At 63.2% G+C, this 56,219-nt stretch carries 55 protein-coding genes (2 of these 55 only partly in view); 14 read left to right on the top strand and 41 right to left on the bottom strand.

The genetic code is table 11. From position 1 onward, the window contains the following. Window positions 1–729, top strand: partial view of a bifunctional aconitate hydratase 2/2-methylisocitrate dehydratase gene (acnB, locus tag HNE05_RS08140; RefSeq protein ID WP_173205399.1) — the final stretch only. The gene continues 1,881 nt to the left of window position 1, outside the view; only the last 729 of its 2,610 coding nucleotides appear in the window; the start codon falls outside the window, past its left edge; the stop codon is at window positions 727–729. A gap of 132 nt (window positions 730–861) precedes the next feature. Here the strand turns inward: acnB and murB are convergent, their stop codons facing one another. The 8 genes from murB to HNE05_RS08100 form a co-directional block, all read right to left on the bottom strand. Then, window positions 862–1,881, bottom strand: coding sequence for a UDP-N-acetylmuramate dehydrogenase (gene murB / locus HNE05_RS08135; protein WP_173205394.1), 1,020 nt, complete (start codon window positions 1,879–1,881; stop codon window positions 862–864). Beyond that, window positions 1,878–2,342 (bottom strand): low molecular weight protein-tyrosine-phosphatase, encoded by a 465-nt coding sequence (locus tag HNE05_RS08130; RefSeq protein WP_173205391.1) that lies wholly within the window; start codon window positions 2,340–2,342, stop codon window positions 1,878–1,880. Before HNE05_RS08130 ends, murB begins: the two co-directional genes overlap by 4 nt. Further along, a complete protein-coding gene (kdsB, locus tag HNE05_RS08125) occupies window positions 2,342–3,106 on the bottom strand; it encodes a 3-deoxy-manno-octulosonate cytidylyltransferase (protein ID WP_173205388.1) in 765 nt (254 codons plus the stop codon). Before kdsB ends, HNE05_RS08130 begins: the two co-directional genes overlap by 1 nt. Then, on the bottom strand, window positions 3,107–3,292 hold the full coding sequence (locus HNE05_RS08120; RefSeq protein WP_160079593.1) for a Trm112 family protein: 186 nt from the start codon (window positions 3,290–3,292) through the stop codon (window positions 3,107–3,109). A gap of 38 nt (window positions 3,293–3,330) precedes the next feature. Next, on the bottom strand, window positions 3,331–4,335 hold the full coding sequence (lpxK, locus tag HNE05_RS08115; RefSeq protein WP_173205385.1) for a tetraacyldisaccharide 4'-kinase: 1,005 nt from the start codon (window positions 4,333–4,335) through the stop codon (window positions 3,331–3,333). Further along, window positions 4,335–4,766, bottom strand: a complete 432-nt coding sequence (locus HNE05_RS08110; protein WP_160495072.1) for an ExbD/TolR family protein — start codon at window positions 4,764–4,766, stop codon at window positions 4,335–4,337. The genes lpxK and HNE05_RS08110 overlap by 1 nt, the downstream gene beginning before the upstream one ends. Continuing rightward, window positions 4,763–5,437 carry a MotA/TolQ/ExbB proton channel family protein gene (locus HNE05_RS08105; protein WP_173205380.1) on the bottom strand — a complete coding sequence of 225 codons (675 nt, stop codon included), beginning with the start codon at window positions 5,435–5,437 and terminating at the stop codon, window positions 4,763–4,765. The genes HNE05_RS08110 and HNE05_RS08105 overlap by 4 nt, the downstream gene beginning before the upstream one ends. Before the next feature lie 72 nt (window positions 5,438–5,509). Next, window positions 5,510–7,735: a DNA internalization-related competence protein ComEC/Rec2 gene (locus HNE05_RS08100; protein ID WP_173205377.1), complete on the bottom strand. Its 2,226-nt coding sequence runs from the start codon at window positions 7,733–7,735 to the stop codon at window positions 5,510–5,512. Window positions 7,736–7,857: 122 nt separating this feature from the next. Here HNE05_RS08100 and HNE05_RS08095 point away from each other — a divergent pair, with 122 nt between their 5' ends. Next, window positions 7,858–8,391 carry a DUF2062 domain-containing protein gene (locus HNE05_RS08095; RefSeq protein ID WP_173205373.1) on the top strand — a complete coding sequence of 178 codons (534 nt, stop codon included), beginning with the start codon at window positions 7,858–7,860 and terminating at the stop codon, window positions 8,389–8,391. A gap of 46 nt (window positions 8,392–8,437) precedes the next feature. Here HNE05_RS08095 and HNE05_RS08090 read toward each other — a convergent pair whose 3' ends face one another. Genes HNE05_RS08090 through HNE05_RS08080 form a run of 3 tightly spaced genes read right to left on the bottom strand, consistent with a single transcriptional unit; the run spans window position 8,438 to window position 11,616 of the window. After that, entirely contained in the window at window positions 8,438–9,682 is a 1,245-nt protein-coding gene (locus tag HNE05_RS08090) for a lipoprotein-releasing ABC transporter permease subunit (RefSeq protein ID WP_173205370.1), read from the bottom strand. 1 nt (window position 9,683) lies between these two features. Then, window positions 9,684–10,367: a lipoprotein-releasing ABC transporter ATP-binding protein LolD gene (gene lolD, locus HNE05_RS08085; RefSeq protein ID WP_173205367.1), complete on the bottom strand. Its 684-nt coding sequence runs from the start codon at window positions 10,365–10,367 to the stop codon at window positions 9,684–9,686. Beyond that, window positions 10,360–11,616, bottom strand: a complete 1,257-nt coding sequence (locus tag HNE05_RS08080; RefSeq protein WP_173205364.1) for a lipoprotein-releasing ABC transporter permease subunit — start codon at window positions 11,614–11,616, stop codon at window positions 10,360–10,362. The genes lolD and HNE05_RS08080 overlap by 8 nt, the downstream gene beginning before the upstream one ends. Window positions 11,617–11,709: 93 nt before the next feature. Between HNE05_RS08080 and HNE05_RS08075 the strand changes: the two genes are divergently transcribed. The 3 genes from HNE05_RS08075 to HNE05_RS08065 are packed head-to-tail and all read left to right on the top strand — an operon-like array spanning window position 11,710 to window position 13,309. Then, window positions 11,710–12,285, top strand: coding sequence for a PilZ domain-containing protein (locus HNE05_RS08075; RefSeq protein WP_173205361.1), 576 nt, complete (start codon window positions 11,710–11,712; stop codon window positions 12,283–12,285). Beyond that, window positions 12,282–12,587 carry a phosphodiesterase gene (locus HNE05_RS08070; RefSeq protein WP_173205357.1) on the top strand — a complete coding sequence of 102 codons (306 nt, stop codon included), beginning with the start codon at window positions 12,282–12,284 and terminating at the stop codon, window positions 12,585–12,587. The genes HNE05_RS08075 and HNE05_RS08070 overlap by 4 nt, the downstream gene beginning before the upstream one ends. A 2-nt stretch (window positions 12,588–12,589) precedes the next feature. After that, entirely contained in the window at window positions 12,590–13,309 is a 720-nt protein-coding gene (locus tag HNE05_RS08065) for a glycerophosphodiester phosphodiesterase (RefSeq protein WP_173205354.1), read from the top strand. 312 nt (window positions 13,310–13,621) lie between these two features. On the opposite strand, the gene sthA is transcribed toward HNE05_RS08065, so the two are convergent. From sthA to HNE05_RS08020, 9 genes are all read right to left on the bottom strand, one after another. After that, entirely contained in the window at window positions 13,622–15,016 is a 1,395-nt protein-coding gene (gene sthA, locus HNE05_RS08060; protein ID WP_173205351.1) for a Si-specific NAD(P)(+) transhydrogenase, read from the bottom strand. Window positions 15,017–15,135: 119 nt separating this feature from the next. Then, the gene (nqrM, locus tag HNE05_RS08055) at window positions 15,136–15,369 is read right to left on the bottom strand and encodes a (Na+)-NQR maturation NqrM (RefSeq protein ID WP_173205348.1); all 234 of its coding nucleotides are present in this window, start codon (window positions 15,367–15,369) and stop codon (window positions 15,136–15,138) included. Then, complete coding sequence (locus HNE05_RS08050) at window positions 15,366–16,376, bottom strand: FAD:protein FMN transferase (RefSeq protein WP_240008833.1); 1,011 nt, start codon at window positions 16,374–16,376, stop codon at window positions 15,366–15,368. Before HNE05_RS08050 ends, nqrM begins: the two co-directional genes overlap by 4 nt. Continuing rightward, window positions 16,369–17,592 carry an NADH:ubiquinone reductase (Na(+)-transporting) subunit F gene (gene nqrF, locus HNE05_RS08045; RefSeq protein ID WP_173205346.1) on the bottom strand — a complete coding sequence of 408 codons (1,224 nt, stop codon included), beginning with the start codon at window positions 17,590–17,592 and terminating at the stop codon, window positions 16,369–16,371. The genes HNE05_RS08050 and nqrF overlap by 8 nt, the downstream gene beginning before the upstream one ends. 10 nt (window positions 17,593–17,602) lie before the next feature. Beyond that, entirely contained in the window at window positions 17,603–18,211 is a 609-nt protein-coding gene (gene nqrE, locus HNE05_RS08040; RefSeq protein WP_173205344.1) for an NADH:ubiquinone reductase (Na(+)-transporting) subunit E, read from the bottom strand. Beyond that, on the bottom strand, window positions 18,211–18,885 hold the full coding sequence (locus tag HNE05_RS08035) for an NADH:ubiquinone reductase (Na(+)-transporting) subunit D (protein WP_173211632.1): 675 nt from the start codon (window positions 18,883–18,885) through the stop codon (window positions 18,211–18,213). Before HNE05_RS08035 ends, nqrE begins: the two co-directional genes overlap by 1 nt. Next, window positions 18,882–19,667 carry a Na(+)-translocating NADH-quinone reductase subunit C gene (locus HNE05_RS08030; RefSeq protein ID WP_173205342.1) on the bottom strand — a complete coding sequence of 262 codons (786 nt, stop codon included), beginning with the start codon at window positions 19,665–19,667 and terminating at the stop codon, window positions 18,882–18,884. Before HNE05_RS08030 ends, HNE05_RS08035 begins: the two co-directional genes overlap by 4 nt. Beyond that, window positions 19,660–20,871: an NADH:ubiquinone reductase (Na(+)-transporting) subunit B gene (locus tag HNE05_RS08025; RefSeq protein WP_173205340.1), complete on the bottom strand. Its 1,212-nt coding sequence runs from the start codon at window positions 20,869–20,871 to the stop codon at window positions 19,660–19,662. Before HNE05_RS08025 ends, HNE05_RS08030 begins: the two co-directional genes overlap by 8 nt. A gap of 3 nt (window positions 20,872–20,874) precedes the next feature. After that, entirely contained in the window at window positions 20,875–22,212 is a 1,338-nt protein-coding gene (locus HNE05_RS08020; protein WP_173205338.1) for a Na(+)-translocating NADH-quinone reductase subunit A, read from the bottom strand. 266 nt (window positions 22,213–22,478) lie between these two features. On the opposite strand from HNE05_RS08020, the gene HNE05_RS08015 reads away from it, so the two are divergent. The 3 genes from HNE05_RS08015 to HNE05_RS08005 all read left to right on the top strand — a co-directional run bounded on the left by HNE05_RS08015 (window position 22,479) and on the right by HNE05_RS08005 (window position 24,186). Continuing rightward, window positions 22,479–23,045, top strand: coding sequence for a chalcone isomerase family protein (locus tag HNE05_RS08015; protein ID WP_173205336.1), 567 nt, complete (start codon window positions 22,479–22,481; stop codon window positions 23,043–23,045). Between the two features lie 83 nt (window positions 23,046–23,128). Continuing rightward, window positions 23,129–23,431: a DUF962 domain-containing protein gene (locus HNE05_RS20665; protein WP_173205334.1), complete on the top strand. Its 303-nt coding sequence runs from the start codon at window positions 23,129–23,131 to the stop codon at window positions 23,429–23,431. Between the two features lie 14 nt (window positions 23,432–23,445). Beyond that, window positions 23,446–24,186, top strand: a complete 741-nt coding sequence (locus HNE05_RS08005; protein WP_173205332.1) for a sterol desaturase family protein — start codon at window positions 23,446–23,448, stop codon at window positions 24,184–24,186. Between the two features lie 71 nt (window positions 24,187–24,257). Here the strand turns inward: HNE05_RS08005 and HNE05_RS08000 are convergent, their stop codons facing one another. Further along, window positions 24,258–25,724 carry a glyceraldehyde-3-phosphate dehydrogenase gene (locus tag HNE05_RS08000; protein ID WP_173205330.1) on the bottom strand — a complete coding sequence of 489 codons (1,467 nt, stop codon included), beginning with the start codon at window positions 25,722–25,724 and terminating at the stop codon, window positions 24,258–24,260. A gap of 188 nt (window positions 25,725–25,912) precedes the next feature. After that, window positions 25,913–27,262 carry an amino acid permease gene (locus HNE05_RS07995; protein WP_173205328.1) on the bottom strand — a complete coding sequence of 450 codons (1,350 nt, stop codon included), beginning with the start codon at window positions 27,260–27,262 and terminating at the stop codon, window positions 25,913–25,915. A 149-nt stretch (window positions 27,263–27,411) separates the two neighbouring features. Here HNE05_RS07995 and mfd point away from each other — a divergent pair, with 149 nt between their 5' ends. Next, entirely contained in the window at window positions 27,412–30,846 is a 3,435-nt protein-coding gene (mfd, locus tag HNE05_RS07990) for a transcription-repair coupling factor (protein WP_173205326.1), read from the top strand. A gap of 161 nt (window positions 30,847–31,007) precedes the next feature. Beyond that, window positions 31,008–31,532: a CsiV family protein gene (locus HNE05_RS07985; RefSeq protein ID WP_173205324.1), complete on the top strand. Its 525-nt coding sequence runs from the start codon at window positions 31,008–31,010 to the stop codon at window positions 31,530–31,532. Window positions 31,533–31,590: 58 nt separating this feature from the next. Here HNE05_RS07985 and HNE05_RS07980 read toward each other — a convergent pair whose 3' ends face one another. From HNE05_RS07980 to HNE05_RS07965, 4 genes are read right to left on the bottom strand one after another with little or no spacing between them, the layout of a single operon-like run. Continuing rightward, window positions 31,591–32,328 carry an S-methyl-5'-thioinosine phosphorylase gene (locus HNE05_RS07980; RefSeq protein ID WP_173205322.1) on the bottom strand — a complete coding sequence of 246 codons (738 nt, stop codon included), beginning with the start codon at window positions 32,326–32,328 and terminating at the stop codon, window positions 31,591–31,593. Window positions 32,329–32,339: 11 nt separating this feature from the next. Further along, window positions 32,340–33,323, bottom strand: coding sequence for a beta-N-acetylhexosaminidase (gene nagZ / locus HNE05_RS07975; RefSeq protein ID WP_420827003.1), 984 nt, complete (start codon window positions 33,321–33,323; stop codon window positions 32,340–32,342). Between the two features lie 36 nt (window positions 33,324–33,359). Beyond that, window positions 33,360–33,884 (bottom strand): L,D-transpeptidase, encoded by a 525-nt coding sequence (locus HNE05_RS07970; RefSeq protein WP_173205320.1) that lies wholly within the window; start codon window positions 33,882–33,884, stop codon window positions 33,360–33,362. Between the two features lie 44 nt (window positions 33,885–33,928). Then, window positions 33,929–34,633 carry a TetR/AcrR family transcriptional regulator gene (locus tag HNE05_RS07965; protein WP_173205318.1) on the bottom strand — a complete coding sequence of 235 codons (705 nt, stop codon included), beginning with the start codon at window positions 34,631–34,633 and terminating at the stop codon, window positions 33,929–33,931. 242 nt (window positions 34,634–34,875) lie between these two features. Between HNE05_RS07965 and lexA the strand changes: the two genes are divergently transcribed. Both lexA and sulA read left to right on the top strand, forming a co-directional pair. Then, window positions 34,876–35,487, top strand: a complete 612-nt coding sequence (lexA, locus tag HNE05_RS07960; RefSeq protein WP_160493274.1) for a transcriptional repressor LexA — start codon at window positions 34,876–34,878, stop codon at window positions 35,485–35,487. Between the two features lie 33 nt (window positions 35,488–35,520). Next, the gene (gene sulA, locus HNE05_RS07955) at window positions 35,521–35,994 is read left to right on the top strand and encodes an SOS-induced cell division inhibitor SulA (RefSeq protein ID WP_173205317.1); all 474 of its coding nucleotides are present in this window, start codon (window positions 35,521–35,523) and stop codon (window positions 35,992–35,994) included. 114 nt (window positions 35,995–36,108) lie between these two features. On the opposite strand, the gene HNE05_RS07950 is transcribed toward sulA, so the two are convergent. From HNE05_RS07950 to HNE05_RS07920, 7 genes are all read right to left on the bottom strand, one after another. Next, entirely contained in the window at window positions 36,109–36,342 is a 234-nt protein-coding gene (locus tag HNE05_RS07950) for a hypothetical protein (RefSeq protein WP_173205314.1), read from the bottom strand. 273 nt (window positions 36,343–36,615) lie between these two features. Further along, entirely contained in the window at window positions 36,616–37,134 is a 519-nt protein-coding gene (locus HNE05_RS07945; RefSeq protein ID WP_173205312.1) for a DUF6586 family protein, read from the bottom strand. Window positions 37,135–37,204: 70 nt separating this feature from the next. Further along, the gene (topA, locus tag HNE05_RS07940; RefSeq protein ID WP_173205309.1) at window positions 37,205–39,814 is read right to left on the bottom strand and encodes a type I DNA topoisomerase; all 2,610 of its coding nucleotides are present in this window, start codon (window positions 39,812–39,814) and stop codon (window positions 37,205–37,207) included. Between the two features lie 102 nt (window positions 39,815–39,916). Beyond that, window positions 39,917–40,153: a DUF1653 domain-containing protein gene (locus HNE05_RS07935; protein WP_173205307.1), complete on the bottom strand. Its 237-nt coding sequence runs from the start codon at window positions 40,151–40,153 to the stop codon at window positions 39,917–39,919. Window positions 40,154–40,228: 75 nt separating this feature from the next. Continuing rightward, on the bottom strand, window positions 40,229–41,404 hold the full coding sequence (gene fadA, locus HNE05_RS07930; RefSeq protein WP_173205304.1) for an acetyl-CoA C-acyltransferase FadA: 1,176 nt from the start codon (window positions 41,402–41,404) through the stop codon (window positions 40,229–40,231). Between the two features lie 30 nt (window positions 41,405–41,434). Beyond that, window positions 41,435–43,582 carry a fatty acid oxidation complex subunit alpha FadB gene (gene fadB, locus HNE05_RS07925; RefSeq protein ID WP_173205302.1) on the bottom strand — a complete coding sequence of 716 codons (2,148 nt, stop codon included), beginning with the start codon at window positions 43,580–43,582 and terminating at the stop codon, window positions 41,435–41,437. Window positions 43,583–43,964: 382 nt separating this feature from the next. Further along, window positions 43,965–44,402: a hypothetical protein gene (locus HNE05_RS07920; protein ID WP_173205299.1), complete on the bottom strand. Its 438-nt coding sequence runs from the start codon at window positions 44,400–44,402 to the stop codon at window positions 43,965–43,967. Window positions 44,403–44,491: 89 nt separating this feature from the next. On the opposite strand from HNE05_RS07920, the gene HNE05_RS07915 reads away from it, so the two are divergent. Next, complete coding sequence (locus HNE05_RS07915) at window positions 44,492–44,932, top strand: universal stress protein (protein ID WP_173205294.1); 441 nt, start codon at window positions 44,492–44,494, stop codon at window positions 44,930–44,932. Window positions 44,933–44,952: 20 nt separating this feature from the next. On the opposite strand, the gene HNE05_RS07910 is transcribed toward HNE05_RS07915, so the two are convergent. Both HNE05_RS07910 and HNE05_RS07905 read right to left on the bottom strand, forming a co-directional pair. Beyond that, on the bottom strand, window positions 44,953–45,639 hold the full coding sequence (locus HNE05_RS07910) for a DUF6901 family protein (protein ID WP_173205291.1): 687 nt from the start codon (window positions 45,637–45,639) through the stop codon (window positions 44,953–44,955). A gap of 20 nt (window positions 45,640–45,659) precedes the next feature. Continuing rightward, entirely contained in the window at window positions 45,660–47,576 is a 1,917-nt protein-coding gene (locus HNE05_RS07905) for an ATP-binding cassette domain-containing protein (RefSeq protein ID WP_173205288.1), read from the bottom strand. A gap of 185 nt (window positions 47,577–47,761) precedes the next feature. Between HNE05_RS07905 and HNE05_RS07900 the strand changes: the two genes are divergently transcribed. Then, window positions 47,762–49,690: a transglycosylase SLT domain-containing protein gene (locus HNE05_RS07900; RefSeq protein ID WP_173205284.1), complete on the top strand. Its 1,929-nt coding sequence runs from the start codon at window positions 47,762–47,764 to the stop codon at window positions 49,688–49,690. 171 nt (window positions 49,691–49,861) lie between these two features. Here HNE05_RS07900 and HNE05_RS07895 read toward each other — a convergent pair whose 3' ends face one another. The 6 genes from HNE05_RS07895 to HNE05_RS07870 all read right to left on the bottom strand — a co-directional run. After that, window positions 49,862–50,674: an MOSC domain-containing protein gene (locus tag HNE05_RS07895; RefSeq protein WP_173205281.1), complete on the bottom strand. Its 813-nt coding sequence runs from the start codon at window positions 50,672–50,674 to the stop codon at window positions 49,862–49,864. A 75-nt stretch (window positions 50,675–50,749) separates the two neighbouring features. Next, window positions 50,750–51,676, bottom strand: a complete 927-nt coding sequence (locus tag HNE05_RS07890) for a chemotaxis protein CheV (RefSeq protein WP_173205278.1) — start codon at window positions 51,674–51,676, stop codon at window positions 50,750–50,752. A 232-nt stretch (window positions 51,677–51,908) separates the two neighbouring features. Continuing rightward, window positions 51,909–52,805: a lipid kinase YegS gene (gene yegS, locus HNE05_RS07885; protein ID WP_173205275.1), complete on the bottom strand. Its 897-nt coding sequence runs from the start codon at window positions 52,803–52,805 to the stop codon at window positions 51,909–51,911. A 77-nt stretch (window positions 52,806–52,882) separates the two neighbouring features. Further along, the gene (locus tag HNE05_RS07880; protein ID WP_173205272.1) at window positions 52,883–54,442 is read right to left on the bottom strand and encodes an FGGY-family carbohydrate kinase; all 1,560 of its coding nucleotides are present in this window, start codon (window positions 54,440–54,442) and stop codon (window positions 52,883–52,885) included. 18 nt (window positions 54,443–54,460) lie between these two features. Further along, window positions 54,461–56,035 carry a glycerol-3-phosphate dehydrogenase/oxidase gene (locus HNE05_RS07875; protein ID WP_173205269.1) on the bottom strand — a complete coding sequence of 525 codons (1,575 nt, stop codon included), beginning with the start codon at window positions 56,033–56,035 and terminating at the stop codon, window positions 54,461–54,463. Window positions 56,036–56,037: 2 nt separating this feature from the next. After that, window positions 56,038–56,219: the 3' portion of an FAD-binding oxidoreductase gene (locus HNE05_RS07870; protein WP_173205266.1), read on the bottom strand. It continues 1,417 nt past the right edge of the window; only the last 182 of its 1,599 coding nucleotides appear in the window; its start codon lies beyond the right edge, outside the window; its stop codon occupies window positions 56,038–56,040.

Raw genomic sequence — 56,219 nt, 5'->3', positions numbered from 1 at the left:
ACCATGCTGCGCTGGATGATCGGCGAAGGTTACGGCGATGCCCGTACCCTGGAACGTCGTGCCAAAGCCATGGAAGCCTGGCTGGCCAACCCGCAACTGCTGGAAGCCGACAAGGACGCCGAATACGCCGAGATCATCGAGATCGACCTGGCCGACGTCAAAGAGCCTGTGCTCTGCGCGCCGAACGACCCGGACGACGCCCGTCTGCTGTCCACCGTCGCCGGTGAGAAGATCGACGAAGTGTTCATCGGTTCGTGCATGACCAACATCGGTCACTTCCGCGCCGCCGGCAAACTGCTGGACAAGGTCAAAGGTGGCCTGCCAACCCGTCTGTGGCTGGCACCGCCAACCAAGATGGACGCCCACCAGCTGACCGAAGAAGGCTACTACGGCATCTACGGCAAGGCTGGCGCACGCATGGAAATGCCGGGCTGCTCGCTGTGCATGGGTAACCAGGCACGCGTACAGACCGGTTCGACCGTGGTTTCCACTTCGACCCGTAACTTCCCGAACCGCCTGGGTGACGCGACCAACGTGTACCTGGCCTCTGCCGAACTGGCAGCGGTGGCCTCGATCACCGGCAAACTGCCGACCGTCGAGGAGTACATGGCGTACGCGGCTGACATCGACAGCATGGCTGCCGACGTTTACCGCTACCTGAGCTTCGATCAGATCGCCGAGTTCCGCGAAGCCGCTGCCAACGCCAAGATCCCTGCTATTCAGGTCTAAGCGTTAGCTGCAATAAAAAGCCCCGCCTGGTGCGGGGCTTTTTTATGTCCGGAATAAAGTGAGTGATGTTGTCGGAGCGAACTAATTCGCGAAACTCGTGACTGAAGCGACTCCGACAGACGCAGGCTTAATTCAAAGGATGTTCGGCTCGATTTCCAGCTCTACGCCAAAACGCGCCAGGATATCCGCCTGGATACGCCGCGCCAGGGCCAGCAACTGCGCGCCGCTGGCTGCGCCATAGTTGACCAGCACCAGCGCCTGCAGGCGATGCACGCCGGCATCACCCTCACGAAAGCCCTTCCAGCCTGCCCGCTCGATCAGCCAGCCGGCCGCCAGTTTGACCTGACCATCAGCCGCCGGGTAGCTGACCAGATCGGCCTGCTCGGTGCGGATCCGCTCGGCCAGCTCAGTAGGTACCAGCGGGTTCTTGAAGAAGCTGCCGGCATTGCCCAGCAGCGCCGGGTCCGGCAGTTTCTCGCTGCGGATGGCGCAGATGGCGCGACTGACATCGCTGGCCGTCGGCTGCTCGATGCCTTCGGCCTGCAGGCGCTGGCGCACCGGGCCGTAATCCAGGTGCAGCGTGGTCTGGCGACTGAGCGCAAAACGCACCCGCAGGATCAGCCAGCGCCCCGGCTGCTGCTTGAACAGGCTGTCACGGTAGGCGAAGGCGCACTCCTCCAGAGCGAACTCGCGCAGCTCGCCAGTCTGGCGATCCAGGGCGGTGAGGCCGGCGAACACATCCTTGATCTCCACGCCGTAGGCACCGATGTTCTGCATCGGCGCCGCACCGACCGTGCCGGGGATCAGGCTGAGGTTTTCCAGGCCGGCCAGGCCCTGCGCCAGGCTCCACTGCACGAAGGGATGCCAGGGCTCACCGGCCTCGGCCTCGACCAGCACACGCTCGCCGTCATCGCTGAGGATGCGCAGGCCGCGACTGGCCATGCGCAGCACCAGGGCCTCGACAGCGCCGGTCAGCAACAGGTTGCTACCGCCGCCGATCACCAGCAGCGGCAGCTCGCGTTGCGCGGCCAGGGTCAGCGCCTCGCGCACCTGCCGGTCATTGCTGGCTTCGGCGAACAGGCGTGCCGGTACATCGACGCCGAAGGTGTTGAAAGGCTTGAGCGAGAGATTTTCATGCAACGACAGGCTCACAGGCGCCCCCTGATTTCATTGAGCAGGGCATCGCTGGCCTGCTCGATCAGGTCGAGCACCTGTTCGAAGCCGTCGTCACCGCCGTAATAAGGGTCCGGCACTTCATCCAGGGCCAGCTGGTAGCGGCGCAGGAACAAGTCCAGCTCGGCCGCCGCAACGCCTGGGCGCAGTGCCTGCAGATGCTTGAGATTGCTGTGGTCCATCGCCAGGATCAGGTCGAAGCGCTGGAAGTCCTCGACCGCCACCTGGCGTGCGCGCAGCGGCGCCAGGTCATAGCCACGGCGCTGCGCCGCCAGCCGAGTGCGCTGGTCCGGCGCCTTGCCGACATGCCAGTCACCGGTGCCGGCGGAGTCCACCTGCACCCGCTCGCCCAGACCGGCCGCCTGCAGGCGCTGACGCAGCACGCCCTCGGCAGTCGGTGAGCGGCAGATGTTGCCCAGGCAGACGAACAGAACCTTCATCAGGCCCCCAGCAAACGGCGTACCCGCTCCAGGTCTTCCGGGGTATCGACCCCGGCCGGCGGTGCTTCCAAGGCATCGGCAACATGGATACGCACGCCGTGCCACAGGGCGCGCAGCTGTTCCAGGCACTCGGTGTCTTCCAGCCAGCACGGGCCCCAGGCCACGAAGTCATGCAGGAAGCCGGCGCGGTAGGCGTAGATGCCGATATGGCGACGATAGGGCACCCCAGCCGGCAGCTCGTCGCGGCTCTTGGCGAAGGCATCGCGGGCCCAGGCCAGCGGCGCACGGCTAAAGGTCAGGGCCAGGCCGCTCTTGTCGCTGACCACCTTGACCACGTTGGGATTGAACAGCGCCTGCACATCCTCGATCGGCTCGGCCAGGGTGGCGATGCCAGCCTGCGGATTGGCGGCCAGGTTGGCAGCCACCTGATCGATGATGCTCGGCGGAATCAGCGGCTCGTCGCCCTGCACGTTGACCACGATGGCATCAGAAGCCAGACCCAGCTGGGTCGCCACTTCGGCCAGACGGTCGGTGCCAGAATTGTGCGCGGCATCAGTCATCAGCACCTCGGCACCAAAGCCCTGGCACACCTCGAAGATGCGTGCATCGTCGGTGGCCACGACCACCCGCGCCGCGCTGCTTTTCTTGGCCTGTTCCCAGACATGCTGGACCATCGGTTTGCCGGCAATGTCCTGCAGCGGCTTGCCCGGCAGGCGGCTGGAGGAGAAACGCGCGGGGATGACAACGATAAAGGCGGCAGTCATTTACTTGTCCAGGCGTTCGTCGACGTTGAGGGTGCGTGCCTCGCTTTCCAGCATCACCGGGATGCCGTCGCGAATCGGGTAGGCCAGACCGGCGCCCTTGCTGATCAGCTCGGTCTTGTCTTCGCTCAGTTGCAGCGGGCCCTTGCAGACCGGGCAGGCCAGGATATCGAGCAGTTTGGGATCCATGGGGATGTCCTTGGAAAGAGTGAAAACAGCAGAAAGAGTCAGCGCTTGAGCGGCACCAGGCGGCTCAGCTCGCCATCCAGCCAGGCGACGAACGCCTCCGACGGCACGGCATCCACCGCCAGGTACCACCAGTCATCGGCGGCAAAGGCCCGGCATTTCACCGCGTCCTTCTCGGTCATCAGCAGCGGCAGTGGCGGGCTGAAGCTCAGCAGCTGCGGGCTGTAACTGGCGTGGTCGGCGAAAGCATGCGCGATTGGCCGCCAGTTTAACGCCTCGAGGGTGTTGAAGAAACGCTGCGGATTGCCGATGCCGGCCACCGCATGCACGGCCTGGCCAGGCGGGAAGTGATCGAGCGCGGCGCGCGCGCCACTGCGCAGGTTGACCAGGGCCGTCGGCTGCAGACGGAAGGCATAACCCTGCGCGCTGTCGGCGCTGGCGCCATTGAACAGCACGGCATCCACCTCAGTCAGGCGTTCGACCGGCTCGCGCAGCGGCCCGGCAGGCAGGCAGCGGCGATTGCCCAGGCCACGGGCGGCGTCGATCAGCACCAGCTCCAGGTCGCGGGCCAGACGGTAGTGCTGCAGACCGTCGTCGCACAGGATCAGGTCCAGCGCTTCCTGCTCCAGCAGCGCCTGCACGGCGCGCGAGCGCTGCGGATCGATCACCAGCGGCACACCGCTGCGCTGCACCAGCAGCAGCGGTTCGTCACCTGCCTCGGCCGCCGAATGCTCGGCGCGTACCCGCCAGGGCAGCTGCGGCGGCTGGGCGCCGTAGCCACGACTGACCACGCCGACGCGCAGGTCACGACGGCGGCAGTGCTCGATCAACCAGAGAATCAGGGGGGTCTTGCCGGTACCGCCGACGGTGATATTGCCGACGACTATGACCGGCACCGGTGCGCGATAGATCTCGCCACGCCCGGCAACGAACGCCTGGCGCTTGCCCTGCACCACCCGCCGGTACAACCACTCCAGCGGGCGCAGCAGGGTCAGCAGCGGATGGCCGCGGTACCAGGCATCGAGCAGGCGGTCGGAGAGCGCCATCAGGGCTTGGCCGCTTCGGCCTCGACCGTGGTGATGCGCAGGTGGGCAAAGCCCAGCTTGCCGGCGGCATCCATGGCAGTGATCACCGCCTGGTGCGGTGTCTGCGCATCGGCGCTGATCACCAGCGGCAGGCTGTTGTCACCCGCGGATTCCTTGCCCAGGGCCGCCATCAGGCTTTCCAGGTCGCTTTTCAGCAGGGCCTGGCCATTCAGCGAGTAGCTGCCTTCGGCACTGATCAAGACTTCCATCTGCTTCAGTGCGGTTTCTTCCGGCGGCGTGCCGCTGGCCGCTTCCGGCAGATCGACCTTGAGCTGGGTCTCGCGGGTGAAGGTGGTGGTGACCACGAAGAACAGCAGCAGGATGAACACCACGTCGATCAACGAAGCCAGGTTGATCTCGACGTTTTCCCGCGGTTTGCGCCGGAACTTCACGCCTTCTTGCCCTCTTTGCGGGTTTCCGCCTTGGTCGCCACAGCAGGCGCCTCGGTCAGGTCGACCTCACGATCGCCCTGCACCACTTCCACCAGCTTGATCGCTTCCTGTTCCATGCCCACCACCAGCTCGTCGACCCGACGCTGCAGGAAACGGTGGAAGAACAGTGCCGGGATCGCCACCATCAGACCCGCTGCGGTGGTGATCAACGCCTTGGAAATACCGCCGGCCAGCACAGCGGCATTGGCCATATTGGCGCCGATGAAGGCGCTGAAGATATCGATCATGCCCAGTACGGTACCCAGCAGGCCCAGCAACGGCGCGATGCCGGCAATGGTGCCGAGGGCATTGAGGTAGCGCTCCAGCTCATGAATGACCCGGGCCGCAGCTTCCTGAATGCACTCCTTCATGATCTCGCGACCATGCTTGGAGTTGGCCAGGCCGGCGGCGAGGATCTGCCCCAGCGGCGAGTCGGCGCGCAGCTCCTTGAGTTTGTCGTTGTTGAGCTTCTTGTCCTTGATCCAGCGCCACACCTGACCCAGCAGATGGGGTGGGGTGATGCGGCTGGGCCGCAGGGTCCACAGGCGTTCGGCAATGATGCCGGCGGCTGCGATGGAACACAGAATGATCGGCAGCATCATCCAGCCGCCTGCTTTGACCAGTTCCCACACGGTAGTGCATCCCCCTCGGAAAAGTGGCGCCACTCTAGCATAGGGATGTCGCCGAACAGACCTCCCCGGTTCTCATTTTTCCCGCCAGAAGACCCGGCGTTCGCGCCAGCCATAGGGTGCCTCGCGCGCGCCCAGGCGAATACGCAGGGCACCTGTGGCCACGTTGTCGTAGAGCGTGATCCCGCGCGCTCGGTAGCTCGCCACGACCAGCGGATGGGGGTGGCCGAAAGGATTGTTGTTGCCCCGCGACAGCAGCGCCGCAGAGGGTGCTACCGCCTCGATAAACGCCGCCGAGGACGAAGTGCGACTGCCGTGATGGGGAATCTGCAGCCAGTCCGCGCGCAACTCGCGCCCCTCGGCCAACAGCGCACGCTCGGCCGCCATATCGATATCGCCAGTGAGCAGCAGGTTCTCCCCCGCCGCTTCGACCTTGAGTACGCAGGACGCCTGATTACCCTCCGCCGCCTGCGCCCAGCGCCAGGTGGTGAAGCGCACGCCATCCCACAGCCAACTGGCGCCATCCACGCAGGACTCAGCCGCCAGTTGCTGCGGCAACACAGTCGCCTCGCCGCTCAGCACCCGCGCCACCGGCAAGCGTTGCTGCACGGCCAGCGCACCCCCGGCGTGGTCGCTGTCGGCGTGACTGAGCAGCATGACATCCAGCCTGCTAACCCCCAGGGCACGCAGGGATGGCACGACCACCCGCTCGCCCAGGTCAAAATCGCCGTAGCGCGGCCCGGCGTCATACAACAAGGCATGCTCGCGGGTACGCACCAGCACTGCCAGGCCCTGCCCCACATCCAGCTGCCAGACTTGCGCCTGCCCCTGTGCCGGCAGCTGCTGCGGTGGAAACAGCAGCGGCAAGAGCAACGGCAGCCCCAGGATCCGTAACGGCACACCCGCCGGTAACAGAAGCAGGCAGACGCCGAGGCTGACCAGCACCCAGGCCCAGACGGGCAACTGCATGGGCAGCCAGGCCGGCAGCGCCGCGGCCAACAGTCCCAGCAGCTGGAACAACAGTTCGAGCAGGCCACCGGCCAGCCACAACAGCCCCTCGCCCACCCCAGGCACTGGCAACAACAGGGTGCCCAGCAAAGCCAGCGGCACCACCAGAAAGCTCACCCAGGGCACCGCGAACAGGTTGGCCAATGGCCCGCTGGCACTGATCGGCAGGCTCAGAGCAAGAAACAGCGGCAACAGGCCGAGGGCTAGCGTCCACTGCGCGCGCCACCACACCAGCCACCAGGGCCAGGCGCCGAGGCGCCCGCTGAAGACCAGGGCCAACAGTGCCACCGCGCCGAACGACAACCAGAAACCCGCCTGCAGCACCGCCAACGGCTCGATCAGCAGCACGGCGATCCAGGCCAGCAGCAATGGCGTCCACACGCCCAGATGACGAAAGCGCAAGCGCCAGAGCAGCACCACTGCGATCATCACGCAGGCCCGCCGCACCGGCACCTCGAAGCCCGCCAGCAGGCCATAAGCCAGGGCGCCGACAAAGGCCAAGGTGCAAGCCGCCGGCAACCAGGGCAGGCAGCGCGGCCAAAAGCCAAGGCGTGCCAAACCGGCGACCAGGCCATAGAGCAAGGCCGCCAGCAACGCCACATGCTGGCCGGAGATCACCAACAGGTGCACGGTGCCGGTGTCCTGCAGCAGACGCCAGTCCGCCAGCGTCAGACCCGAGTCATCGCCCAGCACCAGGGCAGCCAGCGCCCCGGCCCGCCCCTGGGCATCGACATGCAGCAGACGCTGACGCAGCCTATCGCGCCAGGCAGTCATGCCGCTCGCCGGAGCCAGCAACTCACCCTGTTTGACCGTGCCCGTCGCACCGATCCGCTGCGCCAGCAGCCAGGCTTCGTAGTCGAAGCCCTGTGGATTGACCAGCCCCTGCGGGCGTTTGAGACGCACCGCCAGACGCCAGCGCTCGCCGGCCTGCAGTGTGGGGCCGTCATACCAGGCCAGGCGCAGCTTGTCCGGCAAGGCATGGCGCCGCGCCACCGCATCAACGAGATGGAAGCGCACCACACCCGCGCGCTGCTCCGGCAGGCCGACCACCTGCCCTTCCAGCCACAGGGTTTGCCCATCCAGTTCGGCAGGCAGACGCTCGCCCAGCGCCCACTGTGCAGAAACGCAGGCCCAGCCCAAACCGAAGAGGAACAAAGCCAGCGGATAGCTGCGATAGGGCAACAGCATCAGCCCGACCGGCAGCACCAGCCATAGCAGCCAGGTCGGCGGCAACGCCGGCAATACGGTCAGGCTGGCCAATCCGGCGGCCAGCGCCAACATCCCTGTGCGCATTCCGTTCTCCCAGTGGGCGCCACCATCCTGGGGCACCGCTTATCTCGCGTTACCGGCCTGTCACAAGCCAGTCACCGACAATCGGTGCATAATAGCCGCGCTTCAGCCACCCGAGAGTTTTCATGCCGCGTCGTTTATTCAAGCGCTACATGCCCGATCCGGAGAGCATCCGGACCAACAAATCACTGCGCTTCCTCGGCGCCCTGCTGCACGACCCCAACCTCTGGCACCTCAACCGTCATTCGGTGGCGCGGGCCATGGCCGTTGGTTTGTTCTGTGCTTTTGTGCCACTGCCCATGCAGATGCTGATTGCTGCCAGCTTTGCCGTACCGCTGCGGGCCAACCTGCCAATCTCCGTGGGTCTGGTCTGGCTGACCAACCCGATCACCATGCCGCCGGTGTTCTACTGCACCTACAAGCTGGGGGCCTGGATCATGGGTATTCCGCCGATGCTGCTGCCCGACGAACTGACCTGGGCGTGGATCACCGGGGAACTGGCCCTACTCTGGCAGCCATTCCTGCTTGGCTCGCTGATTGCCGGGCTGACCTTTGCCGTACTGGCCTACAACCTGACCATGCTCTACTGGCGCTGGTGGGTACGGCACAACTGGCGCAAGCGCCAGGAACGGCGCCTGCAACAGGCCACGCCAGAATAAAAAAACGCCGCTGATAGCGGCGTTTTCTATGGCTCACATCTGCACTTCAATCGTAACGCAGCGCTTCCGCCGGTTGGGTGCGGGAAGCGCGCCAGGCCGGGTACAGGGTGGCCAGGAAGCTCATCAGCAACGCCGCACCACAGATCAGCAGGACATCACCGGCCTGCAGATCGGAGGGCAGATTGTTGATGTAGTAAACATCCGAACTGAGGATATGGGTGCCACTGACCCGCTCCAGCCAAGCCACCCAGCCACTCACGTTGAGGGCGACAACCACCCCCAGCACACCGCCAATCAGCGTGCCGATGCTGCCAATCACCGTGCCCTGAACCATGAAGGTGCTCATGATCTGCCACGGCGTGGCGCCGAGGGTGCGCAGGATGGCGATATCGGATCGCTTGTCGGCCACCACCATGACCAGGGTGGCGATGATATTGAACGCGGCGACCGCGATGATCAGCAGCAGGAGCAGACCGATCATGGTCTTCTCCATCTTCATCGCACTGAACAGGCTGCCCTGGGTGTGGGTCCAGTCATTGGCCTTGTAGCCCGTGCCCAGGCTGGCGGCGATGGCAGCGGAAACCTGCGGCGCCTGGTACAGGTCCTTGAGCGCGACACGCACGCTCTGCACCTGTTGCGGGGCGAAGCGCTGGATGCTCGAGGCATCGGCGATGCTGATCAGCGCCAGGCTGCCATCCAGCTCGGCGCCCACCTTGAACACGCCGACCACATTAAGGCGCTGCATGCGCGGCGTGATGCCACCGGCCGCACTGCTCACTTCGGGCACGATCAGGGTCAGTTTGTCACCGACATTGAGGCGGAAGCGCCGCGCCGTCACCTCGCCGATGATCACGCCGAACTCGCCGGGACGCAGGTCGTCCAGGCGCCCCTGGACCATATGCTGGCCGATGATCGAGACCTGCTGTTCCTGGGCCGGATCGACGCCGTTGATCTGGATCGGCTGCATGATGCCGCGGTAGGAGAACATCCCCTCCAGCTCGGCAAAAGGCGCCGCACCGGTAACCTGCGGGTTGCGCTTGGCCACCTCGGCCACGGCATTCCAGTCAGCCAGCGGCTGCTCGGCGCTGAGGGTGGCGTGCGGCACCATACCGAGGATGCGCGTGCTCATTTCCTTCTGGAAACCGTTCATCACCGAGAGTACGACTATCATCGCCAGCACGCCGAGACCGAGACCGATCATCGAGGTCAGCGAGATGAAGGAGATGTAGTGATTGCGCCGCTTGGCGCGGGTGTAACGGGTACCGATGAAGAGTGCGATAGGCCGGAACATATCAGGCGGCCACCAGCTTACCGTCTTCCAGACGCAGCACCCGGTCCATCTGCTGGGCCAGCTGCAGGTCGTGGGTCACCACCAGGAAGGCGGTCTGCGACGAGGCGCTGAGTTCGCGCATCAGCTCCTGGATGCCGTGGGCGGTGTGCTGGTCGAGGTTGCCAGTAGGCTCGTCGAGCAAAACCAGCGCCGGACGATTGACCAGGGCACGGGCGATCGCCACGCGCTGACGCTCGCCACCGGACAGCTCGGCCGGCTTGTGGCTCAGGCGATGGCCCAGGCCGACCCGCTCCAGCAGCGCCGTGGCGCGCTGACGGGCCTCGGCGATCGGCGTCTTGCCAATCAGCAGCGGCATGCACACGTTCTCCAGCGCAGTGAACTCCGGCAGCAGATGGTGGAACTGATAGACGAAGCCCAGCGCCCGGTTGCGCAGCAGGCCGCGCGCCTTCTCGTTCAGCGCGGACAGCTCCTCGCCTGCCAGCCAGACGCTGCCCTGGCTCGGGGTATCCAGACCGCCAAGCATGTTCAGCAGGGTGCTTTTGCCAGAACCGGAACTGCCGACGATGGCCACGCGCTCCCCCGGCAACAGCTCCAGCGCAACGTTGGTCAGCACGTCGACCGTCTGCGGCCCTTCCTCATAACTCTTGCCCAGGTTGCGGCAACTCAGGACTGCCTTATCACTCATAACGCAAAGCCTCCGCGGGCTGGGTGCGCGCCGCACGCCGAGCCGGGTAAAGGGTGGCAAAGAAACTCAGAAGCAACGCCGCGGCGCACACCAGCACCACGTCCTCGACCTGCACCTGCGAGGGCAGATAGTCGATGAAATACACCTCGGCATTGAGGAACTGCATGCCCAGCACGCCCTCCAGCCACTTGATCGCCGCACTGACATTGAGCGCGGCGAGCACACCCAGTACACCACCGACCAGGGTGCCGACCACGCCGATCACGGTGCCCTGCACCATGAAGGTCAGCATGATCTGCCGCGGCGTGGCGCCAAGGGTGCGCAGAATGGCGATATCCGACTGTTTGTCGGTGACCACCATGACCAGGGTGGAGACGATGTTGAAGGCAGCGACCGCAACGATCAGCAACAGCAGCAGGCCGATCATGGCCTTCTCCATGCGAATCGCCTGATACAGATTGCCGTGGGTTGCGGTCCAGTCGCGCGCATAGAAGTTCTCCTCGCGCAGGGACTGGGACAACTCCCAGGCCACCCGCGGCGCCTCGAACAGGTCGCGCAGCTTGAGACGGATGCCCTGCACCTCGCCCGGCTTCAAGCGCAGCAGGCGACCGGCATCCTGGACATGCGCCATGGCCACATGGCCATCGATCTCACCGGCGCCGACATGGAAGATGCCGACCACGGTGAAGCGTTTCATGCGTGGGAACATGCCGGCCGGAGTGACCGCGACCTCGGGGGCAACGAAAGTGACCTTGTCGCCAAGCGCCAGACCGAGCTTCTTCGCCGCCAGATCACCAATGGTGATGCCGAACTCACCGGGTTTCAGGGCTGCCAGCGAGCCTTGGTCTTTGAGGAAGAAGTTGCCGATGATCGAGACCTTGTGCTCTTCGCGCGGGTCAATGGCGTTGATCAGTACCTTCTGCACCTGCCCCTTATTGGTCAGCAGGCCTTGCATCTGGGTGAAGGGCGCCGTCGCCAGCACCTGCGGGTTCTCGGCCACCTGGGTGGCGATCCGCTGCCAGTCCGGCAGGGGCTGGCCGCTCTCGAGCGTGGCATGCGGCACCATGCCCAGCACGCGGTCACGCATCTCGCGGTCGAAGCCATTCATCACCGACAGCACGACGATCATCACCAGTACGCCCAGGGCGAGACCAATGATTGAAGTGAGGGAGATGAAGGAAACAAAAAGATTACGACGTTTGGCCCGCGTGTAACGCAAGCCGATAAAGAACGGCAAGGGTCTGAACATGTATGGGTTCGCTGGCGAAAGAAGGAACGTCCTTGTGGCGGGGCTTGGCGAGCAGCTTTACACTCAGACCACCACTGCTGCCATGGGTTCGCCATGTCGTATCAAGACGCTGATGATCGCCGCGAATACTACCGTATCGATGACACGATCGCACTGGATTTCAGCCTGCTGTCCGGGCCTGCAGCGCAGGCCACCGATACCCTGCATGACCCGTCACCGCTGTTCAATCTGCTCAGCGATCTGCACCTGATGGACTTCGAATCGCAGCACCTGCTGCGGCATATCAGCGAACGCGATCGCACCCTGGCCAACTACCTGAAAGTGATGAACAAGCGCATCGACCTGCTCGGCCAGGCCCTGGCACAGAGTCTGCTGCGCGATATCGGCGCGCCCCGGCAGGTTTCGCTGTCGGAAGGTGGGCTGAGTTTTCTGCACCCGCAGGCCGTCGCAGCGGGCAGCCACCTGGCGATCAAGATGGTGCTGATGCCGCAAGCCCTCGGCCTGCTGCTGCGAGCCCAGGTCATGCATTGCCGGACCCGCGACGATGGTCAGTTCGAAATCGGCACCGAGTTCGAGGCCCTGACCGATGCCCAGCGCCAGCTGCTGGCCCGGCACATTCTGCAGAAACAGGCGCAACAGCGCCGCCTGGCCCGCGAGCTGCCCCGATGAGGCCACACCTGCTCCGCCTCATTGGTCTGTTTACCTTCAGTCTGGCTTTGCCAGCCGCCGCCGAAACCATTGAAATCCCGCTTGGCCAGCAAGGCCCGAGCGCTATCGAACTGCCCCAGCGTGGCCAGTCGCAGCGCGCGGTACTGGAGCGTTTCGGCCTGGCTGACGAGGAGCACGCGCCAGTCGGCCAACCGCCGATCACACGCTGGGACTACCGCGAGTTCAGCGTGTATTTCGAATACGATCACGTGGTCAACAGCGTGACTCATCACCAGCCCCGCCATCCCCTTCCCAAGGAATAACAGTGACCCTTATCTACGGCCACCGCGGCGCCAAGGGCGAAGCACCGGAAAACACCCTCGCCAGCTTCCAGCGTTGCCTCGGGCACGGGGTGAAACGCTGCGAACTGGACTTGCACCTGTCGCGCGATGGCCAGCTGATGGTGATTCACGACCCGACCCTGAAGCGCACCACCGGCCGCCGCGGCAAGGTGGTCGAGCACGACGCCGCCGAACTGCTCGGCTACGACGCGCGCCAGGGTGGTCCGGGCTGGAAGACCCCCTGCCCGATCCCGACCCTGGAGCAGCTGTTCGAGCAGTGCGACTTCGAGCACTGGCAACTGGAAGTCAAAAGCGCCTCGCGGGTACGTGCAGCACGCACGGTACTGGCGATCCAGGCCCTGGCCGAGCGCTTCGCCATCAGCGAACGCATCACCGTGACCAGCAGCTCGCGCGAAGTGCTGCGGGCACTCAAGCGCCTGGCCCCGGAACTGTCGCGCGGGCTGGTAGCCGAATACAACTGGCTCGACCCGCTCAAGGTCGCGGCCCACCATGGCTGCTCGATGCTCGCGCTGAACTGGACGCTGTGCACCCCGGAGCGCCTGGCCAAGGCACAGAAAGCCGGGTTGCACGTGACCGTATGGACGGTCAACGATGCCGCGCTGATGCGCCGCCTGGCCGACTTCGGCGTGGACAGCATCATCACCGACTTCCCTGGGCTGGCGGTCAATACGCTGAAACGCTAGCCCGGATGCAATCCGGGGCGGAGCCGCCTACCATCCCGGATTGCATCCGGGCTACGGACTGCGCTCGGTATATGTCCCTCTCCCATTTATGGGAGAGGGTTAGGGAGAGGGCGAGTTAGAGGCCCCTCTCCCCCGGCCCCTCTCCCGCAAGCGGGAGAGGGGAGAAAACAGCGCAACAAAAAACCGGCCCTTGGGCCGGTTTTTGTTTATGCGTCACGCCTGGTCAGAAGCTCTCCCGGTTCGGCCAGCGCCACCCGCGGGAATCGCTGAAGGGATCTACCCCGACCGGCTCAGGCCACCGGTCGGAGTCGCTCAAAAAAGCCGGTTGAGACCGTCGAACGCCGCCACCCGATAGGCTTCGGCCATGGTCGGGTAGTTGAAGGTGGTGTTGACGAAGTACTTGATGCTGTTCGCCTCACCCTTCTGGTTCATGATCGCCTGACCGATGTGGACGATCTCCGAGGCCTGATAGCCGAAGCAGTGCACGCCGAGGATTTCCAGGGTTTCGCGGTGGAACAGGATCTTCAGCATACCCACCGGCTCGTGGGAAATCTGCGCCCGCGCCATGCCCTTGAAGAAGGCCTTGCCCACTTCGTAGGGAATCTTGGCCTGGGTCAGCTCCTTCTCGTTCTTGCCGATCGAGCTGATCTCGGGAATGGTGTAGATGCCGGTCGGCACGTCGTCGACGAAGCGCCAGCTGTCATTCTCCACCGCGCTGCCAGCAGCCGAACGGCCCTGGTCATAGGCGGCGCTGGCCAGGCTCGGCCAGCCGATCACGTCGCCAGCGGCGAAGATATTGCTGATTTCGGTACGGTAGAACTGATCCACCTCGATCTGGCCACGGCCGTTGACCTTGATGCCGATGTTCTCCAGGCCCAGCTTGTCGGTGTTACCGGTACGGCCGTTGCACCAGAGGAAGGCGTCGGCCTTGATCTTCTTGCCGGACTTGAGGTGCAGGATCACCCCATGCTCCAGCCCCTCGACCCGCTCGTACTCCTCATTGTGACGAATCAGTACGTTGTTGGTGCGCAGGTGGTAGCTGAGGGCGTCGGAAATCTCGTCATCGAGGAAGCTAAGCAACTGATCGCGGTTGTCGATCAGGTCGACCAGCACACCCAGGCCACTGAAGATCGAGGCGTACTCGGAGCCAATCACCCCGGCGCCGTAGATGATGATGCGGCGCGGCGTGTGGGTGAGGCTGAGGATGGTGTCGCTGTCGTAGATACGCGGGTGATGGAAGTCCACGTCCGCCGGGCGATAGGGGCGCGAGCCGGTGGCGATGACGATCTGCTTGGCGACCAGTTTCTCCACCACGCCACTCGGGCAGACCACTTCAACCGTCTGCTCGTCGGCGAAACTGGCCGTACCGAAAAACACGTCGGTACGGTTGCGCGCGTAATAACCGGTACGCGAGGCGACCTGTTTGGAGATCACCCGCTCGGCGCTTTTCAGCACGTCGGGGAAGGAGAACCAGCGCGGCTCGCCGATCTGGCGGAACAGCGGGTTGGTGTTGTACTGCATGATCTGCCGCACCGAGTGGCGCAGGGCCTTGGACGGGATGGTGCCGAGGTGGGTGCAGTTGCCGCCGACCAGCGGGCGGTTGTCGACCACCGCCACCTTGCGCCCGGCCTTGGCTGCGTTCATTGCCGCGCCTTCACCCGCCGGGCCGGAACCCAACACCACCACATCGTAGTTGTAGACCGCCATGCTTACTCCTTTCAGAACTGCTCAGGGCGCCAGCGGCGCCCTGAAGGTAGCGTGGCACCCCATGGCCACGGCACTCTTGATCAACGACACAGCTTAGCCATGCCGATTTGCGCTGCACATTAGCGCTTGGTCGCGTCGTAGGCGAGCTTTGTATCCACTACATCGTCCGACTTGTCGCGATTCACTTCTTCACACTTCTCGCGGCTGCCGCCACAGATCGAGCACTCTTTCTCGATACCCAGGGCCGCGATGCCGCCACAGGAGCCGGCAATCGGCTTGCGCCCCATGATCACGCCTACGGCCATGCCCAGCACCACCAGCAGCATGACGACAAACACCAGTAACCAGGTCATGGTTTCACTCCTTCGCCAAAACGGCGCTCGAAGGCAGGCGTCGCCCGTGTGGCGAAGCCCTTGTCGGTACGAGTGACGAAGAACGCCGCGATGCCTGCCTGCTCGGCATAGGCAAAGCCGCGCTCCGGCCCCAGTACCATCAATAGAGTAGACAGCCCATCGGCGCGCAAGGTCGATGGATCAACCACGCTCACCGCCGCCAGGCGATGGGTGATCGGCGCGCCCGTCTGCGGATCGAGGGTATGCGAGTAGCGCTGGCCATCACGCTCGAAATAATTGCGGTAATCGCCGGAGGTGGAAACGCCGAGGCCATCCAGGCTCAGCACCTTCTGCGCAACCTGCTGATCATCGCGCGGCGCCTCGATGGCAATGCGCCAGGGCGAGCCATCGGGTTTGTGCCCGGCCGCGCGGATCTCGCCGGTGACATCCAGCAGATAGCTGGACACAGCCCGCTCGGCCAGGCGTGCCGCGACCAGATCGACTGTGTAGCCAGCCGCAATACTGTTGAAGTCCAGGTGTACGGCAGCAGACTTGCACAGCTGCTGCCCCTCGATACGCAGGTGCCGGTGACCCACACTGGCCTGCACCGCAGCAATCTCGTCGGCCGTGGGCACCCGCTCGCCGCGCGACTGCGGGCCGAAACCCCAGAGTTCGAGCAAGGGCGACACAGTCAGATCGAAAGCGCCATCGCTGTCACGGGACAACTGCTCGCCGCTACGCACCAACGCCAGCACCGCATCGGGCATGACGCGGCAGCTGCCGGCCGGTAGGCGATTGAATTCGGAAAGCTCGGAATCACTGCGCCAGGTGGACATCTGCTGGTCGACTTGCGCCAGCAAAGCCTCTACCTCGGCCTTGAGAGCAGCGGGTTCGGGACTCCCCTCACCCGCCAGGTATTTCAGCGAGTAGTGACTGCCCATGGTCGGGCCGCCGAACTCCTCGATCTTCTCGCCACAACCGGCCAGCAGAAAGCTGGCCAGCAGGGCGAACAACGAAGGTTTAACCACCAAAATCGTCCAGCAGAATGTTCTCGCGCTCGACGCCCAGATCCAGCAGCATCTTGATCACCGCGGCGTTCATCATGGGCGGGCCGCACATGTAGAACTCGCAGTCTTCCGGCGCCGGATGCTCCTTCAGGTACTGTTCGAACAGCACGTTGTGGATGAAGCCCTTGAGGCCAGTCCAGTTGTCTTCCGGCTGGGGATCGGACAGCGCCAGATGCCACTGGAAGTTCGGGTTTTCCGCCTGCAGCTTGTCGTATTCCTCGACATAGAAGGCTTCGCGCAGCGAGCGCGCACCGTACCAGAAGCTGATCTTGCGCTTGGAACCGAGGCGCTTGAGCTGGTCGAAGATGTGCGAACGCATTGGCGCCATACCAGCACCGCCACCGATGAAGATCATCTCGGCATCGGTTTCCTTGGCGAAGAATTCGCCGAACGGGCCGTACACGGTGACCTTGTCGCCCGGCTTGAGGTTGAACACCCAAGACGACATCTGGCCTGGTGGCAGATGATCCTTGCCCGGTGGCGGCGAGGCGATACGGATGTTGAACTTGACCAGGCCCTTCTCGTCCGGGTAGTTGGCCATGGAGTAGGCACGGATCACCGTCTCGTCGACCTTGGACACGTACTTCCACTGGTTGAACTTGTCCCAGTCGCCACGGTACTCGGGCTGGATGTCGAAGTCCTTGTAGTGCACCTCGTGCGGCGGACACTCCAGCTGCACGTAGCCACCGGCGCGGAAGTCGACGCTCTCGCCGTCCGGCAGACGCAGGGTCAGTTCCTTGATGAAGGTGGCGACGTTGGGGTTGGACTCCACCGTACATTCCCACTTCTTCACGCCGAACACTTCTTCCGAGACTTCGATGTGCATGTCCTGCTTGACCGGAGTCTGGCACGACAGGCGCCAGCCAGCCTTGGCCTCGCGCTTGGTGAAGTGCGACTCCTCGGTCGGCAGCATTTCGCCACCGCCCGACTCGACCACGCACTTGCACTGGGCACAGGTACCGCCGCCACCACAGGCCGAGGACAGGAACACATTGTTCGCCGCCAGGGTCTGCAACAGCTTGCCGCCGGCCGGAACGGTGATGGTTTTCTCGCCATTGATGACGATGTTGACGTCGCCGCTGGAGACCAGCTTGGCGCGCGCAGCCAGGATGATCACCACCAGTGCCAGGACGATGGCGGTGAACATGCCGATGGCCAGAGAGATTTCAAAACCCATCTGGTTCTCCTTAGAGCTGAATGCCGCCGAAGGACATAAAGCCCAACGACATCAGACCGATGGTGATGAAGGTGATGCCCAGGCCCTGCAGGCCATCCGGTACATCGCTGTACTTGAGCTTCTCGCGGATGCCAGCCAGCAGCGCAATGGCCAGGGCCCAGGAGAAGCCGGAGCCGATGCCGTAGGTCACGCTCTCGGCCAGGTTGTAGTCGCGCTCCACCATGAACAGCGAACCGGCCATGATGGCGCAGTTCACCGTGATCAACGGCAGGAACACACCGAGCGCGTTGTACAGCGAGGGCACGTACTTATCCAGGAGCATCTCGAGGATCTGCACGATGGCAGCGATCACCCCGATGTAGCTGAGCAGGCCGAGGAAGCTCAGGTCGACGTCCGGCAGGCCGGCCCAGGCCAGGGCGCCTTCCTTGAGCAGGTAGGTGTACAGCAGGTTGTTGGCCGGCACGGTGATGGCCTGCACCACAATGACTGCAACACCCAGGCCGATGGCGGTTTCCACCTTCTTGGAGATGGCGATGAAGGTGCACATGCCGAGGAAGAAGGCCAGGGCCATGTTCTCGATGAACACCGCCTTAACGAACAGGCTGAGGTAATGCTCCATCAGTAGGCCTCCTTATCCGAAACCTGCGGCGCCATGCGGAAGGACGGGGCTTCTTTCTGTTCCGGCTTCCAGCTGCGCAGCGCCCAGATGATCAGGCCGATCAGGAAGAATGCCGAAGGCGGCAGCAGCAGCATGCCATTGGGCTGGTACCAGCCACCGTCACTGACCGTCGGCAGAATGCTGTAGCCGAGCAGTTTGCCGGCACCGAACAGTTCGCGAACGATGCCCAGCACAATCAGCATGGCGCTGTAGCCCAGGCCGTTGCCGATACCGTCGAAGAACGACAGCAGCGGCGGGTTCTGCATGGCAAACGCCTCGGCACGTCCCATGACGATGCAGTTGGTGATGATCAGGCCGACGAACACCGACAGCTGCTTGGCCAGGCTGAAGGCATAGGCCTTGAGCACCTGATCGACCACGATCACCAGCGAGGCGATGATCACCATCTGCACGATCATGCGGATCGAGCTGGGGATCTGGCTGCGAATCATCGAGATGAACAGGTTGGAGAACCCGGTCACCAGGGTCAGCGCAATCGACATCACCAGTGCGGTCTTGAGGTTGGAGGTGACCGCCAGCGCCGAGCAGATCCCGAGAATCTGCAGGCCGATGGGGTTGTTGTGAAAGATCGGGTCGAGCAACACGCTCTTGATCGTGGGTTGCGACATGCTTATGCCTCCCCTTTGTGCAGTTTGGTCAGGAACGGACCGAAGCCGCTCTCACCCAGCCAGAAATGCAGCAGGTTGTTGACGCCCTGACTGGTCAAGGTCGCACCCGCCAGGCCATCGACCTGGTGCGTGGCCTTGGCGGACTGCGGATCGACGCTGCCCTTGATGATTTCCACGGCCAGTGCGCCCTGCTCATCGAACAGAGTCTTGCCTTGCCAGAGGGCCTTCCACTTCGGATTGTCCACCTCGCCACCGAGACCCGGGGTCTCGCCGTGCTGGTAGAAGCCGAAGCCGACCACGGTGTTCAGATCGCCCTTGAGCGCCATGAAGCCGTACAGGGTCGACCACAGGCCATAACCACGCACCGGCAGGATGAGGGTGTCGAGCTTACCGTCGGTTTCCACCATATACACGGTGGAGAAACGCTCGCGGCGCTTGATCGAAGCGATGTCCTGCTCGCCTTGGAGCGCATCGGACAATGCCGGATCCTTGGCCGCCTTGAGCGGGTCGAAGCTGGCCGCATCCTGAGCGTCGCTGAAGGCACCAGTCTGCAGGTCAACCACCCGCGCCTTGATGCGTTCGGCGTACAGCGCCTTGATCTGCTTGGCCGACATGTCGGCCGCACCCAAACCGGCAATCGCCAGGATGCTGCGTTGTTTGTCCAGCTGGCGGTTTTCCACCTGGGTCGGCTTCAGCGCCACGGCTGCGCCGGCGACAAACACCGAGCACACCAGGCACACCAGCAGCGCAACGGTAAGGGTGCGCGCAGTAGATTCTTGCTTAGCCATTGCGCGCAATCCTCCGCTTGATGTTGGCCTGTACGACGAAGTGGTCGATCAGCGGAGCACAGAGGTTGGCGAACAGGATCGCCAGCATCATGCCTTCCGGGAAGGCCGGGTTGACCACACGGATCAGCACCACCATTACCCCGATCAGCGCGCCGAACAGCCACTTGCCGGTATTGGTCATGGAGGCCGACACCGGGTCGGTGGCCATGAAGATCATGCCGAAGGCGAAGCCACCCACCACCAGGTGCCAGTGCCAGGGCATCGAGAACATTGAGTTGCTGTCCGAGCCGATGGCGTTGAACAGGTAGCTCATGGCGATCATGCCCAGCATCACGCCACTGACGATGCGCCAGGAAGCGATCTTGCTGATCAGCAGCACCGCACCACCGATGAAGATCGCCAGCGTGCTGGTCTCGCCCATCGAGCCGGGCTCGAAGCCGACGAAGGCATTCCACCAGCTCAGGCCATTCGCGGTTACCTGCTCGATGCCGCCAGCAGCAGCAACGGACAGTGCGGTGGCGCCGGCATAGCCGTCTACCGCGGTCCATACCGCATCACCGGACATCTGCGCCGGATAGGCGAAGAACAGGAAGGCACGCCCGACCAGGGCCGGGTTGAGGAAGTTCTTGCCGGTACCGCCAAACACTTCCTTGCCGATCACCACGCCGAAGCTGATGCCCAGGGCCACCTGCCACAGCGGAATATCCGGCGGCAGGGTCAGGGCAAACAGCACAGAGGTGACGAAGAAACCTTCGTTGACCTCGTGACGGCGGATGGAAGCGAACAGCACCTCCCAGAAACCACCGACGATAAAGGTGACCAGGTACACCGGCAGGAAATACGCCGCGCCCTGGATGAAGCAGTCCCACAGGCTGTTCGGATCAAAGCCGGCCAACAGGCCGATCAGGCCGAAACGCCAGCCATCCTGGGCCGCCAGCAGCTCGGGGTTGCCGGCCATGATGCTGTTGGCCTGGAAACCGATGTTCCACATGCCGAAGAACATCGCCGGGAAGGTACAGGCCCAAACGGTGATCATCATGCGCTTGAGGTCGATGCCGTCACGCACGTGGGCGGTGGTCTTGGTCACGCTGCCCGGACGATAGAAGAAGGTATCGATGGCTTCGTAAAGCGCATACCACTTCTCGTACTTGCCGCCCTGCTCGAAGTTGTGCTCGATCTTGTCGAGGAATTTACGCAAAGACATAGATCAGCCCTCCTTCTCGATGCGGGTCAGGTTGTCCCGCAGGATCGGACCGTATTCGTACTTGCCGGCGCAGACATAGGTGCACAACGCCAGGTCTTCCTCGTCCAGCTCCAGGCAGCCAAGTTTCTGCGCCATCTCGGTGTCACCGACGATCAGGTAGCGCAGCAACTGGGTGGGCAGGATATCCAGCGGCATCACCGCCTCGTAGTTGCCCACCGGCACCATGGCGCGCGGGCTGCCGTTGGTGCTGGTGTCCATGGGCAGCGCTTTACCGCCGAGCAGCTTGGACACGAAGATATTCAGCAGCGAGTGCTTGTTTACCCCGGCACGCAGGTAATGCAGGAACTCGCGCTCGCGGCCTTCGTGCAAACAGGAAACCAGGCTGTGGTAACGCCCCAGGAAAGCGAATGCGCCGCGCGCGGTACGACCGCCCAGCACCGAACCGGAAATTACCCGGTTGTGGCCCGGTTGCAGCTCGCCAGCGGTCAGCTCGTCCAGGCTGGCGCCGAGACGGGTGCGCAGCAGACGCGGCTTGTCGACCATTGGCCCAGCCAGCGACACCACACGTGCCACGCTGAGCTGGCCGGTGGTGAACAGCTGGCCGATGGCAATCACGTCCTGACAGCCGATCTGCCACACGCTCTTGGTCGCGCTGGCCGGATCGAGGAAATGAATGTGGGTACCCGGCAGACCGGCCGGATGCGGGCCACTGAAGGCCTCGCAGTGCACGCCCGGCAGACTTTCGCCCGGCAACTGCACGCCTTCGGCCTTGCACAGGAATACCTTGGCCAGACGGGCCAGAACTTTCAGACCGTTTTCGAAGTCGGCAGCCTGTTCGGCGATGATCACTGCAGGATCCGCCGCCAAAGGCTGGGTATCGATGGCCGTGACGAAGATCGAGCTGGGCACGGCATCCACGGCCGGCACCTTGCTGAACGGGCGTGCACGCAGCGCAGTCCACAGACCGGACTGCTGCAGATTGTCACGCACCGCCTGGGGCTCCAGGCTGGCCAACTGGGCCGCCTCGTAGCGGGCAAACGCGATGGCGTCATCACCCTCCAGGTCGACCACCACCGATTGCAGCACGCGCTGCTCGCCGCGATGGATGGCACTGACCACGCCGGCACCCGGCGCAGTGAAATGCACACCCGGATTCTTCTTGTCGGAGAACAGCACCTGGCCAAGCTTGACCCGGTCGCCGACCTGCACGGCCATGGTCGGCTTCATCCCGTGATAATCACAACCCATCAAGGCAACGCTGCGCACGGCACGGGCATCATCGATGCGCTGCTCGGGGGCGCCACTGATGGGCAAATCCAGCCCACATTTTATTTTGATCATTGAGTGGTCCAAACACTGAAACCAGTGCTTTTGCAGAGTTGGAACACAACCGGGACACTTCAGCTGCAGTTAGCACAGCCAAAGCCAATAACGGCCAAAAAGTCGCCCCGAAGTGAAAAGCCTTGGAATTATAAGGAGATAACCTCGTACTGCCCACCTGCTGGTTCCTGTTTCGACCCGTAAGTCGTAACACCAAGCAACAGCGGGATACTTGACGCCCTGGTCAGCGGCAGCGAAAACCACTGAAACTCCGAGGAGCTTGCACCGTGCGCTACCTGCTTATACTGACCCTATTGCTCATCGGCAACGGCAATCTGCTGGCCAAGAGCGACAACCTCATTCTTGACCAGGCTGGTTTCAGCGGCACCTATGTGCTGGCCGGCACGCCACTGGAGCGCAAGAACCAGGCACTGCTCACCTATTTATGGGCCGATGTCTATTCCGCCGCCTTCTACACCGAAGCCAGCATCAACCCGAGCCAGGCCGTCAGCCAACCCGTGGCGCAGCGACTAGAGCTGTATTACTACCGAGAGATCGCCAAGGAAGATGTGCTCAAGGCCGCCTGGGTAACCCTGGAGCGCCAGCACAGCGCCGCCCAGCTGGAAAAACTGAAACCTGAAGTGGATGCCCTGCACGCCACGTTCCGCGATATCCGCCCCGGCGACCGTTACGCCCTGAACTACTCGGCCCAGCAGGGACTGACCCTGGAGCGCAACGGCAGCGAGGTTTTCCGCAGCAGCAATAGCGAGCTGGCCCGCGCCTACCTGGGCATCTGGCTGGCCCCCGAGGGCCTGTCGGACAAACTCAGGGAAGAACTACTGAGCGAAAAGTGAAGTACTGGTGTACATCACTTTTCTAGCGAGTAGCTCTATCCTGAGAGCAGACTCCGCGATAGCACAGCCACAGCAGGAAAAGCATGCCGCCCTTCCGCTCATTTGATGAGTTCTACTCACTCTATATGGAGTCCCACCAGAAACTCTGGAACCGGCGAATCCATTTACTAGGCTGGAGTATCGCCGCCGGCATAGTGGTGTGGGCATTGATTACCCGGCACTTCGTAATCCTTGGCCTGGCCCCTGCAGTAGGGCTACTGGCAATATGGCTCGGGCACCGATGGGTGGAGCCTACTGATGAGATCGAGTTCAAGCACCCTATCCTTACTGCCCGCGCCAATCTGCGAATGTTTGCCCATATGCTGTCAGGCAAGCTGCCTTTCTAACCCGAGAAGACATAATGCAATGGATGCTGGAGTCTTTTGACACGCTTATCAGCACATGGCTGCAGGCCAACCTGCTAGCTGCATTGCTCGTTGCCATTGCCGTGCATTGCCTTATCTACCTGCTTGGCGGTGGCATCGGTATTTTGCTGACAGAAAAACTCATGCCCGCGCTGGGCATTGGCCGGCCATTGGATCAACGACCCGCCAAGCCAGGCCAATTGCAGAGAGAAATCCGTAATGGCCTGATCGCCTGCCTGATTCTAGGCTTGGCATCCCTCAGTTACCGTAGGTTATGCGATGGTATCTGGCCTGAAAGCTGGCTGCAGGCAGCCTTCCAGATCAGCAGCTTCGTGGTGTTCAACAACATATATTCCTATGCGACCCACAGACTGCTGCATACGCGCGCACTGTCCCGCTTTCATCGCGTGCATCACCTATCGGTCAGAGTGACCCCCTACTCTAGCTACAGCGTGCACCCCATCGAGGCAATGATCATTGCCGGTACGCTGCCGCTGTTCATGTTGCTGATTCCTCTGGGGCTTGGCACCGCACTGGTGCTACATGCCGTGGGCATGGTCTACACCACCTGTATCCACTGCAATTACGATCTGATGCCTAGTCTTGGTGATCATCACTGGCTCAAAAAACTGATCAACCATCCGACCTATCACCGTTTCCACCACACACTCGGCAACGTGAACTATGGCTTCACCAATCGCTTGCTGGATCTGTTGTTCAAGACCAGCAAAGGGTGAACGCCAAATCAGCGGTTACTGAAATGCAAAACGGGAGCCTAGGCTCCCGTTTTGTTTGACGCTCTCGCCGCTTAGCGCGGGAAGGCTGGCGGGTTGACCCCGGCCATATCTTCCATCACGCGAACCACCTGGCAGCTGTAACCAAACTCGTTGTCGTACCACACGTACAGCACGACACGGTTGTCGTTGCAGATGGTGGCTTCGGCATCGACCACGCCAGCGTGGCGCGAACCGACGAAGTCGGTGGAGACCACTTCCTGCGACTGCACGAAGTCGATCTGCTTCTGCAGGTCCGAGTGCATGGCCATCTGGCGCAGGTACTCGTTGATCTCTTCGCGGGTGGTGGCTTTCTCAAGGTTGAGGTTGAGAATGGCCATCGACACGTTCGGCGTCGGTACGCGAATGGCGTTGCCGGTCAGCTTGCCTTTCAGTACCGGCAGGGCCTTGGCGGCTGCAGTGGCGGCACCGGTCTCGGTGATCACCATGTTCAGCGGCGCGCTACGACCACGGCGATCGCCCTTGTGGAAGTTGTCGATCAAGTTCTGGTCGTTGGTGTACGAGTGCACGGTTTCAACGTGACCGTTGACGATGCCGTACTGGTCATTCACCGCTTTCAGCACCGGCACGATGGCGTTGGTGGTGCAGGAAGCAGCCGAGATGATCTTGTCGTCGGCGGTGATTTCGCCATGGTTGATGCCATGCACGATGTTCTTCAGCGCGCCTTTGCCCGGTGCGGTCAGCACCACGCGATCAACACCCGGGCAGGCCAGGTGCTGGCCCAGGCCCTCGGCGTCACGCCACACACCGGTGTTGTCGACCAGTAGAGCGTTCTTGATGCCGTACTGGGTGTAGTCGACTTCGGTCGGCGACTTGGCGTAGATCACCTGGATCAGGTTGCCGTTGGCCGTCAGGGTGTTGTTGGCTTCGTCGATGGTGATGGTGCCGTCGAACTTGCCGTGTACCGAGTCGCGACGCAGCAGGCTGGCGCGCTTGACCAGGTCATTGCTGGCGCCCTTGCGGACGACGATGGCGCGCAGACGCAGGCCGTCGCCACCACCGGTTTTCTCGATCAGGATGCGCGCCAGCAGGCGGCCGATACGACCGAAGCCATACAGCACCACGTCGGTGCCTTCGCGGCCGCCGCCATTCTGCTTGCCCACTACATCAGCCAGCTCGTCCTTGACGAACTGCTCGACGCTGCGGCCTTTGCCTTCGCTCTTGAACTTGCTGGCCATTTTGCCCAGGTCCACGGAAGCGGCGCCCAGTTTGAGCTCGCCCATGGCCTTGAGGATCGGGAAGGTATCGTGCACCGACAGTTCGCTGTCGTCCGCCAGGCGGTGACGGGCAAAGCGGTGGGCTTTGAGAATGTCGATCACCGAACGATTGATCAGACCACGGCCGTAGATCGAGGTCACCACGCTGTTGTTGCGGTAGAGCTGGCCGATCATCGGGATCATCGCTTCTGCGAGGGCTTCACGATCGATCCACTCACCGAGACACTGGTCGGGCTTCTGGGTCACGGGCAATACCTTCCACATGTAGGGGCTGAAAAAAGGGGCTACATTATGACGGCGCACGCGCGCCTGAGCAATGCGCACCTGTCGCCGCACCGGGGCAGATCATCCCGGAGTCATTGACTGGCCACTGCGCCGAGCCAGGCGGGTAAAAGCTCAAACAGCCGGCAGCTGAACCGTCACGGCCGCATCGGCAGGCGCCAGACCTGGCTTCAAGCAGAGGCCCCACGACGGTCGGCGCGATCGTTGCGCCACTTGATCCAGACATGCACCGGGATGCCGGCAATCAGCAACAGAGTGCCCAGATAGACCGTGTCGGCACCCGCTCCGTAGATGGCCCAGCCGCTGTAGAGAAAACCCAGCCCACCGAGCAGGCTGACCTTGAACAAGGCGGCCCCCTGCAGGCCCTCCTTGCCCTTGAGACGAATCATCAATTCGGCCAGTGCACAGAAGGCATACGGCACCAGGCTGGCCATGACGGCCAGCATGATAATGGCATTGAACGCACCGACCAGGCCGTGGGCGAAGTTCATCACTACCAGAATCGAGGCCAGCACATTGGAAAACACCAGCGCATTGGCCGGCGTACCGAAGCGCGACAACCGCCCCAGGCTAGGCGGAAAAACCCGATCCAATGCCGCGCCATAGGGCACCTGACCGGTCAGCAGGGTAAAGCCGTTGAGGGTGCCGAAGGTGGCGATCACCGCCCCGACAGCCACCAGCACGCCACCGAGCTCGCCCCACATCGAGCGCGCCACATCCGCCAGCGGTGCGCTGGAAGCCGCCAGCTGCTCGGCCGGCAGCACCCCCATGGCCACCGCCGACACGGCCATGTATACACTGGCCGCCAGCAGCACGCCGAACAGGGTGGCGCGCGGGATGGTTTTGGCCGGCTCAACGACCTCGCCAGCCGGTACCGTGGCTGACTCCAGGCCGAGGAAGGCCCACAGGGTCACCGCCGCGGCAGCGGAAATCGCCGCCAGGTCGGATTGACCCGAGCGATTGAGCACGGCGAAGTGATCCGGCTCCACCCACCACCAGCCCAGCACGCCGATCAGCAGCAGCGGCACCAGCTTGAGGACCGTGGTCAGCACCTGCACGGCCCCCGCCTCTTTCACCCCGCGCACATTGATCAGTGTCAGCAACCAGATGGCCGCCAATGCCGTCAACAGACTGTAGGTCGACGAATCACCAATCAGCGGAAACAGGTAGCCGACATAGCCGGCCAGCGCCACCGCCACCGCGGCATTGCCGGTCCAGAGGGTGATCCAGTAGCCCCAGGCAATCAGGAAGCCGGCGAATTCGCCATAACCGGCCTCGGTATAGGCGTAGGGTCCCCCCGTCTTGTGCACCAGCTGCGACAACCGCCCGAACAGGATCGCCAGCACCAGCGCGCCACAAGAGGTCAGCAGCCAGCCAGCAAGGGAGATGGGACCGTAAGCCGCCAGCGAGGCCGGCAGCAGGAAAATCCCCGAGCCGATCATGTTGCCCACCACCAAGGCGGTGCAGGCCATCAGGCCGAGGCCCTTGGCGGAAGAAGCAGTGGATTGCTGGACAGCCATGGACGCACTCCTTGAGTCGGTTACCTGCAGTGTAAGCCGACCCACGCAGGGCAATGCAACGGCACAAGCGCACAGCCGCTCTACTGGCTCGCCCACCACCCTGCACTTGGTTACAATCGCGACCCTGTCCCCCAGCCGTAGTGCCACCCGTGTCCGTCCTGCGCCTACCGAAACTACCCGCCGCCACTGGCAAGCAACACTGGGGCAACCTGCCCGGTGCTGCGCTGTCGCTGGCGATTGCCGAAGCCGCCAGCGCCGCCAAGCGCTTCACCCTGCTGCTGACTGCCGACAGCCAGAGCGCCGAGCGCCTGCAGGAAGAGCTGGCGTTTTTCGCCCCGGAACTACCGGTACTGCACTTTCCCGACTGGGAAACCCTGCCTTACGACGTGTTTTCGCCGCACCAGGACATCATTTCCCAGCGCATCGCCGCGCTCTACCGCCTGCCGCAGCTCAAGCACGGCGTGCTGGTGGTGCCGATAAGTACCGCCCTGCACCGCCTGGCGCCGACGCGCTTCCTGCTCGGCTCGGGCCTGGTGCTGGATGTCGGCCAGAAGCTGGATGTCGAGGAAATGCGCGCACGCCTGGAAGCCGCCGGCTACCGCTGCGTGGATACCGTCTATGAACATGGCGAATTCGCCGTGCGCGGCGCGCTGATCGACCTGTTCCCGATGGGCAGCGACACGCCATTTCGCATCGACCTGTTCGACGACGAGATCGAGACCCTGCGCACCTTCGACCCGGAAACCCAGCGTTCGGTGGACAAGGTCGAGTCGATCCGACTGCTGCCGGCGCGCGAGTTCCCGCTGGACAAGAAATCCGTCACCGACTTCCGCGGCCGCTTCCGCGAGCGTTTCGACGTGGATTTCCGCCGTTGCCCGATCTATCAGGACCTCTCCACCGGCATCACCCCAGCCGGCATCGAGTACTACCTGCCGCTGTTCTTCGAGGACAACGCCACCCTGTTCGACTACCTGCCGGCCGACACCCAGGTGTTTTCCCTGCCGGGCATCGAGAAGGCCGCCGAGCAGTTCTGGAACGACGCACGCAACCGCTATGAAGAGCGCAAGGTCGACCCCGAGCGCCCGCTGCTGCCGCCGGCCGATCTGTTCCTGCCGGTGGACGACTGCTTCGGCCGCCTGAAGAACTGGCCACGGGTGGTCGCCGACCAGGCCGATATCGAAACCGGCGTCGGCCGCGAGCGCTTCGACGCGCGCGCCCTGCCCGACCTGGCGATCCAGGCCAAGGCCAGCGAGCCGCTGGCGGCGCTACGGCGTTTTATCGAGGAATACCCGGGCCGCGTGCTGTTCTGCGCCGAATCGGCGGGCCGCCGCGAAGTGCTGCTGGAACTGCTCGCCCGCCTCAAGCTGAAACCCGTGGAAGTCGCTGGCTGGCCGGAGTTCGCCGAGAGCAAGTCGCGCCTGGGCATCTGCATCGCCCCGCTGGATGAAGGCCTGCTGCTCGACAATATCGCCCTGATCGCCGAGAGCCCGCTGTTCGGCCAGCGCGTGATGCAGCGCCGCCGCCGCGAGAAGTCGCGCGATGGCGGCGACAACGTGATCAAGAACCTCACCGAGCTGCGCGAAGGCTCGCCGGTGGTGCACATCGACCATGGCGTTGGCCGCTATCTGGGGCTGATCACTCTGGAAATCGAAGGCCAGGCCGCCGAATTCCTCGCCCTGATGTACGCCGAAGAAGCCAAGCTCTATGTGCCGGTGGCCAGCCTGCACCTGATCGCCCGCTACACCGGCAGCGACGACGCCCTGGCGCCGCTGCACCGCTTAGGCTCGGAAACCTGGCAGAAGGCCAAGCGCAAGGCCGCCGAACAGGTGCGCGATGTCGCCGCCGAGCTGCTCGACATCTACGCCCGCCGCGCCGCCCGCGAAGGCTATGCCTTTGCCGACCCTACTGTGGATTACGCCACCTTCAGCGCCGGCTTCCCCTTCGAGGAAACCCCGGATCAGCAGACCGCCATCGAGGCGGTGCGCGAGGACATGCTTGCCGCCAAATCCATGGACCGCCTGGTCTGCGGCGATGTCGGCTTCGGCAAGACCGAAGTGGCGATGCGCGCGGCCTTTATCGCCGTGCATGGCGGCAAGCAGGTGGCGGTGCTGGTGCCCACTACCTTGCTCGCCCAGCAGCACTACAACAGCTTCCGCGACCGCTTCGCCGACTGGCCGGTCAAGGTCGAGGTGATGAGCCGCTTCAAGAGCGCCAAGGAAGTCGGCGAGGCCGTCCAGCAACTGGCCGAAGGCAAGGTGGATATCGTTATCGGCACCCACAAGCTGCTGCAGGAAGACGTCAAGTTCAGCAACCTGGGCCTGGTGATCATCGACGAAGAGCATCGTTTCGGCGTGCGCCAGAAGGAACAGCTCAAGGCCCTGCGCAGCGAGGTGGATATCCTCACCCTCACCGCCACGCCTATTCCGCGCACCCTGAATATGGCGGTGGCCGGCATGCGCGACCTGTCGATCATCGCCACCCCGCCGGCGCGGCGCCTGTCGGTGCGCACCTTCGTCATGGAACAGAACAACCCGACCATCAAGGAAGCGCTGCTGCGCGAGCTGCTGCGCGGTGGCCAGGTGTACTACCTGCACAACGATGTGAAGACCATCGAGAAATGCGCCGCCGACCTCGCAGAACTGGTGCCCGAGGCGCGCATCGGCATCGGCCATGGGCAGATGCGCGAGCGCGAGCTGGAACAGGTGATGGGCGACTTCTACCACAAGCGTTTCAACGTGCTGATCGCCTCGACCATTATCGAGACCGGCATCGACGTGCCCAGCGCCAACACCATCATCATCGAGCGCGCCGACAAGTTCGGCCTGGCCCAGCTGCACCAACTGCGCGGCCGCGTCGGCCGTAGCCACCACCAGGCCTACGCTTACCTGTTGACGCCACCACGCAAGCAGATGACTGATGATGCGCAGAAGCGCCTGGAAGCCATCTCCGGTGCCCAGGACCTCGGCGCCGGTTTCCTCCTGGCCACCCATGACCTGGAAATCCGCGGCGCCGGCGAACTGCTCGGCGACGGCCAGAGCGGGCAGATCCAGGCGGTCGGTTTCACCCTCTATATGGAAATGCTCGAGCGCGCGGTAAAGGCCATCCGCAAGGGCGAGCAGCCCAACCTCGACCAGCCGCTGGGTGGCGGCCCGGAGATCAACCTGCGAGTGCCGGCGCTGATCCCCGAGGACTATCTGCCGGATGTGCACGCGCGGCTGATTCTCTACAAGCGCATCGCCAACGCCGCCGACGAGGATGGCCTGAAAGAGCTGCAAGTGGAGATGATCGACCGCTTCGGCCTGCTGCCGGAGCCGACCAAAAATCTGGTACGCATCACCCTGCTCAAGCTGCAGGCGGAAAAGCTCGGGATCAAGAAGATCGACGCCGGCCCGCAAGGCGGACGCATCGAGTTCGCCGCCACCACCTGCGTCGATCCGCTGACGCTGATCAAGCTGATCCAGAGCCAACCCAAGCGCTACAAGTTCGAAGGCGCCACCATGTTCAAGTTCCAGGTGCCGATGGAGCGCCCGGAAGAACGATTCAATACCCTCGAGGCCCTGCTCGAGCGCTTGGAATCTGTTTAGGATCTTTTGAGCTAGAGCCAGGCAAGGCGAAATTGGCCGAGGACGCGGAGTTTACGAGGTGTAAATGAGCAGTCTGAGGCCAATTTCAACGCAGCATGGCCGACGATCAAGAGATACTAAACAGGTTCTTACTACCGCAATCTGCTTAAAGGACTGACCCCATGCGCGCATTCCGCCACTTCACCCTGCTGCTCTGCCTGCTGGCACCGTCGGCTTTCGCCGATGCGCTGTACCAGATCGAGGTCATCGTGTTCCGCCAGGCCGGCCAGCCGGTGGTCGCCAGCCAGCCGGCACCAGACGACTGGGCCACAGGCGCCCAATCGATTGCCGGCAACGAGCGCGGCATTGCCCTGGAAGACGTAGCGGCCAAGCTCAACCCGGGCAGCGGCTATCAGGTGCTGCTGCACAAGGCCTGGGCCCAGACCCTCGGCGCGATCCCAGGCAAGTCGGCACTGAGCACCGGCAACGAGCAGTTCGGCCACTACCCGGTGGAAGGCACCATCGCCCTCACCCTGCTGGAGCGCCTGGTCGATATCGACGCCGACATCTGGGTCAACCAGTTCGACGCCGACGCCCTGCTGACCGGTAGCGAGCGCATCAAACAGCGCACTCGTCTGAAGAACGGCGAGCTGACCTACCTGGATCACGGCAGCCTGGGCATGCTGGTGAAAGTCACGCCACAGTAATCCCGACCGAGAAAGCAAAAGCCCCGCAGTGCGGGGCTTTTTTTGTACCCGCGAAAAACTACTCGCTCAGCACCCGCGCCAGCACTGCCTTGACCTTGCCGATGCCGTCGGCCAGGGCCTGCTCGATCTCAGCCATGGTGATGATGCCGCTGGACTTGCCGGCCGCCGGGTTGACCACCAACGCCAGGCAGGCATAGGGCAGCTCCAGCTCACGGGCCAGGGCTGCCTCGGGCATGCCGGTCATGCCGACGATATCGCAGCCGTCGCGCTCCATGCGGGCGATTTCCGCCACGCTTTCCAGGCGCGGGCCCTGGGTGGCGCCGTACACGCCGTGACTGCTGTATGCATGGCCCAGCGCCTGCAGGGCGGCGATCAGCTTGCCGCGCAGCGGTTCGTCATAGGGGTAGCTGAAATCGATATGGGTGACGTGCTCAATGTCGCCGGCGAAATAGGTGTGCTCGCGGCCCCAGGTGTAATCGATGATCTGGTGCGCCACACAGAGGTGACCACTGCCCATGGCGGCATGAATGCCACCGACCGCGTTGACCGCGATGATCGCCTCGGCACCGGCCTGCTGCAGTGCCCAGAGGTTGGCGCGGTAGTTCACCTGATGCGGCGGAATACGGTGCGGATGGCCATGGCGGGCGAGAAACAACACCTCGCGCCCGGCATATTCGCCGCGCTGGATCGCAGCCGAAGGGGCGCCGTAGGGCGTATCGAGCGACAGCTCTTCGCTCAGGGTCAGGCCTTCCAGTTGGGTCAGGCCGGTGCCGCCGATAATGGCGTAGACAGTCATGCGCTTATCCTTTAATCGATCAGTTGCGCGGCGCGCAGTGCAGCCACAGCAGCCAGCCAGCGCGGCTGCTGGCGGTATTCGGTACTGGCAAAGCCCTGCCCGCGCATGCGCGCCAGGCCCTTGGGCGGCTGCACTTGCATGCGCTGCAGGGCGCTGAGGGCCAGCTCGGCGGCGCCGCGGTCGTTGCACACCAGGCCCATGTCGCAGCCGGCACTCAGCGCCGCCTCGATGCGGCTGGCCGCGTCGCCGACCACATGGGCGCCAGCCATGGACAGGTCGTCGCTGAAGATCACGCCCTGGAAGCCCAGCTCGCCACGCAGGATGTCCTGCAGCCAGCGCCGCGAGAACCCGGCCGGTTGGCTGTCGACCTGCGGATAGATGACATGGGCCGGCATCACCGCCGCCAGCTGCTGGCTGAGACGCAGGAAGGGGATCAGGTCGTTGCCACGAATCTCGTCCAGACTGCGCTCGTCCACCGGAATGGCCACATGGGAGTCAGCCTCGGCCCAGCCATGGCCGGGGAAGTGTTTGCCGGTAGCGGCCATGCCTGCCGCCGCCATGCCACGGATGAAGGCACCGGCCAGCGTAGTCGCCAGCTCGGGATTACCCTCGAAGCTGCGGCTACCCACCACCGCGCTGCGCTGGTAATCGAGATCCAGCACCGGGGCGAAGCTCAAGTCGAGACCGACCGCCAGCACTTCCGTGGCCATCAGCCAGCCGCATTGCTCGGCCAGGTATTCGGCGTTGGCATTATCAGCCAGCGCACGCATCGCCGGCAGGCGCACGAAGCCCTGGCGCAAGCGCTGCACGCGACCGCCTTCCTGGTCTACCGCCAGCAACAGATCCGGGCGTACGGCGCGGATCGCCGCACTCAGCTCGCGCACCTGGCGCGGGTCTTCGATATTGCGGGCGAACAGGATCAGCCCACCCACTTGAGGCTGGCGCAGGATCTGCCGGTCCTCGGCGGTCAGCCAGGTGCCATGCACGTCCAGCATCAGGGAGCCATACAGGGGAGTCTTCACGAATAGTCCTTAAACGAGATCGGCGGCTGCCCATGCGGGACACGGCGCCTCATCGATCAGTACCGCGCAGTGCAGCGGCACACGGGGGAAAAGTTGCAGCAGGTCGGCGTTGCGCAGGCGCACGCAGCCATGGGACAGCGGCACACCCAGCGGCTCGGTGTCCGGCGTGCCGTGCAGGTAGATGTAGCGGCGAAAGGTATCGACGGCGCCCAGGCGGTTGATGCCCGGTTCGCAACCACTGAGCCAGAGAATGCGGGTAAGGATCCAGTCGCGACCGGGAAACTGCTGGTGCAACTCACTGGACCAGACCTCACCGGTCCAGCGCCGCCCGCGCAAAACCGCACCGAGCGGCAAGTCCTCGCCGATCTTCGCCCGCACCTGATGACGGCCGCGTGGCGTGCAGTTAGAACCACTGCGCTCCCCCGCCCCATTCAGAGCCGTGGAGACGGCCAGGCGCAGCACCAATCGCCCGTCGGCGAAGCCGTACAGGCATTGATCAGCAATGGAAATATGCAGGAAATCGAGCGGGCACATGGGCGGCTAGCTTAGCCGATCAGCCCGCTCGGGCACAGCCGCAATCAGCCTTTCGCGGCGACTGCTACCTTGGCTCTCGGCTTGAGCTGAGCACTGGCCAGCGCCTCATCGTTGACCCCGGTCTCCGAGCGCATGCCTGCGGCGAGGAACGGCACCATCAGGCGCATGACCTGCTCGATCGAGGTATCCACGCCAAAATCGTTCTCGGCAATCGCCCGCAACGCCTTGATCCCGGACATGCTGAACGCCGCGGCACCCAGCATGAAATGCACGCGCCAGAACAACTCCAGCGGCGGTATGCGCGGCGCGGCATCGTGCAACAGCACCAAGTAGCGACGGAACACCTTGCCGTACATGTCTTCCAGGTAACGCCGCAGGTGCCCCTGGCTCTGACTGAATGCCAGGCCCAGCAGGCGCATGAAAATGGACAAGTCGTTACCGCTGCGCGGTTTGACTGCCAGCGCCTGCTCTACAAGGATTTCCAGCAACTCTTCGAGGCTGGCCTTGTTCTCCGGCTTGCCCTGACGGCGATCCAGTTCCTTTTCCAGGCTGGCGCAGAACGGGCCGAGGAAACGCGAGAACACCGCCTGGATCAGCGCCTTCTTTGAGCCGAAGTGGTAGTTGACCGCTGCCAGATTGACCCCAGCCTTGCTGGTGATCAGGCGCAGAGAAGTCTCGGCGAAGCCTTTTTCCGCAAACAACTGCTCTGCAGCATCGAGAATGCGCTCGACAGTTTCTGACTGAGCCATGAATTATCCACCTGACAAACACTTGTTTGAAACATACGTTTCAGGCCGATGCCCTGTCAAGCCTCGCAGGCCCATTCATGGCTGACCAGTCACGCATTTAACCATAGAGCAGATTGGCAAAACCTTGCGCAATGCCGGCAAGCCGCAGAAACAGCCACAAGGCCCTGACCGAAAAGAACTGTTGCCAGGCCAATATCACTGTATATAATCACAGCAACTGTATAAACAGACAGACGACCATCATGCTCAAGCTCACGCCTCGCCAAGCTGAAATCCTCGCCTTCATCAAGCGCTGCCTGGAAGCAAACGGTTACCCGCCTACCCGCGCCGAAATCGCCCAGGAGCTGGGTTTCAAGTCGCCCAACGCCGCCGAGGAGCACCTCAAGGCCCTGGCCCGCAAAGGCGCCATCGAGATGACCCCGGGCGCTTCGCGTGGCATCCGCATCCCTGGCTACGAGCCGGAGGCCCAGGAAGAAGAAGGCCTGCCCATCATTGGCCGGGTTGCCGCCGGTGCGCCGATCCTGGCCCAGCAGCATGTCGAAGAGTCCTGCCAAATCAATCCAGGCTTCTTCCATCCACGTGCCGACTACCTGCTACGGGTACGCGGAATGAGCATGAAGGACATCGGCATTTTCGACGGCGACCTGCTCGCCGTACACACCACCCGCGAAGCCCGCAACGGCCAGATAGTAGTCGCCCGCATCGACGACGAGGTCACGGTCAAGCGCTTTCAGCGCAGCGGCAACAAGGTGCTTCTGATTGCCGAAAACCCCGAGTTCGCCCCAATCGAAGTGAATCTGGAAGAACAGGATCTGATCATCGAAGGTTTGAGTGTCGGCGTGATCCGTCGTTAACGTGCTACGCCACTAAGTCGTAAGGAGAGCTTCATGCAGTTCCCGCAGTCGCTGAATCGTTCGCAACTTCCGCTGTTCGAAGCTTTCCTGGGCCAGAGCCTGACCCCTCAACTCACCGATAGCGTTGAACTGCCCTCCTGGGCAGAAGAATCGGAGCCCTTCAGCGAGCTGTCGCTGTCTGGCTCGATGAATCACTGCCGCCACCTGCTGGGCCCGGTACTGCGCGAACTGAGCCAGAATCAGGACGCCCGCTGGCTGACCCTTATCGCCCCACCCGCCGGCCTGACCAATGCCTGGCTGCGCAGCGCCGGACTCAATCTGGATCGCTTGCTGGTGCTGCAGCCGCGCTCTGGACAGAACAGCTTCGATCTCGCCAGTGAAGCGCTACGCCTGGGCCGCAGCCACACCGTGATCAGCTGGATCAAACTGCAGCCAGCACAACGCCTGAGCCTGAGCTGCTCGGCCCGACTGGGCAGCGCACAGAGTCTGAATATTCGCCTGGACTGACTGGCCAGAGGCAGCAACTGCCCCGCCTGAAGTCTGCGGAAGATGTTTCTGTAGAAAGAGGGTATTGCGCTAACGCTTGCCTGAAGTGATCAGGTAGCACTCATGCGGGCTGGATCAGTGCAGCACCCGCGGCTGATCGTCATGCTCCATATCGCCTTCGGCGAGGCGACCAGCCATTTGCACACCAACGTTCAGCATGGCCTTGGCCACCTCGACGTGCTGCCCCTGCAGAAAGGCTTTGGCATCGGCGGAGAAATCCAGGGTCACCAGGGTTTCCTCATCCTCGGCACGGCGCAGGGCAATGCGGCCGTCAGGAAGCTCGACGATTTCCAGGAAGGATGTAGGCATAGCAAAATTCTCCAATCAGACGGGCAGTGTACCAGCCAAGAGATAACCGCCCTAGCCCACCCATCCCTTAGAATCTGTTCAAAGTCTGCTGCGCGTCGGCCATGTTGCGTTGAAATCGGGCTCAGCAAGCGGCTTGCCGCTAACGCGCTTTAGCGCGACCCGAAGGGCGAGTGAAACGAGTCATGCTCATTTACAACTCGTAAACTGCGCTTCTTCGCCCGACTTCGCCTTGCCTGACTCTAGCTCGCGAGACTTTGAACAGGCTCTTAGCACTCAGCACTCGCTGAGCGACTCGCGAAACCGCAGGGCCAGCTGCTTGAGCTGCTGGCGCCAGGCTTCCAGCTCTTCGCGCCCCAATTGCGGCACTTCCTCTTCGACACTGACCGCCTGGATCAGCGGCAAAGTCGGATCGACCTTGGCCGTCTTCGGCGCCTGTGGCGGCTGGAACAGCTTGGCGTAAGCCTGCAGCAGTTGCGCCAGCCAGGTCTCCGACTGCTGCGCCAACTCGACCAGCTCGGCTAATTCAGGACTCGGCGCTGCCTGCAACACAGCCTGATTCAGCAGCAACTCGGCACGCGGCACATTGGCTTCCGGCAGACGGTAGTAGCCAGCAATCTCATGGCACAGCCCGAGCAACGCGCCGTACAGATGGAACAGCGCAGCCTCACGCTCGGCCTGCACCTGCCCCTGACCATGCATGGAGGTGCCTGCCTCAGCCTTGCGCAGGTTCTCCAGCGCCAGACCGGCGAAATAGATCTTCTGATTGGTACGGGTATACAGCTCATGCGCCATGGCAAGGCCCTCCAGACTTCATGCGAAGCCGATTACCGGCCGGCGCGCCAGGCGCGCCGGACTCGGTCACTCAGCCCTTGCTTTCCACTTTCCACTTGCCGCCCGAAAAGAAGGCGCGCCAGCCGGTGGGTTTGCCGTCCACCTCGCTCTGCACATACTGCTCCTTGGTCTTGCGGCTGTAGCGGATAACCGCCGGACGGCCTTCCGGATCTTTCTTCGGTGCATCCAGCAGGAAGTGGTATTTGGGATCGATCTCGTCTTTATGCGGGATCAGCTCCAGCACCAGTGGCGCACGGGTTTCGCGGTTCTTCGGGAACTGGCTGGCAGCCAGGAACAGACCGGAAGCGCCGTCACGCAGCACGTAGGTGTCGTTGACTTTCTCGCACTTGAGCTCGGGCATCTGCACCGCGTCCATCTTCGGCGGCGCCGCCTCGCCGCTGCGCAGCAGCTTGCGGGTGTTCTTGCAGGTGCTGTTGGTGCAACCGAAGAACTTGCCGAAGCGGCCGGTCTTCAGCTGCATCTCGCTGCCGCACTTGTCGCACTCCAGGCTCGGCCCTTCGTAGCCCTTGATGCGGTACTGGCCCTGTTCGATCTCGTAGCCCGAGCAATCCGGGTTGTTGCCGCAGATATGCAGCTTGCGGGTTTCGTCCAGCAGATAGGCATCCATCGCCGTGGCGCAGATCGGGCAGCGGTGCTTGTTCAGCAGCACGCGGGATTCAGACTCGCCTTCGTCATCGGCGGCGATTTCGTCACCCGGAATCAGGTTGATGGTGGCCTTGCAGCGTTCTTTCGGCGGCAGGGCGTAGCCGGAGCAGCCGAGGAACACGCCGGTGGAGGCGGTACGGATCATCATCGGCCGCCCGCAATCGCGGCAGGCGATATCGGTCAGGGTCGGCTGGTTGGCACGCATGCCGCTGTCGGCTTCTCCAGCCACTTCCAGCTTCTTCTTGAAGTCGCCGTAGAACTCGTCGAGCACGTGCTTCCAGTCGCGCTCGCCCTGAGCGACGTCATCCAGATGCTCTTCCATGCCGGCGGTGAAGCCGTAGTCCATCAGGTTGGAGAAGCTTTCGTTGAGGCGCTCGGTGACGATGTCACCCATCTTCTCGGCGTAGAAGCGACGGTTCTGCACCGCCACATAGCCACGCTCCTGGATGGTCGAGATGATCGCCGCGTAGGTCGACGGACGACCGATACCGCGCTTCTCCAGCTCCTTGACCAGACTGGCTTCGGAGAAACGCGCCGGCGGCTTGGTGAAGTGCTGGCTGGGGTCAAGCTTGATCAGCTTGAGCGCCTCGCCTTCGTTCATATCCGGTAGTACGTCGTCTTCGCCCGGCTTGCTCTGCTGCGGCTGTGCCTTGGTGTAACCGTCGAACTTGAGGATACGGCCCTTGGCGCGCAGCTCGAAGGTGCCGGAGGCCACGGTGACGCTGGTCGACAGGTATTCGGCTGGCGGCATCTGGCAGGCGACGAACTGGCGCCAGATCAGCTCGTAGAGGCGCTCAGCGTCGCGCTCCATGCCGGAGATCTGAGTCGGACGCAGGTTGACGTCGGACGGACGGATCGCCTCATGCGCCTCCTGGGCGCCCTCCTTGCTCGAATAGACAGTCGGCTTGGCCGGCAGGTACTTCTTGCCGTACTCGCTTTCGATGAAGCCACGCACCATCTCCACGGCATCGGCCGAGAGGTTGGTCGAGTCGGTACGCATATAGGTGATGTAGCCAGCCTCATACAGGCGTTGGGCCATCATCATGGTCTTCTTCACGCCGAAACCGAGACGATTGCTCGCCGCCTGCTGCAGGGTCGACGTGATGTAGGGTGCCGACGGCTTGCTGCTGGTCGGCCGGTCTTCACGCTTGGCGATGCTGTAGGCGGACGCCTTGAGCTTCTCCAGCGCGGCCATGGCCTGGGCTTCGTTGACCGGCTTGAAAGCCTCGCCCTTCTCGCGCACCACTTCGAAACGCACGGTGGCGGCCTTGGCGGTGCCGAGGTCGGCGTGCACTTCCCAGTATTCTTCCGGGACGAAGGCGCGGATCTCTTTCTCGCGCTCGACCACCAGTTTCACTGCCACCGACTGCACACGGCCGGCGGACAGGCCACGGGCGATCTTCTGCCACAGCAGCGGCGAGACCATGTAGCCGACCACGCGATCGAGGAAGCGCCGCGCCTGCTGGGCGTTGACCCGGTTGATGTCCAGCTCGCCGGGCTTGGAGAAGGCCTCCTGGATGGCCTTCTTGGTGATTTCGTTGAACACCACGCGCTTGTAGCGGCTGTCATCACCACCAATGGCTTCGCGCAGGTGCCAGGCAATGGCTTCCCCCTCGCGATCCAAGTCAGTTGCGAGATAGATGGTGTCGGCATCCTTGGCCAGGCGGCGCAGTTCCTCGATCACCTTTTCCTTGCCGGGCAGAATCTCGTACTTGGCCTTCCAGCCATGCTCCGGATCGACGCCCATGCGCGACACCAGCTGGCGCTTGGCCTTTTCCTTGGGCGACAGCGCCGGCGCTTCGCCAGCGGCAGCCTTGCCACGCTTGACGGGCTCCTTGGCGCTACTGGCCGAACCGCTGGTAGGCAGGTCACGGATATGGCCGATGCTCGACTTCACCACGTACTGGTTGCCCAGGTACTTGTTGATGGTCTTGGCCTTGGCCGGGGATTCCACGATGACCAGCGATTTGCCCATGGATTGGAAAATTCCTGAATTCTGAGAGTAAAAGCGGGCGGCGCCGCTAAAGGCACCGCTATATATAGTGGCCGTCGAGGTGAGGTCAAGCGTGCTGCTTGCTCACTCCTTGGCGAAACGTGCCGGTTCGGCCTCGATCAAAGCAAAGCGCGGGACTGTCTCGCCGTCCACCTCGACCGTGCTGCAGAACATCTCCAGCGGCCTGACCCACAGGCCAAACTCGCCGTACAGGGCCTGGTAGACCACCACATCCTCTTCCGTCTCGGAATGCCGGGCAACACCGAACACACGGTATTGCGGGCCTTTGTAGTGACGGTACAAGCCGGGTTGCAGCTGCATGATTCGACTCCCGAAGCGGGTTACCCAAAAACAAAAACCGGGGCACAGGGCCCCGGTTTTTCCATCTCGAAACGCTTAGACGCGTTCGAAGACGGTGGTGATGCCCTGGCCGAGGCCAATGCACATGGTCGACACACCGAGGGTGCCGCCATTCTGCTTCATCACGTTCAGCAGGGTACCGGAGATACGCGCACCGGAGCAGCCGAACGGGTGACCCAGAGCGATGGCGCCGCCGTGCAGGTTAACCTTCTGCTCCATCTTGTCGAGGAGTTTCAGGTCTTTCAGCACTGGCAGAGCCTGGGCGGCGAAGGCTTCGTTGAGTTCAACGAAGTCGATGTCGTCCATGGTCAGGCCGGCACGCTTGAGGGCTTTCTGAGTCGACGGCACCGGACCGTAACCCATGATCGCCGGATCGACACCGTGTACGGCCATGCCACGTACCACGGCCAGCGGCTGGATGCCGAGGTCCTGGGCGCGCTGGGCGGACATGACGATCATGCAGGAAGCGCCGTCGGTGATCTGCGAGGAAGTACCCGCAGTCACGGTGCCGCCTTTCGGGTTGAACGCCGGCTTCAGCGCAGCCAGGCTTTCCAGGGTGGTTTCCGGACGAATGGTTTCGTCGAAGTCGAACACCTTCAGGAAGCCGTTCTCGTCGTAGCCTTGCATCGGGATGATTTCATCCTTGAACTTGCCTTCGACGGTGGCTTTGTGGGCCAGGCGGTGCGAACGCTCACCGAACGCATCTTGCTGCTCACGGCTGATGCCGTGCATCTTGCCGAGCATTTCCGCGGTCAGACCCATCATGCCCGACGCCTTGGCGGCGTACAGGGACAGGTGCGGGTTCGGATCAACGCCGTGCATCATGCTGACGTGGCCCATGTGCTCCACGCCACCAACCACGAACACGTCGCCGTTGCCGGTCTGGATCGCCTGCACGGCAGTGTGCAGGGCGCTCATGGAGGAACCACACAGGCGGCTCACGGTTTGCGCAGCACTGGTGTGCGGGATCGGGGTCATCAGCGACGCCATGCGCGCGATGTTCCAGCCCTGCTCCAGGGTCTGGTTGACGCAGCCCCAGATCACGTCTTCGACTTCAGCCGGGTCCAGCTTGGTGTTGCGTGCCAGCACGCCACTGATCAGGTGTGCCGACATAGTCTCGGCACGGGTGTTGCGGTGCATGCCACCTTTGGAACGACCCATCGGGGTACGGCCGAAGTCGACAATGACTGCGTCTCTCGGATTCAGGCTCATATCTCTACTCTCGCTCTGATCGTTGCGCGATTAACCGAAAAACTTCTGGCCGTTTTTGGCCATTTCGCGAAGTTTGGCGGTCGGGTAGTACAGCGCGCCCAGGTCGGCATATTTGTCAGCCAGGGCCACGAATTCGGCTACACCGATGGAGTCGATGTAACGCAGTGCACCACCACGGAAGGGCGGGAAGCCGATGCCGTAGATCAGGCCCATATCGGCCTCGGCAGCGGTTTCAACGATGCCGTCTTCCAGGCAACGAACGGTTTCCAGGCACAGCGGGATCATCATGAAATTGATGATGTCTTCGTCAGTCAGCTCACGCTGCTCGGTCACGATGGACTTGAGCAGGTCGTAGGCAACCGGATCAGAAACCTTCTTCGGCTTGCCGCGCTTGTCCATTTCGTAGGAGTAGAAGCCTTTGCCGTTCTTCTGGCCCAGGCGATCTGCTTCATACATCACGTCAACCGCAGTACGGCCTTCAACAGCCATGCGATCCGGGAAGCCTTCAGCCATCACGTCACGGCCGTGGTGGCCAGTGTCGATACCGACCACGTCGGACAGGTACGCCGGGCCCATGGGCCAGCCGAACTTCTCCATGACCTTGTCGATACGCACGAAGTCGACACCGAAAGCCAGCAGCTTGGAGAAGCCACCGAAGTACGGGAACAGCACGCGGTTGACCAGGAAGCCCGGGCAATCGTTGACCACGATCGGGCTCTTGCCCATCTTCTTGGCGTAGGCAACGGTAGTAGCCACGGCTACATCGCTGGACTTCTCGCCACGGATGACTTCAACCAGCGGCATCATGTGCACCGGGTTGAAGAAGTGCATGCCGACGAAGTTTTCCGGACGCTTGAGGGCCTTGGCCAGCAAGTTGATGGAAATGGTCGAAGTGTTGGAAGCCAGGATCGCGTCTTCGCGAACCACACCTTCCACTTCGGCCAGAACGATCTGCTTGACCTTCGGGTTCTCGACTACGGCTTCGACGACGATGTCGACGTTACCGAAATCACCGTAGGACATGGTCGGACGAATGCCGGTCAGGGCTTCAGCCATCTTCGCTGGCGTCATGCGGCCTTTGGCAACGCGATTGCCGAGCAGCTTGGAAGCCTCGGCCAGACCCATCTGGATACCCTCTTCGCGGATATCCTTCATCAGGATCGGGGTGCCCTTGGAAGCGGACTGGTAGGCGATACCGCCACCCATGATGCCCGCGCCCAGTACGGCAGCCAGTTTCACGTCACGCGCGATTTCGTCGTGCTGCTTGGCTTTCTTCTTCAGTTCCTGGTCATTCAGGAACAGACCGATCAGGCTTTCCGCAACCGAAGTCTTGGCCAGCTTGACGAAGCCAGCGGCTTCCACTTCCAGCGCTTTGTCGCGACCGAAGTTGGCAGCTTTCTGGATGGTCTTGATGGCTTCGACCGGAGCCGGGTAGTTCGGGCCGGCCTGGCCAGCAACGAAACCTTTGGCGGTTTCGAAGGACATCATCTGCTCAATGGCGTTGAGCTTGATCTTTTCCAGCTTGGGCTGACGCTTGGCCTTGTAGTCCAGCTCGCCGGAGATGGCGCGCTTGACCAGGTCCAGAGCCGCTTCCTGCAGTTTGGCCGGAGCGACGACAGCGTCGACCGCGCCTACTTTCAGGGCGTCGGCAGCTTTGGCTTCCTTGCTGGAAGCGATCCACTCGATGGCGTTGTCGGTACCGATCACGCGCGGCAGACGCACGGTGCCACCGAAGCCCGGGTAGATACCCAGTTTGACTTCAGGCAGGCCGACCTTGGCGGTCTCTGCAGCAACGCGGTAGTCAGCGGCCAGGCACATTTCGAAACCGCCACCCAGGGCGATGCCGTTGATGGCCACTACGGTCGGCACATTGAGGTCTTCGAAGTCGCTGAAGATCTTGTTGGCTTCGAGGTTGCCGGCTACCAGCTCTTCGTCGGGCAACTTGAAGTTATCGACGAACTCGGTGATGTCGGCGCCGACGATGAACACGTCTTTGCCGCTGGTAACGATTACGCCCTTGATCGAACCGTCGGCCTTAATGGCATCCACGGACTGGCGCAGCTCGCTCAGAGTGAGACGGTTGAACTTGTTAACGGACTCACCCTTGAGGTCGAAATTCAATTCGACGATGCCGCTCTCAAGAGCCTTAACCGTGATGGCTTTACCTTCGTAAATCATCAACTGATCTCCACGGTATGGAAGCTGAACAGTACACATCGGAGCCAACTAGCAGGCTTGCCCGCGGCGCAGCCGTCGAGCATAGCCGCAATCGGCCAGGTACACCCACCGATGCGATAATCGGGCTGTATAGGCGCTGCCGAGGTCGGCAAACGCACAATTCATACGCCCGTTTGATTTGGGTGAGCACACATTCTGTGAAAACCCGACAATTGTCAATTGCCCGTCACTGGCGCAGCAAATGAGCACAGCGTCACGCAATGACCAGAATCGATCTTGCAGCCACAAAAAACGAGCTACACCCGCATTCCAGAGCACTTCACAGCTCTGATGACCGACATTCACCGGACAAATAATGCTGCGAACAGTGGCGCTAAACCTATCAGGCCAGCTTCGCCAATGCACCGGCAATTGCGCTCAGCTCGACCTCGCCGCCACGCTCGCCCCAGTACAACGCAATCATTTGCGCCCCGGCCTCTACCTTGTAGACATCCGCTGGCAATTCGCGCAGACATTCCTGCAACACGGGATCGCCACAGGGTTCGCGCCACTGGTTGAGCCACAGCCCCGGAGCGCTCTGCCAATAGCTCCAGCAGTCATCACGACCACGGCGCCGAGGCCGATGGTACTGGGCACAGCTGCCCGGCGGGCTGGACTCCAGCCAATGCGGCCACTCCGGTTGCGTCAACTGCATGCCCAACCCCAGACGACGCGCCGCCAGACGCTGCGCCATCTGCCCACTCTGCCGGCGCGAAGGGCGCAGCCAGACCAGCGGACTGAGCGCCATAGCAACCAGCAAAACCACGATCCACCCGGTCATATCTGTCACCCTGCGGCAAAAGCCTGTGTTATGAAGCAGGCAAGCCATACTGTTTATAAAAGGCTGCCTCAACCAAGGAGGAAACGCTCATGCCCTATCAGCACATTCTGATTGCCGTCGACCTGACCGAAGAATGCCACCCGGTGGTGGTTCGCGCCCTGGAGCTGGCGACCAGCAGCACTGCCAAGGCGTCGCTGGTGCATATCATCGAACCGATGGCGATGGCGTTTGGCGGGGACGTCCCGATGGATCTGTCACTGCTGCAACAGCAGCAATTCGACCAGGCCCGTGAGCGCCTGCAAAGCTTTGCCGGACGTTATCCACAACTGGTCAGCGAACAGCGCCACTTGGTTTATGGCCAACCGCGTCAGGAGATTCACCGCCTGGCGACAGAACAGGGCTGCGACCTGATCGTGGTCGGCAGCCATGGCCGGCACGGCCTGGCCCTGCTGCTCGGCTCAACGGCCAATGACGTGCTGCATGGCGCACCATGCGACGTACTGGCCGTGCGCCTGAAGAAGCCAAGCTGAGAAAGAGGCGCCAAGGCGCCCTATTCGATGGCGTCGCCGGCACTCATGACCAGCGGGCGGATTTTCTGTAGCTGAGTCTCCAGCGACACGGTCATGCTCGACGACATGGAGAAGAAGGTGAGGAAGGCCTTGAGGTTGGAATCACCTTCACAGACATCCAGAATCCGCTGCCAGAAGGCCTGATTGACCAGCTGCAATTGCTGGAACTGCTTGACCAGCCCTTTCAGCTCCCAATCCGGACGACGCCCTTCACGGAAGTTGAAATACTGGCGAGTCAGGTACAGGGAAATGGTGCGCAGGATGAACTCCTGGCTGCTGGCGAACGGCAGGTGGTTCTGCGCCATCGGCTTCAGGCGACCCAGCACCGGGCAGGCACTGGTCGCCATGATCACCCCGAGCAACGAGCGCAAGCCCTCTTCCAAGCCAACCAGCTTGTTGTACTCGCGCTCCGGGGTACGCACCCAGACCTGCGCCTTCTTCACGGCCGGCAAGCCTTGGAAATCCTCGATCACTCGATGCAGATCGACAGCAGCCGGACAATGACTGAACTCGCCCTTATTCAATGGGCAGTTGCTGCACTGGTTATGTTCCAGGCGCGTCCATTTGGGCATCGTTTCAGCACTCTGGGCATCGTACGGCCGGTCCAGCTCGATCCTGTAGCTGAACTGATGGTTGTCATCCAGGGTGATGCGGTACTCAATCGCCATGCGTCTCTCCGACAGGCTCTTCAGGCTTCCAGTTCGGCCCAACGCTCCAAGAGCTGGTCCAGTTCTTCTTGCAGGCTCTGCAGGCGATCCAGCGCGGCCGCGGTGGTAACCGCCGGCTGCTGATAGAACGCCGGAGCGGCGATCTGCGCCTGGAGCTCTGCGAGCTGTTTTTCCAGGGTATCGATCTGCCCGGGAATCGCTTCCAGCTCACGCTGCAGCTTGTAGCTGAGCTTTTTCTTGGCCGCCGCCGGCACTTCCGCCGCGGGTTCCACTACCGGCGCAGCGGGTGCCACCGCGCTCAGTTCTGCTTTACCTGATTTGCTCTCGCCAACACCGAGCAAGCGCGGCGAACCGCCCTGGCGCAGCCAGTCCTGGTAACCGCCGACGTACTCGCGTACGCGCCCTTCGCCCTCGAACACCAGGGTGCTGGTCACCACGTTGTCGAGGAAGGCCCGGTCGTGGCTGACCATCAGCACGGTGCCAGGGAAACTCAGCAGCACTTCTTCGAGCAACTCGAGGGTTTCCACGTCGAGGTCGTTGGTCGGTTCGTCCAGCACCAGCAGGTTGGCCGGTTTGCTGAACAGCTTGGCCAGCAACAGTCGTGCCCGCTCGCCACCCGATAGCGCCTTGACCGGGGTACGGGCACGTTGCGGGCTGAACAGGAAGTCGCCCAGATAGCTAAGCACATGGCGGTTCTGGCCATCGATGGTAATGAAGTCGCGACCCTCGGCGACGTTGTCGATCACCGTCTTTTCCGGCTCCAGCTGGTGACGCAATTGGTCGAAATACGCCACTTCCAGCTTGGTACCCACCTCGATCTTGCCGCTGGTCGGCTGCAGATCGCCGAGCAACATCTTCAGCAGCGTGGTCTTGCCCGTGCCGTTGGCGCCGAGCAGACCGATGCGGTCGGAGCGCTGCAGGACGAAGGAGAAATCGTCGACCAGCTTGGGGCCGCCTGGATGGGCGAAGCTGACGCTCTCCACCACCATCACCTGTTTGCCGGACTTGTCCGCAGTTTCCAGCTGGATATTGGCCTTGCCCTGCCGCTCACGACGCTCGCTGCGCTCCTGGCGCATCTCCTTGAGGGCGCGCACGCGCCCTTCGTTACGGGTGCGGCGGGCCTTGATGCCCTGGCGAATCCACACTTCTTCCTGGGCCAGACGCTTGTCGAACAGGGCATTGGCGGTTTCTTCCGCCGCCAGTTGCTGCTCCTTGTGCACCAGGAAGCTGGCGTAGTCGCCGTTCCAGTCGATCAGGCCGCCACGATCCAGCTCGAGGATGCGCGTGGCCAGGTTCTGCAGGAAGGAGCGATCGTGGGTAATAAACAGAACCGCACCGTTGAAGCCCAGCAGCGCCTCTTCGAGCCAGGCGATGGCGCCGATATCCAGGTGGTTGGTTGGTTCGTCGAGCAGCAGCAGATCCGGCTCGGAGACCAGCGCCTGGGCCAGCAGCACACGACGACGCCAGCCCCCCGACAGCTCGGCCAGGGTCTTGTCGGCCGGCAGCTGCAGGCGGCTCAGGGTGCTGTCCACCAGTTGCTGCAGACGCCAGCCATCCTTCGCTTCCAGTTCCTGCTGTACATGCATGAGCTGGTTGAGGTCTTCGTCGGTGTGGATGTTCTGGCTCAGGTGGTGATAACGGGCCAGCAACTCGCCGACGCCGGCCAGGCCCTCGGCTACCACATCAAATACCGTCCGCTCGTCGGCGCGCGGCAATTCCTGGGGCAATTCGCCGATTTTCAGTCCTGGCGCGCGCCAGATTTCGCCGTCATCGGGCATCTGATCGCCCTTGACCAGACGCAGCATGCTCGACTTGCCGGTGCCGTTACGACCGATGATGCAGGCGCGCTCGCCACGGGCAATTTGCCAGGACACCTTGTCCAGCAGCGGCATAGCGCCGTAGGCCAGGGAAACTTCGGTGAACTTGAGCAGGGTCATGACGAGCAACTTCCAAAAAACCGGGGACGCATTCTAACTGAGTTGCCGGCAATCCATGCTGGCATTTATGCATCACACTTCACGCTAACGCGGCGCGCTTTCACCAACATCGCGCAAAAGGCTAAGCTAGACATATTTGGTGCTCGGCGAAGCCTGCACCCTACTGTCGTCTGCCCGGAAGTGTCATGCGCCGTTCTCTGCTCAGCCTGTGTTCCTGCCTGCTTCTATGCACCTTCAGCCTTCCCAGCGCCCATGCGGCCAGCCTGGCGCAACAACGCCAGATGTACGACGAAGCCAAGCGCGCCCTGGCCAAAGGCGACAAGGGCCCCTACCTGCGCTATGCCAATGCCCTGCGCGACTACCCGCTGGAACCTTATCTGGCCTATGACGAGCTGACCGCTCGGCTGAAATGGGCCAGCAATGAAGAAATCGAGAAATTTCTCACCGAGCATGGCGACCTGCCACAAGCCGGCTGGATGAAGCTGCGCTGGTTGCGCTGGCTGGCCGACCGCGGCGAATGGCAAACCTTCATCAATTACTACGATCCCAAGCTGAATTTCACCGAACTGGACTGCCTCTACGGCCAGTACCAGCTCAAGCACGGCATGAAGGCCGAAGGCAATGTCACCGCCGAGAAGCTCTGGCTGGTCGGCAAATCGCAGCCGGCAGCCTGCGACGTGCTGTTCAACATCTGGCGCGCCGACGGCAAGTTGACCGAGGATCTGCGCTGGAAACGCGCCAAGCTGGCCGCCGAAGCACGCAACTATGGCCTCGCCAGCCACCTGATCAAAGGCCTGCCGAGCCTCGACAAGCAAGGCAAGCTGCTGGTCGAAGTGGCGCAGAAGCCGCTGCTGCTGACCCAGAGCGCCCGCTTCACCCCGGCCGACCGGGCCATGGCCGATGTGGTTGGTCTGGGTCTGCGCCGTCTGGCACGCCAGGACCCGGAGAAGGCCCTGAGCCTGCTCGAGGTCTACGCCAGCAAGATGAGCTTCTCCGACGAAGAGAAAGTCGCCATCGCCCGCGAGATCGGCCTGACCCTGGCCAAGCGCTTCGACATGCGCGGCCTGGACGTGATGAGCAAGTATGACCCGCAGCTGCGCGACAACACCGTCTCCGAATGGCGCGCCCGCCTGCTCCTGCGCCACGGGCGCTGGGACGATGCCTACCAGCTGACCAGCCGCCTACCGGCCGACCTGGCCGCGACTCCCCGCTGGCGCTACTGGCAAGCACGCAGCCTGCAACTGGCACAGCCGCAAAACCCGCAGGTACAGGCCCTGTATCAGCCGCTGGCCAAGGAGCGTGACTTCTACGGCTTCCTCGCCGCCGACCGCATCGAGGCGCCTTACAGCCTGAACAACAAACCGCTGGCCCTCGACCCGCAACTGGTGCAGAAGGTACGCAACACCGCCGGTATCCGCCGCGCCCTGGAATTCCACGACCGTGGCCAGATCGTCGACGGTCGCCGCGAGTGGTACCACGTCAGCCGCCTGTTCAGCCGCGACGAACTGGTCGCCCAGGCCCGCCTGGCTTTCGACAAAGAGTGGTACTTCCCGGCCATCCGCACCATCAGCCAGGCGCAGTACTGGGACGACCTGGATATCCGCTTCCCGATGGCGCACAAGACCAGCCTGACCCAACAGGCCAAGCTGCGCGGCCTGCACTCCAGCTGGGTGTTCGCCGTCACCCGCCAGGAAAGCGCCTTCATGGCCGACGCGCGTTCACCGGTCGGCGCCATGGGCCTGATGCAGCTGATGCCGGCCACTGCCAAGGAAACCGCGCGCAAGTTCGGTATTCCCCTGGCCAACCCGCAGCAGGCACTGGTGCCGGAGAAGAACATTCAGCTCGGCGCTGCCTACCTGAGCCAGGTGCATGGCCAGTTCAACGGTAACCGCGTGCTCGCCTCGGCCGCCTACAACGCCGGTCCGGGACGCGTGCGCCAGTGGCTGCGTGGTGCCGACCACCTGGCCTTCGACGTGTGGGTGGAGAACATCCCGTTCGACGAAACCCGCCAGTACGTGCAGAACGTGCTGTCCTACTCGGTGATCTACGGGCAGAAGCTCAACGCCCCGACGCCGCTGGTGGACTGGCATGAGCGCTTCTTCGACGATCAGTGAAATGCACAACGGGCGCCCGAGGGCGCCCGTTTCGTTTGCATCCTGCGCCCCTGAGCGCCGGACTTTGCCGCTGCTACTGCCTCTAGGAAAATCCGCGTCCTATCTCAACAAACCGTAGCCCGGATGCAATCCGGGAATGGCTACAGAGAAAGCCCCCGGATTACATCCGGGCTACGCCAGCACTTCCACGGGCATGCCGACCTGCAACTCGCCGATGCCGCGCGGCAACAGGTTCTGGCCGAAATACACCTCGCCATCGCGCTCGCGGTAGGTCTTCAGGGTGGTCAGCGGTTCGCGGTCGGCGCTGCGCTCGCCGGTCTGCGGGTCGATGGTAGTCAGCACGCAGCGACTGCAACCTTTGGCCACCTCGAACTCCAGCGTACCGATGCGGATCCGCTTCCAGCTGTCCTCGGCAAAGGCCGCGCTGCCCTGCACCACCAGGTTGGGGCGAAAACGCAGCATCTCCAGCGGCCGGCCGACGCGTGCGGACAGATCATCCAGCGAGGCCTGGCCGATCAGTAGCAGCGGGAAACCGTCGGCAAAGGCCACCTTGTCGCCGGGCTGGGCATAACCGGTATCGACCTGCCGCGCACGACTCTCGGGCACTTGCACCAAGCGGCAGGCGCGACCGATAAAGGCGCTCAGCCACTCGGCTGCGGCATCGCCGGCATCCGGCACGCGCAGGCTGTCGCGCCATACGGTCACCCCGCGCAGCTCACTGTCGGCATCCGGCAGCGGCACATCCAGGCTGTCACGCCCCGGCGCGCTGAGGGTCAGCCCGCCCGCCGCATTCCACAGCGCCGAGAGCTGGCTCATCTGCGGCAGCAGGCGCTGGGTGAGGAAACGGCCATTGCCCTCCTCCACCAGCATCCAGCGCCGATCACCCACCACGCCCAGGGCGTCCAGACGCGCACTGGCCAGGCTTTCGGCCTTGCCTGACTTGAGTGGGTAGCGATAGAGGGCAGCGAGTTGCATGACCGGCATCCTTATCCTTGGGGGAAAGATGCCGGTTATACGGCGAGCACGCGACCAGCTCAAGCCCGTCGCGTTAGTGGCGGCTTATTCGTCGAGCTGCAGGCGCTCGCGAATCACATCGACCAGCTTGTCCGGCTGGAACTTGGAGAGGAAGTTGTCGCAGCCGACCTTCTTCACCATGGCCTCGTTGAAGCTGCCGGACAGCGAGGTGTGCAGCACCACATAGAGGTCTTTCAGGCGCGGATCGTTGCGGATCTCGGTGGTCAGGCGATAGCCGTCCATTTCCGGCATTTCCGCATCGGTGAAGATCATCAGCAGCTTGTCGGTCATCACCTCACCGGTGTCGGCCCACTTCTTCAACAGCTGCAGGGCCTTGAGGCCGTCGCTGGCTGAATGCGTACGCAGGCCCAGCTGGGACATGGTTTCGCGCAGCTGATTGAGGGCCACGGTGGAGTCATCCACCAGCAGCACTTCGCGGCCCACGGCCTTGGCCAGTAGCGGATCGGCCAGTTTTTCGTCGGAAACCTTGGTGCTCATCGGCGCGATTTCCGACAAGACCTTTTCCACGTCGATGATCTCGACGATCTGCTCATCGACCTTGGTGATCGCAGTCAGGTAATGCTGGCGGCCAGCCCCACCGGGCGGCGGCAGGATGGACTCCCAGTTAAGGTTGAGGATGCGATCCACGCCACCCACCAGGAAGGCCTGCACCGAGCGGTTGTACTCGGTGACAATAATGGTGCTGTTCTCGCTCGGCGTAATCGGCCGCATGCCAATGGCCTGGGACAGGTCGATCACCGGCAGGGTCTGCCCGCGCAGGTTGACCACGCCACAGACGTGCGGATGGCGCTGTGGCATCAAGGTCAGCTTGGGCAGCTGCAGGACTTCCTGGACCTTGAACACGTTGATGGCGAACAGTTGCCTGCCGGCCAGACGGAACATAAGGATTTCCAGGCGGTTCTCACCCACCAGCTGGGTGCGTTGATCCACTGAATCGAGAATGCCGGCCATTACGCGCTCCTGTTAACTAAATCGAGTCTAGCCAGTGTATCGGCCAGTTGCGGGCTAAATGAAAGCAGATGGCCAGGCACCATCATGCCTTAGAACCTGTTTACGATCTCCTGGCCGTCGGCCATACCGCGTTAAAAACAGGCTCGGAATGCTCATTTACAGCTCGTAAACTCCGCTTCCTCGCTTGTTTTTGCCTTGCCTGGCTCTAGTCCAAAAGATCGTAAACAGGTTCTTAGCCAAGCAGCAGTGGCGAGCCCGCCGGCAGGTGCACGCGCAATGCGCCTGGGCGTACGGCAAAACGCAGGTGGCGGCTCTCCAGGGGCTCGCCATCAAGGTTGATATCCAGCCCCTCTGCCGCCTCGACCTCGACCCAGGGCAAGCGCGCACTCACCGACACCGATTCGAGACCGAGAATCCCCCCGGACAACAAGGTGCCCAGGGTGCCGACCAGATCCTGCGGCGCCGGCACGATGCAGATATCCAGCAGACCGTCGTCCACCCGCGCCTGCGGGCACAGCACATGCCCGCCACCGGCCTGGCGCCCGTTGCCGATACCGAGGGCGAGAAATTCACCCTCCCAACTGAAACCCGGCCCCTGGAAACGCCCGAACGCCGAATGCACCTCGGAGAAGCGCGTCAGCCCGGTGAGGAAATAGGCGGCGCCACCGAGCAGCTTCTTCAGGTCTTCCGAGGTGTTGGCGGTGATCTTCGAACCGAAGCCGCCGGTGGCCATATTGAGGAACAACTGGCCGTCCACCTCGCCCAGATCGATGGGCCTGGGTGGCTCATCCAGCAGGGCCAGGGCCTCGCTAGGCAGCAGGGGAACGCCCGCCGCCCGGGCAAAATCATTGGCCGTGCCCAATGGCAGCAGCACCAGAGAAGCGTGCGCAGCGCTGAGGGCCATGGCCTCGGCGACATCGCGCAGGGTGCCATCACCGCCACCGGCAATCAGGGTCGAATAACCGGCGGCCAGCGCCTCGTCGACCAGGCGCGCGGCATCGCCGGCTTCCCAGGTCAGGCGCACGGCCAACTCCCAGCCGGCCTCACGCTGCGCCAGCACGGCGGCGCGCACTTCTTCGTTGAGTGCCTGCTTACCATGCAGGATCAGCAGTGCCTTGCGTTCGCTCATGCCCTACTCCTTGTGCAGAATGCACCCGAGTATATGCAGACAGCCCGTTCGGCGCGGAAGTCCCTGGAGTGGCGCAATCAGGCCGGATAGCCGGTGATCTCGCGGATGCTGCGGTACAGCGGACGCAACTGCTGGTACATGCGCAGGTAGACCTCGCGGTACAGCCGCTCGTAGACCTGCACCGCCTGAGGATTGGGCTGGAACACCTTGCCCACCCGGGTCATGGCGGCGATGGCCGTGGGGAAGTCCGGGTGCAGACCGAGGCCGACGGCGCAGTCGATGGCCGCACCGAGGCCGGAGGTCTCGTACAGGTGCGGACGCTCGGCCGGCAGGTTGAAGATGTCGGCGGTCAGCTGCATGGCCGCATCGCTCTGCGAGCCGCCGCCGGAGATGCGCAGGCGACTGATGCGGGTGCCCGAGCGTTTCTCGATCTTCTCCTTGCCCTGGCGCAGGGCGTAGGCCAGGCCTTCGAGGATGGCGCGATACAGGTGCGCGCGGGTGTGCACGTCGCCGAAACCGATGATCGAGCCCTTGGCCTCCAGGCCCGGCTCGCGGATGCCTGGCGACCAGAACGGCTGCAGGGTCAGGCCCATGGAGCCGGGCGGCACGCTGTTGACCAGCTCGTCGAACAGGGTTTCCGCCTCCACCCCCAGCTCCAGGCCACGCTGGCGCTCGGCGTGGCCGAACTGCTCCTTGAACCAGCTGACCATCCAGAAGCCGCGGAAGATCATGACCTCGGTGTTGTAGTGGTCGGGAATCGCCGCCGGGTACGGCGGGATCAGCGGGATGGTTTCCAGGTACGTCGAGCGCGTGGTGTTGATGGTCGCCGTGGTGCCGTAGGACAGGCACGCCGTGCTCGGCTCCACACCGCCGGCGCCGATCACCTCGCAGGCCTTGTCCGACGCGGCGGCGATCAACGGCAGGCCTTCGGGAATGCCGGTATGCCGGCTGGCCTCGGCCGTGATGGAGCCCAGACGCTCACCCGGCTTGACCAGCTCCGGCAGCATCGACGGCTGGATCGGAATGGCCTGCCACTTCCAGTCGCTGGGCTTGGCCCAGCACAGGCGCTTGTAGTCGAACGGCAGGTAGGCCACGCAACTGCCCACCGAGTCGGCAAAGCGGCCGCTCAGGCGATGGGTGAGAAAGCCCGACAGCAACAGGAACTTGTGCGTATTGGCCCAGATCTGCGGCTGCTGCTGGGCGATCCAGTTGGCCTCGGCCTGGGCGCGGAAATAGTCGATGGTTTCCTCTTCGCGGATCAGCTTGAACAGCCAGCCCCAAGGCCCCTTGATATGACCGGCCACCTCGGCACGGCGCTGATCCAGCCAGAGAATCGCCGGGCGTAGCGGCTGGCCCTCGGCATCCACATTGATCAGGGTGCCGCGCTGGGTAGTGACCGAAACACCGGCGATCAGGCGCTTGTCGATATCGACACTGGCCCACAGGCGCCGGCAGGCCTCGCCGAGGCTGGCCCAGTAGTACTCGGGGTCCTGCTCGGCCCAGCCGGGGTGCTCCGAGTAATAGGGCTCCAGCTCGACCTTGCCCTTGCCGAGCAGGTTGCCGGCCAGGTCGAAGAGCAGCGCGCGCACGCTCTGGGTACCGTTGTCGATGGCCAGCAGGTAGCGTTGTTCGGTCACGTCGGTTTCCACGGCAGGTCACGGCAGGCTGTAGCAACGGCGCCACAGCTCCAGATAGCGTTGTTGTTCTTGTTCCCAGCGCGCATCACTCCAGCCCAGGCGCGCCTGGCACAGGGCACGGATGCGTGGCAGCTCGGCGGCGGCACCGTCAGCCAGGAGCAGGCCGATGCGCGTGCGGCGCAGCAACAGGTCGTCCAGGTGCAGCACCAGCTCATCGTCACAGGCCTGAGCCAGCTCGGCCCACAGGGTATCGCTGGCGCCAATGCGCTCGCCACCCAACTCGTCCAGCAATACCGCCAGACGCGGCAGCGCCAAACCATGGCGACCGGCCAGGCGGCGCTGCTGCGTGGCACTCAGGCCCGGCAGCGGCAGCGGTGCTACGCCGTGGAAAACCGGCTGCCCGACATCCTCGACCGTCTTGTCGGCAAAGGGCGCACAGGCGCGCAGCACTTCCAGGGCCAGCAGGCGGAAGGTGGTCAGCTTGCCGCCGGCCAGGGTCACGCAGCCGGGCTCGACCCACAGGGCGTGTTCGCGCTTCTCGTCCGATGGTTTGCTCGTGGACGCCGCGTCCGTGCTGACCACCGGCCGCACGCCAGCCCAGCTCGACAGCACATCGCCACGGGTGACGCCGGCGGCGGGAAATACCTGGGCGCAGGCGGCCAGCAGATAGTCGACCTCATCGCCGGTGATACGCGCATCGCGGTCCAGCGCTTCGCCATGGTCGAGGTCGGTGGTGCCGATCACCGTGGCGCCTTCCCAGGGGAAGACGAATACCGGGCGCTTGTCCTGCCCATGCATAAAGCTGATCGCCTGGGCCACCGGCAGGCGCCAGGCCGGTAGCAGCAGGTGGCTGCCGCGCAGCGGGCGGATATGTTCCAGGCCCTCCCGCTGGCGCAGCTCATCGGCCCAGGCACCGGTGGCCTGGGCCACCACGCGGGCATGGAAGGCGTAACGCTGACCGGACTCGCTGTCTTCAGCCTGCAACCCGACGACCCGGCCGTTCTCTCGCGTCAGTTCTAGCACGCGCAGGCCGTTGAGCGCTTCGCCGCCCTCGGCGCGCGCCTCGCCCAAAACGCGCATGACCAGGCGGGCATCGTCGGTCACCGCATCGGTGAACTGGGTGGCACCGAGCAGTTGCTCGTCCTGCAAACCGGGGGCGAGAAAACGCAGTTCGCGCAGTGGCTGATAACGGTGCAGACGCTGGCCGGCCAGGGCGTCATACACGCCGAGCAGCCCGCCGAAGACCTTGGGCCCGGGAAACTGCCCGCCGTAATGGGGAAACAGGAACGGCAGAGCATCCACCAGCCCCGGCGCCTCGCCGAGCAGGCGCTGACGCTCGCGCACCGAATCACGGGTCAGGCCGAGCTGGCCCTTGGCGATATAGCGCAGGCCGCCATGCACCATCTTCGAGGAACGACTGGAGGTGCCCCAAGCGAAGTCGCGCTGTTCCAGCAGCAGGCATTTCCAGCCGCGCCGCGCCGCCTCACGCAGGATGCCGGCACCGCTGATGCCGCCACCAACCACGATCAGATCCCAGTCGCGCGCCGCCAGCTCGGGCAGCGCCGCCTCACGCCAGGCGGCGTTCCAGGCCATATTCAGTCTTCCAACAGGACGCCAGGGGCTAAACGACCCTCGGGGTCGAAATGCTGCGCCATGCTCCTCAGCGCGGCGATACCCAGCGCGCCCTTCTCCGCCTGTAGGTACGGTGCATGGTCACGACCGACACCGTGTTGGTGGCTGATGGTGCCGCGGTTGTCGGCAATCGTCCGGCTGGCCG

Source organism: Pseudomonas campi (assembly GCF_013200955.2).
GTDB lineage: Bacteria > Pseudomonadota > Gammaproteobacteria > Pseudomonadales > Pseudomonadaceae > Aquipseudomonas > Aquipseudomonas campi.
Note: the sequence above shows the minus strand (reverse complement) of the source record. Positions and strands in the feature narration are given on the sequence as shown.

What these genes read in the sequence shown, in the direction of transcription:
- HNE05_RS08130 (WP_173205391.1), bottom strand. Translation starts at nt 2,342, where the DNA reads ATGAAGGTTCTGTTCGTCTGCCTGGGCAACATCTGCCGCTCACCGACT.
- kdsB (WP_173205388.1), bottom strand. Translation starts at nt 3,106, where the DNA reads ATGACTGCCGCCTTTATCGTTGTCATCCCCGCGCGTTTCTCCTCCAGC.
- HNE05_RS08120 (WP_160079593.1), bottom strand. Translation starts at nt 3,292, where the DNA reads ATGGATCCCAAACTGCTCGATATCCTGGCCTGCCCGGTCTGCAAGGGC.
- lpxK (WP_173205385.1), bottom strand. Translation starts at nt 4,335, where the DNA reads ATGGCGCTCTCCGACCGCCTGCTCGATGCCTGGTACCGCGGCCATCCG.
- HNE05_RS08100 (WP_173205377.1), bottom strand. Translation starts at nt 7,735, where the DNA reads ATGCGCACAGGGATGTTGGCGCTGGCCGCCGGATTGGCCAGCCTGACC.
- HNE05_RS08095 (WP_173205373.1), top strand. Translation starts at nt 7,858, where the DNA reads ATGCCGCGTCGTTTATTCAAGCGCTACATGCCCGATCCGGAGAGCATC.
- HNE05_RS08090 (WP_173205370.1), bottom strand. Translation starts at nt 9,682, where the DNA reads ATGTTCCGGCCTATCGCACTCTTCATCGGTACCCGTTACACCCGCGCC.
- lolD (WP_173205367.1), bottom strand. Translation starts at nt 10,367, where the DNA reads ATGAGTGATAAGGCAGTCCTGAGTTGCCGCAACCTGGGCAAGAGTTAT.
- HNE05_RS08080 (WP_173205364.1), bottom strand. Translation starts at nt 11,616, where the DNA reads ATGTTCAGACCCTTGCCGTTCTTTATCGGCTTGCGTTACACGCGGGCC.
- HNE05_RS08075 (WP_173205361.1), top strand. Translation starts at nt 11,710, where the DNA reads ATGTCGTATCAAGACGCTGATGATCGCCGCGAATACTACCGTATCGAT.
- HNE05_RS08070 (WP_173205357.1), top strand. Translation starts at nt 12,282, where the DNA reads ATGAGGCCACACCTGCTCCGCCTCATTGGTCTGTTTACCTTCAGTCTG.
- sthA (WP_173205351.1), bottom strand. Translation starts at nt 15,016, where the DNA reads ATGGCGGTCTACAACTACGATGTGGTGGTGTTGGGTTCCGGCCCGGCG.
- nqrM (WP_173205348.1), bottom strand. Translation starts at nt 15,369, where the DNA reads ATGACCTGGTTACTGGTGTTTGTCGTCATGCTGCTGGTGGTGCTGGGC.
- nqrF (WP_173205346.1), bottom strand. Translation starts at nt 17,592, where the DNA reads ATGGGTTTTGAAATCTCTCTGGCCATCGGCATGTTCACCGCCATCGTC.
- nqrE (WP_173205344.1), bottom strand. Translation starts at nt 18,211, where the DNA reads ATGGAGCATTACCTCAGCCTGTTCGTTAAGGCGGTGTTCATCGAGAAC.
- HNE05_RS08030 (WP_173205342.1), bottom strand. Translation starts at nt 19,667, where the DNA reads ATGGCTAAGCAAGAATCTACTGCGCGCACCCTTACCGTTGCGCTGCTG.
- HNE05_RS08025 (WP_173205340.1), bottom strand. Translation starts at nt 20,871, where the DNA reads ATGTCTTTGCGTAAATTCCTCGACAAGATCGAGCACAACTTCGAGCAG.
- HNE05_RS08020 (WP_173205338.1), bottom strand. Translation starts at nt 22,212, where the DNA reads ATGATCAAAATAAAATGTGGGCTGGATTTGCCCATCAGTGGCGCCCCC.
- HNE05_RS20665 (WP_173205334.1), top strand. Translation starts at nt 23,129, where the DNA reads ATGCCGCCCTTCCGCTCATTTGATGAGTTCTACTCACTCTATATGGAG.
- HNE05_RS08005 (WP_173205332.1), top strand. Translation starts at nt 23,446, where the DNA reads ATGCAATGGATGCTGGAGTCTTTTGACACGCTTATCAGCACATGGCTG.
- HNE05_RS08000 (WP_173205330.1), bottom strand. Translation starts at nt 25,724, where the DNA reads ATGTGGAAGGTATTGCCCGTGACCCAGAAGCCCGACCAGTGTCTCGGT.
- HNE05_RS07995 (WP_173205328.1), bottom strand. Translation starts at nt 27,262, where the DNA reads ATGGCTGTCCAGCAATCCACTGCTTCTTCCGCCAAGGGCCTCGGCCTG.
- HNE05_RS07985 (WP_173205324.1), top strand. Translation starts at nt 31,008, where the DNA reads ATGCGCGCATTCCGCCACTTCACCCTGCTGCTCTGCCTGCTGGCACCG.
- HNE05_RS07980 (WP_173205322.1), bottom strand. Translation starts at nt 32,328, where the DNA reads ATGACTGTCTACGCCATTATCGGCGGCACCGGCCTGACCCAACTGGAA.
- nagZ (WP_420827003.1), bottom strand. Translation starts at nt 33,323, where the DNA reads ATGCTGGACGTGCATGGCACCTGGCTGACCGCCGAGGACCGGCAGATC.
- HNE05_RS07970 (WP_173205320.1), bottom strand. Translation starts at nt 33,884, where the DNA reads ATGTGCCCGCTCGATTTCCTGCATATTTCCATTGCTGATCAATGCCTG.
- HNE05_RS07965 (WP_173205318.1), bottom strand. Translation starts at nt 34,633, where the DNA reads ATGGCTCAGTCAGAAACTGTCGAGCGCATTCTCGATGCTGCAGAGCAG.
- lexA (WP_160493274.1), top strand. Translation starts at nt 34,876, where the DNA reads ATGCTCAAGCTCACGCCTCGCCAAGCTGAAATCCTCGCCTTCATCAAG.
- sulA (WP_173205317.1), top strand. Translation starts at nt 35,521, where the DNA reads ATGCAGTTCCCGCAGTCGCTGAATCGTTCGCAACTTCCGCTGTTCGAA.
- HNE05_RS07950 (WP_173205314.1), bottom strand. Translation starts at nt 36,342, where the DNA reads ATGCCTACATCCTTCCTGGAAATCGTCGAGCTTCCTGACGGCCGCATT.
- HNE05_RS07945 (WP_173205312.1), bottom strand. Translation starts at nt 37,134, where the DNA reads ATGGCGCATGAGCTGTATACCCGTACCAATCAGAAGATCTATTTCGCC.
- topA (WP_173205309.1), bottom strand. Translation starts at nt 39,814, where the DNA reads ATGGGCAAATCGCTGGTCATCGTGGAATCCCCGGCCAAGGCCAAGACC.
- HNE05_RS07935 (WP_173205307.1), bottom strand. Translation starts at nt 40,153, where the DNA reads ATGCAGCTGCAACCCGGCTTGTACCGTCACTACAAAGGCCCGCAATAC.
- fadA (WP_173205304.1), bottom strand. Translation starts at nt 41,404, where the DNA reads ATGAGCCTGAATCCGAGAGACGCAGTCATTGTCGACTTCGGCCGTACC.
- fadB (WP_173205302.1), bottom strand. Translation starts at nt 43,582, where the DNA reads ATGATTTACGAAGGTAAAGCCATCACGGTTAAGGCTCTTGAGAGCGGC.
- HNE05_RS07920 (WP_173205299.1), bottom strand. Translation starts at nt 44,402, where the DNA reads ATGACCGGGTGGATCGTGGTTTTGCTGGTTGCTATGGCGCTCAGTCCG.
- HNE05_RS07915 (WP_173205294.1), top strand. Translation starts at nt 44,492, where the DNA reads ATGCCCTATCAGCACATTCTGATTGCCGTCGACCTGACCGAAGAATGC.
- HNE05_RS07910 (WP_173205291.1), bottom strand. Translation starts at nt 45,639, where the DNA reads ATGGCGATTGAGTACCGCATCACCCTGGATGACAACCATCAGTTCAGC.
- HNE05_RS07905 (WP_173205288.1), bottom strand. Translation starts at nt 47,576, where the DNA reads ATGACCCTGCTCAAGTTCACCGAAGTTTCCCTGGCCTACGGCGCTATG.
- HNE05_RS07900 (WP_173205284.1), top strand. Translation starts at nt 47,762, where the DNA reads ATGCGCCGTTCTCTGCTCAGCCTGTGTTCCTGCCTGCTTCTATGCACC.
- HNE05_RS07895 (WP_173205281.1), bottom strand. Translation starts at nt 50,674, where the DNA reads ATGCCGGTCATGCAACTCGCTGCCCTCTATCGCTACCCACTCAAGTCA.
- HNE05_RS07890 (WP_173205278.1), bottom strand. Translation starts at nt 51,676, where the DNA reads ATGGCCGGCATTCTCGATTCAGTGGATCAACGCACCCAGCTGGTGGGT.
- yegS (WP_173205275.1), bottom strand. Translation starts at nt 52,805, where the DNA reads ATGAGCGAACGCAAGGCACTGCTGATCCTGCATGGTAAGCAGGCACTC.
- HNE05_RS07875 (WP_173205269.1), bottom strand. Translation starts at nt 56,035, where the DNA reads ATGGCCTGGAACGCCGCCTGGCGTGAGGCGGCGCTGCCCGAGCTGGCG.